Origin of the sequence: Halobacteriovorax sp. JY17, assembly GCF_002753895.1 — a bacterium.
In the GTDB taxonomy this organism is placed as follows: Bacteria; Bdellovibrionota; Bacteriovoracia; order Bacteriovoracales; family Bacteriovoracaceae; genus Halobacteriovorax.
In genome coordinates this window covers 634,385-692,055 of the sequence record NZ_NJER01000001.1, presented here as the reverse complement: position 1 = coordinate 692,055, position 57,671 = coordinate 634,385, and the positions used below count along the sequence as shown (strand labels likewise).

At 37.7% G+C, this 57,671-nt stretch carries 45 protein-coding genes and 1 riboswitch (2 of these 46 running past the window's edge); of the genes, 27 read left to right on the top strand and 18 right to left on the bottom strand.

Translation table 11 applies throughout. From position 1 onward, the window contains the following. Positions 1-783, bottom strand: partial view of a lysine-sensitive aspartokinase 3 gene (gene lysC / locus CES88_RS03120; protein ID WP_290730809.1) — the 5' portion only. Its footprint begins 567 nt before the window's first position; the window shows 783 of its 1,350 coding nt (coding positions 1-783); it begins with the start codon at positions 781-783; the stop codon falls past the left edge of the window. A gap of 61 nt (positions 784-844) precedes the next feature. After that, a riboswitch (Lysine riboswitch) is annotated at positions 845-1,014 on the bottom strand. A 110-nt stretch (positions 1,015-1,124) separates the two neighbouring features. Between lysC and asd the strand changes: the two genes are divergently transcribed. Both asd and CES88_RS03110 read left to right on the top strand, forming a co-directional pair. Further along, positions 1,125-2,240 carry an aspartate-semialdehyde dehydrogenase gene (gene asd / locus CES88_RS03115; RefSeq protein WP_365992773.1) on the top strand — a complete coding sequence of 372 codons (1,116 nt, stop codon included), beginning with the start codon at positions 1,125-1,127 and terminating at the stop codon, positions 2,238-2,240. Between the two features lies 1 nt (position 2,241). After that, positions 2,242-2,499, top strand: a complete 258-nt coding sequence (locus CES88_RS03110) for a hypothetical protein (protein ID WP_290730803.1) — start codon at positions 2,242-2,244, stop codon at positions 2,497-2,499. A gap of 42 nt (positions 2,500-2,541) precedes the next feature. On the opposite strand, the gene CES88_RS03105 is transcribed toward CES88_RS03110, so the two are convergent. From CES88_RS03105 to CES88_RS03090, 4 genes are read right to left on the bottom strand one after another with little or no spacing between them, the layout of a single operon-like run. Then, positions 2,542-5,385: a kelch repeat-containing protein gene (locus CES88_RS03105; RefSeq protein WP_290730800.1), complete on the bottom strand. Its 2,844-nt coding sequence runs from the start codon at positions 5,383-5,385 to the stop codon at positions 2,542-2,544. Between the two features lies 1 nt (position 5,386). Further along, positions 5,387-6,049: a hypothetical protein gene (locus CES88_RS03100; RefSeq protein WP_290730798.1), complete on the bottom strand. Its 663-nt coding sequence runs from the start codon at positions 6,047-6,049 to the stop codon at positions 5,387-5,389. A gap of 12 nt (positions 6,050-6,061) precedes the next feature. Continuing rightward, the gene (locus CES88_RS03095) at positions 6,062-7,918 is read right to left on the bottom strand and encodes a S8 family serine peptidase (RefSeq protein ID WP_290730795.1); all 1,857 of its coding nucleotides are present in this window, start codon (positions 7,916-7,918) and stop codon (positions 6,062-6,064) included. Positions 7,919-7,972: 54 nt separating this feature from the next. Beyond that, the gene (locus tag CES88_RS03090) at positions 7,973-8,854 is read right to left on the bottom strand and encodes a Hint domain-containing protein (RefSeq protein ID WP_290730792.1); all 882 of its coding nucleotides are present in this window, start codon (positions 8,852-8,854) and stop codon (positions 7,973-7,975) included. Between the two features lie 238 nt (positions 8,855-9,092). Between CES88_RS03090 and CES88_RS03085 the strand changes: the two genes are divergently transcribed. Further along, positions 9,093-10,463 carry a hypothetical protein gene (locus tag CES88_RS03085; protein WP_290730790.1) on the top strand — a complete coding sequence of 457 codons (1,371 nt, stop codon included), beginning with the start codon at positions 9,093-9,095 and terminating at the stop codon, positions 10,461-10,463. Between the two features lie 115 nt (positions 10,464-10,578). On the opposite strand, the gene CES88_RS03080 is transcribed toward CES88_RS03085, so the two are convergent. The 4 genes from CES88_RS03080 to ptsG form a co-directional block, all read right to left on the bottom strand. Next, on the bottom strand, positions 10,579-11,538 hold the full coding sequence (locus CES88_RS03080) for a hypothetical protein (protein ID WP_290730787.1): 960 nt from the start codon (positions 11,536-11,538) through the stop codon (positions 10,579-10,581). 101 nt (positions 11,539-11,639) lie between these two features. Continuing rightward, positions 11,640-13,337 (bottom strand): phosphoenolpyruvate--protein phosphotransferase, encoded by a 1,698-nt coding sequence (gene ptsP, locus CES88_RS03075; protein WP_290730785.1) that lies wholly within the window; start codon positions 13,335-13,337, stop codon positions 11,640-11,642. Positions 13,338-13,339: 2 nt separating this feature from the next. After that, a complete protein-coding gene (locus CES88_RS03070; RefSeq protein ID WP_290730783.1) occupies positions 13,340-13,594 on the bottom strand; it encodes an HPr family phosphocarrier protein in 255 nt (84 codons plus the stop codon). Positions 13,595-13,607: 13 nt separating this feature from the next. Continuing rightward, positions 13,608-15,494, bottom strand: coding sequence for a PTS glucose transporter subunit IIBC (ptsG, locus tag CES88_RS03065; protein ID WP_290730780.1), 1,887 nt, complete (start codon positions 15,492-15,494; stop codon positions 13,608-13,610). A gap of 129 nt (positions 15,495-15,623) precedes the next feature. Between ptsG and CES88_RS03060 the strand changes: the two genes are divergently transcribed. Beyond that, positions 15,624-16,967 carry a glycoside hydrolase family 15 protein gene (locus CES88_RS03060; RefSeq protein ID WP_290730778.1) on the top strand — a complete coding sequence of 448 codons (1,344 nt, stop codon included), beginning with the start codon at positions 15,624-15,626 and terminating at the stop codon, positions 16,965-16,967. 33 nt (positions 16,968-17,000) lie between these two features. Here CES88_RS03060 and CES88_RS03055 read toward each other — a convergent pair whose 3' ends face one another. Next, positions 17,001-18,095 (bottom strand): hypothetical protein, encoded by a 1,095-nt coding sequence (locus CES88_RS03055; protein WP_290730776.1) that lies wholly within the window; start codon positions 18,093-18,095, stop codon positions 17,001-17,003. A 119-nt stretch (positions 18,096-18,214) separates the two neighbouring features. Here CES88_RS03055 and CES88_RS03050 point away from each other — a divergent pair, with 119 nt between their 5' ends. Both CES88_RS03050 and CES88_RS03045 read left to right on the top strand, forming a co-directional pair. After that, a complete protein-coding gene (locus CES88_RS03050; RefSeq protein ID WP_290730773.1) occupies positions 18,215-18,517 on the top strand; it encodes a hypothetical protein in 303 nt (100 codons plus the stop codon). 42 nt (positions 18,518-18,559) lie between these two features. Next, positions 18,560-18,688 (top strand): hypothetical protein, encoded by a 129-nt coding sequence (locus CES88_RS03045; RefSeq protein WP_290730770.1) that lies wholly within the window; start codon positions 18,560-18,562, stop codon positions 18,686-18,688. Between the two features lie 31 nt (positions 18,689-18,719). Here the strand turns inward: CES88_RS03045 and CES88_RS03040 are convergent, their stop codons facing one another. Beyond that, positions 18,720-19,361 (bottom strand): tRNA-uridine aminocarboxypropyltransferase, encoded by a 642-nt coding sequence (locus CES88_RS03040; RefSeq protein ID WP_290730767.1) that lies wholly within the window; start codon positions 19,359-19,361, stop codon positions 18,720-18,722. An 82-nt stretch (positions 19,362-19,443) separates the two neighbouring features. Between CES88_RS03040 and CES88_RS03035 the strand changes: the two genes are divergently transcribed. Next, on the top strand, positions 19,444-19,821 hold the full coding sequence (locus tag CES88_RS03035; RefSeq protein ID WP_290730764.1) for a DoxX family protein: 378 nt from the start codon (positions 19,444-19,446) through the stop codon (positions 19,819-19,821). A 33-nt stretch (positions 19,822-19,854) separates the two neighbouring features. On the opposite strand, the gene CES88_RS03030 is transcribed toward CES88_RS03035, so the two are convergent. After that, positions 19,855-21,864 carry a hypothetical protein gene (locus tag CES88_RS03030; protein WP_290730761.1) on the bottom strand — a complete coding sequence of 670 codons (2,010 nt, stop codon included), beginning with the start codon at positions 21,862-21,864 and terminating at the stop codon, positions 19,855-19,857. A gap of 161 nt (positions 21,865-22,025) precedes the next feature. On the opposite strand from CES88_RS03030, the gene CES88_RS03025 reads away from it, so the two are divergent. From CES88_RS03025 to CES88_RS03015, 3 genes are all read left to right on the top strand, one after another. Next, entirely contained in the window at positions 22,026-23,258 is a 1,233-nt protein-coding gene (locus CES88_RS03025) for a hypothetical protein (RefSeq protein WP_290730758.1), read from the top strand. A 124-nt stretch (positions 23,259-23,382) separates the two neighbouring features. After that, positions 23,383-25,374 (top strand): hypothetical protein, encoded by a 1,992-nt coding sequence (locus CES88_RS03020; protein ID WP_290730755.1) that lies wholly within the window; start codon positions 23,383-23,385, stop codon positions 25,372-25,374. A 110-nt stretch (positions 25,375-25,484) separates the two neighbouring features. After that, positions 25,485-27,242, top strand: a complete 1,758-nt coding sequence (locus CES88_RS03015) for an acyl-CoA dehydrogenase family protein (RefSeq protein ID WP_290730753.1) — start codon at positions 25,485-25,487, stop codon at positions 27,240-27,242. A 37-nt stretch (positions 27,243-27,279) separates the two neighbouring features. Here the strand turns inward: CES88_RS03015 and CES88_RS03010 are convergent, their stop codons facing one another. Together CES88_RS03010 and CES88_RS03005 are read right to left on the bottom strand one after the other, a co-directional pair. Further along, positions 27,280-27,900 (bottom strand): hypothetical protein, encoded by a 621-nt coding sequence (locus CES88_RS03010; protein ID WP_290730750.1) that lies wholly within the window; start codon positions 27,898-27,900, stop codon positions 27,280-27,282. A gap of 67 nt (positions 27,901-27,967) precedes the next feature. Then, positions 27,968-28,675 (bottom strand): hypothetical protein, encoded by a 708-nt coding sequence (locus CES88_RS03005; protein ID WP_290730747.1) that lies wholly within the window; start codon positions 28,673-28,675, stop codon positions 27,968-27,970. A gap of 314 nt (positions 28,676-28,989) precedes the next feature. Here CES88_RS03005 and CES88_RS03000 point away from each other — a divergent pair, with 314 nt between their 5' ends. From CES88_RS03000 to CES88_RS02990, 3 genes are all read left to right on the top strand, one after another. After that, positions 28,990-29,541, top strand: a complete 552-nt coding sequence (locus tag CES88_RS03000; RefSeq protein ID WP_290730744.1) for an MnmC family methyltransferase — start codon at positions 28,990-28,992, stop codon at positions 29,539-29,541. A gap of 70 nt (positions 29,542-29,611) precedes the next feature. After that, a complete protein-coding gene (locus CES88_RS02995; RefSeq protein ID WP_290730742.1) occupies positions 29,612-30,970 on the top strand; it encodes a hypothetical protein in 1,359 nt (452 codons plus the stop codon). Further along, positions 30,967-31,917, top strand: a complete 951-nt coding sequence (locus CES88_RS02990; protein WP_290730739.1) for a nitronate monooxygenase — start codon at positions 30,967-30,969, stop codon at positions 31,915-31,917. The genes CES88_RS02995 and CES88_RS02990 overlap by 4 nt, the downstream gene beginning before the upstream one ends. Here the strand turns inward: CES88_RS02990 and CES88_RS02985 are convergent. Beyond that, positions 31,907-32,596 carry a transporter substrate-binding domain-containing protein gene (locus CES88_RS02985; protein WP_290730736.1) on the bottom strand — a complete coding sequence of 230 codons (690 nt, stop codon included), beginning with the start codon at positions 32,594-32,596 and terminating at the stop codon, positions 31,907-31,909. The two genes, CES88_RS02990 and CES88_RS02985, sit on opposite strands and share 11 nt — an antisense overlap. A gap of 148 nt (positions 32,597-32,744) precedes the next feature. Here CES88_RS02985 and CES88_RS02980 point away from each other — a divergent pair, with 148 nt between their 5' ends. Further along, on the top strand, positions 32,745-33,506 hold the full coding sequence (locus CES88_RS02980) for a site-specific DNA-methyltransferase (protein WP_290730734.1): 762 nt from the start codon (positions 32,745-32,747) through the stop codon (positions 33,504-33,506). 11 nt (positions 33,507-33,517) lie between these two features. On the opposite strand, the gene htpX is transcribed toward CES88_RS02980, so the two are convergent. Beyond that, positions 33,518-34,408 (bottom strand): protease HtpX, encoded by an 891-nt coding sequence (htpX, locus tag CES88_RS02975; protein WP_290730731.1) that lies wholly within the window; start codon positions 34,406-34,408, stop codon positions 33,518-33,520. Between the two features lie 179 nt (positions 34,409-34,587). Here htpX and CES88_RS02970 point away from each other — a divergent pair, with 179 nt between their 5' ends. From CES88_RS02970 to CES88_RS02945, 6 genes are all read left to right on the top strand, one after another. Beyond that, a complete protein-coding gene (locus CES88_RS02970) occupies positions 34,588-35,889 on the top strand; it encodes a cyclic nucleotide-gated ion channel (protein ID WP_290730730.1) in 1,302 nt (433 codons plus the stop codon). 77 nt (positions 35,890-35,966) lie between these two features. Next, positions 35,967-37,355: a TldD/PmbA family protein gene (locus CES88_RS02965; protein WP_290730727.1), complete on the top strand. Its 1,389-nt coding sequence runs from the start codon at positions 35,967-35,969 to the stop codon at positions 37,353-37,355. Next, positions 37,355-38,692 (top strand): TldD/PmbA family protein, encoded by a 1,338-nt coding sequence (locus CES88_RS02960; protein ID WP_290730724.1) that lies wholly within the window; start codon positions 37,355-37,357, stop codon positions 38,690-38,692. Before CES88_RS02965 ends, CES88_RS02960 begins: the two co-directional genes overlap by 1 nt. 49 nt (positions 38,693-38,741) lie before the next feature. Continuing rightward, on the top strand, positions 38,742-39,737 hold the full coding sequence (locus CES88_RS02955; RefSeq protein WP_290730721.1) for a hypothetical protein: 996 nt from the start codon (positions 38,742-38,744) through the stop codon (positions 39,735-39,737). Next, positions 39,725-40,471 (top strand): hypothetical protein, encoded by a 747-nt coding sequence (locus CES88_RS02950; RefSeq protein ID WP_290730718.1) that lies wholly within the window; start codon positions 39,725-39,727, stop codon positions 40,469-40,471. Before CES88_RS02955 ends, CES88_RS02950 begins: the two co-directional genes overlap by 13 nt. Beyond that, positions 40,468-41,493, top strand: coding sequence for a hypothetical protein (locus CES88_RS02945; protein WP_290730715.1), 1,026 nt, complete (start codon positions 40,468-40,470; stop codon positions 41,491-41,493). The genes CES88_RS02950 and CES88_RS02945 overlap by 4 nt, the downstream gene beginning before the upstream one ends. A 43-nt stretch (positions 41,494-41,536) precedes the next feature. On the opposite strand, the gene CES88_RS02940 is transcribed toward CES88_RS02945, so the two are convergent. Then, on the bottom strand, positions 41,537-42,874 hold the full coding sequence (locus CES88_RS02940; RefSeq protein WP_290730712.1) for a KamA family radical SAM protein: 1,338 nt from the start codon (positions 42,872-42,874) through the stop codon (positions 41,537-41,539). Positions 42,875-43,139: 265 nt separating this feature from the next. On the opposite strand from CES88_RS02940, the gene CES88_RS02935 reads away from it, so the two are divergent. The 5 genes from CES88_RS02935 (at position 43,140) to CES88_RS02915 (ending at position 49,442) form a co-directional block, all read left to right on the top strand. Next, positions 43,140-43,397 carry a hypothetical protein gene (locus CES88_RS02935; protein WP_290730709.1) on the top strand — a complete coding sequence of 86 codons (258 nt, stop codon included), beginning with the start codon at positions 43,140-43,142 and terminating at the stop codon, positions 43,395-43,397. Between the two features lie 133 nt (positions 43,398-43,530). Further along, complete coding sequence (locus CES88_RS02930; RefSeq protein WP_290730706.1) at positions 43,531-44,472, top strand: site-specific integrase; 942 nt, start codon at positions 43,531-43,533, stop codon at positions 44,470-44,472. Positions 44,473-44,590: 118 nt separating this feature from the next. Beyond that, positions 44,591-46,405, top strand: coding sequence for a hypothetical protein (locus CES88_RS02925; protein WP_290730703.1), 1,815 nt, complete (start codon positions 44,591-44,593; stop codon positions 46,403-46,405). A gap of 69 nt (positions 46,406-46,474) precedes the next feature. Further along, positions 46,475-47,191 carry a 1-acylglycerol-3-phosphate O-acyltransferase gene (locus tag CES88_RS02920; RefSeq protein WP_290730701.1) on the top strand — a complete coding sequence of 239 codons (717 nt, stop codon included), beginning with the start codon at positions 46,475-46,477 and terminating at the stop codon, positions 47,189-47,191. 34 nt (positions 47,192-47,225) lie between these two features. Then, positions 47,226-49,442 (top strand): penicillin acylase family protein, encoded by a 2,217-nt coding sequence (locus CES88_RS02915; RefSeq protein WP_290730699.1) that lies wholly within the window; start codon positions 47,226-47,228, stop codon positions 49,440-49,442. Here CES88_RS02915 and CES88_RS02910 read toward each other — a convergent pair. After that, on the bottom strand, positions 49,434-49,973 hold the full coding sequence (locus CES88_RS02910; RefSeq protein ID WP_290730696.1) for a hypothetical protein: 540 nt from the start codon (positions 49,971-49,973) through the stop codon (positions 49,434-49,436). The genes CES88_RS02915 and CES88_RS02910 overlap by 9 nt on opposite strands. A gap of 147 nt (positions 49,974-50,120) precedes the next feature. On the opposite strand from CES88_RS02910, the gene CES88_RS02905 reads away from it, so the two are divergent. Next, positions 50,121-51,074, top strand: coding sequence for a tyrosine-type recombinase/integrase (locus CES88_RS02905; protein WP_290730694.1), 954 nt, complete (start codon positions 50,121-50,123; stop codon positions 51,072-51,074). Positions 51,075-51,221: 147 nt separating this feature from the next. Next, positions 51,222-57,671: the 5' portion of a tandem-95 repeat protein gene (locus CES88_RS02900; protein ID WP_290730692.1), read on the top strand. Its footprint extends 1,629 nt past the window's final position; the window shows 6,450 of its 8,079 coding nt (coding positions 1-6,450); it begins with the start codon at positions 51,222-51,224; its stop codon lies off the right edge, out of view.

The following is a 57,671-nucleotide window of genomic DNA, read 5'->3' as shown; positions in this document are numbered from 1 at the left end:
TCCAAAAGTCGCAAGCTCAGCGGCTTCTGAGAACGTGATCTCACTCATAAGCTTTGCGCTTGGAACAATTCTTGGGTCAGTTGTGGCAATCCCTGCGACATCTGTCCAAATTTGCAGGATGTCGGCACCTAAGCCCTCCGCTAAAAGTGCGGCACTATAATCACTTCCACCACGTCCTAGAGTGGTAGTGTGACCTTCTTCATTTTGTCCAATAAACCCTTGAGTGACATAGACAACTTCTCCCGTTTTGCATTTGGCGAGATGTTCATCACAAAGAAGTCGAATTTCTCCAATTAAGGGTTGCGCCTTTCCAAATTGATCATCAGTTCTAAGAACTCTTCTCACATCGAAATTTTCAACAGGTTTCTTTCCATTCCAGACTATTTCCATTGCTCTGGTAAAGAGAAGCGATGACATCCTTTCACCTAGAGATTGGATAGCATCAAAGGCCTTGGCAGAACAATCTCTAAGAAGATTAATTCCCTTGGAGATTGTTCTTACTTCACTAAGAAGACTTTCTAATTCAGTAAGGTCCACAAGCTCTAAATCGCGGGCAATACTATGATGCTTTTCTACTATCTCATTTATAACGACTTCGCACTCCTCCCAAGTAGAGTTAAGGGCAAGTTCGCTGAGTTTTATTAAATTATTTGTTGTTCCATAAGTAGCAGAAACGGTTACTAAGTTTGCTGAATGCTCTAGGGCCACGCCAGCCGATCTCTTCATGGCAACAGCATCGGCCATTGAACTTCCACCAAATTTTGAAACAATAATTTTAGTCATGTACTTCTCCAAGTAGCGCTTTGTCTGTAAAAATGGGCAAGGGGATATCTGATAGAAATAAATTTCTAGAAGTCCTCCACATTGCCTGTGACAGTCCTAGGGATTCAGCCCTAGTAACCAGTAAGTCGCTATTTTGGATTAACTTACTTCGGCAAGTCTTCCCTCATCTACATTCACGAGATCCAAAAATCTTCCTGTAAACTACCTAAGCCATGCGCCTCTTCAATATGAAAATGCTAACTAAAAGTACTCAATTATTCAACTAAGATTTACAAAAAGATAAAAAACTATCAATATTGTGGCTTGTTTTAAGATAATTTTCTTTTTTAAGGATAGAAATGATGAAGAAAGTAGGTTTTGTAGGTTGGAGAGGAATGGTTGGCTCTGTCTTGATGGACAGAATGAATGAGTTAAATGATTTTGATCAATTTGAATCTTACTTCTTTTCAACTTCTCAAGTAGGACTTGCAGCACCGTCTTACTCAACTGATAAGATTTTAAAAGATGCAATGAATATAGATGAACTTAAGGCGATGGATATAATTCTCACCTGCCAAGGAGGAGATTATACAAAGGCGGTCCACTCAGCCTTAAGAAAGAGTGGGTGGAGTGGTTACTGGATTGACGCTGCTAGCGCGCTTCGAATGGAAGAGACGAGTATCATCGTTTTAGATCCAGTAAATAGAAACGTAATAGATGAAGGACTTGATAAAGGTATTAAGGACTTTGTGGGAGGAAATTGTACTGTTTCCCTAATGATGATGGCCCTAGGCGGACTCTTTAAAAATGATGCTATTGAATGGTTAACTTCTATGACTTACCAAGCTGCTTCTGGTGGCGGCGCGAGACATATGAAAGAGCTCCTCACTCAAATGCATACAATTGGCTCTAATTTTGTAAATATGGATCAAACACTTTCGAAAGATATTATAGAAGTGGATAGAATTGTAACTAATTCATTTAGAGATAATTCCCTCGATACAAGCTGTTTTGGAGCACCTCTGGCCGGAAACCTCATTCCTTGGATTGACTCAGCTGTAGATGCAGGACAAACAAGAGAGGAGTGGAAGGGAATTTCAGAGACAAATAAAATTCTTGGAAGAAGAGATAATATCATTCCAATTGATGGAACTTGTGTTCGTATTGGGACGATGAGATGTCACTCTCAGGCCTTTACGATCAAATTAAAAAGAGATATTCCACTAAATGAAATAACTGAAATGATCTCTTCTCATAACGACTGGGTGAGAATTATTGAAAACTCTCCTGAAAGTACGCGAGCACATCTTACACCTGCGGCAGTAAGTGGAACTTTAGATATTCCAATTGGAAGACTTAGAAAAATGAATCTTGGCGGTGAGTACTTAAATGCTTTTACCTGCGGCGATCAACTTCTTTGGGGAGCGGCTGAACCTGTAAGAAGGATGCTCAATATTTTAATAGAAAAGAGTATCTAAGTTGGTAAAGAAAATAGCTCTCTACTTAGTAGGTGCACTTGTGATTATTTCTATATTTCTTGCAAGCTACTTTGATAAGGACAATAACTTAAGAGACGAGGCGATTCGCATGGGAGATACTTTCTACTGTAAAAAGATAGAGGTTTCTTTTATTAAGAAGAAGTGCTTTGAAATTGTTGAGAGAAAATTATCTCTTTTGAAGAAGTGCCGAAGCGAGAATGGTTATAATGCAAAAGAATGTAATAATTTAGCTTACTAAGTAAATAGGGGAGAGAAGTCTCTCTCCCCCCTTTGTCTTTATCTAAAATTCTGAAAATTCAAACATTGAAGCGCTAAATCTTGCATCATTCCCCTTTCCTCCAATGATAATGATTCTATTATCATTAGTTAGAGTGGCACTAAATTGTGATCTTGGCACATTCATTTCAGCCGTAGTCTTTGTTGAGATCCCTGAGTACGGGTCATAGATCTCCGCTGTTTTTGAACAAGTCTTGCATTCATCACTCGTATTTCTTCTTGGAAAGTGCTCCACTTCACCACCCACTATGAAGATCTTCCCGTCCGGAAGAAGAACCGCTTGATGATAGGCTCGAGCTTCATTCATTTCTTCTTTTATCAGGCTAAAAGTTTCTGTTTCTGGGTTAAATATTTCAAATCTATTTACGGCCTTATTTTCTTTGTTAAAGCCTCCCGTAATGAGAACACGACCATCTCTTAACTTTGTTGCCGTATGATGTCCTCGACCAAAGTGAAGTCTAGAATTGATCTTGATGAATCTATTAAACTTTGGATCAAAAATCTCTGCACTTGAAATACCTTCTCCTAATCCTTGGTGATCAACTTTAAATCCTCCAATAATGAGAACACGACCATCATTTAACTTTGTCATCGTGTGACCGGCCCTTGGAACTCTCATTGATCCAACACTTAGAAAGACTTGCTTCTTAGTATCATATATTTCAGCTGTTGCCTGAGAGTCTCTTCCTGTCCAGAATTGATTTCTCCCTTTCCAGCCACCAGTGATGAGAACATTTCCTGAATCTAATTTCGTGGCAACGTGCTCTACCCTTGGGAAATTCATCTCCTGGATTTGGCGACTCATTCCTTGTGTCGAATCGTAAACTTCTGCGGATGTATTTGATCCCCATCCTCCAGTCAAGAGAATGGAATTGTCATCAAGAACTGTCGATGTGTGAAATGATCTCTGCTTAGAGACTTTTCCTGCAGCAAAGAACTCCGTTTGAAAATTAGAGAGAATTCCAATAGCATTCCCCGTACTTGAATCTGACAATCCTCCCGTAATAATTAAGTCACCATTTTCTAGTTTAGATACCCTATGGCCAAGTCTAGAAGGAAGGTTTAAATGATTCCTAGTTAAAGGAATGAACTCGTTATTATATCTATAATCAGCAATGAGACAGATACCATCTTCACTAAATGGACAAGTAATATTAATTCCGTTATTTCTTAAATCTAAAAATCTAATCTTACCTAGATTGGCAAGAGAGTTTGTCATTTCAATTTCGTTATCTGATAATTCAAGATTTACTAAATTAAATAGACGTGAAAGTGGTGAGAGATCTCGGATCTTATTCTCTTTAAGAATTAATCTTGTCAACTTCTCTAGTTTTGCAAGAGAAGAGAGGTCTTCAATATTATTTCCACTTAAATCTAGCTCCGTTAATTGCGGAAGTGTTTCGAGCACTCTTAAGTCACTTAGATTCTTATTGGTAAGTTTTAATATTCTCTGTTTTTCTAAAACTGTTCCAGCAATATAGCAAGCATCGACTGTGATACCTGCCCCTGGAGGAGCGAATGCATCGGGTTCAATCTCTTTAGCTTCTTCTAGGAGAGCATTTATTGATAATTGAGTGGCCTCTGTAGCAAAAGATGAGTTTCCAAAGTCACACCACTGAGCAAATATTTCTTTCTCTACATTAAAATCCTCTTCTATAAACAAGCTTATCCCTGTAGCGCTACTAGGCTCAAACTCTTCCCACACAGCATGACACTCAAGAGGTGATTGGTAGCAATCTTCAATCCCCTCAGCCAGTGAATACATTTGTGTGTAGATCTTTGTTTCCATTTCAACAAATTTGCTTCTCTGTCTTGGGCTGAGTCTCACTGTCCCATTGTTGATCAAAGTGTATGTTAAATTATGTTGCGAAAAAATATCTTCAAACAAGGCACTTAGATTTCTTCTTGTTGCTTTAATTGCTCTTGTTAATGCTGGAGAGAAATTAATATATTCTCCCATGAGTTCATAAGAGTATGCATAGGTGCTAAGAACAGCAGGTCCAATAGGTGAGTTCATATCAGTCTCTGGCTTTATCTGAGACGGAAAACCCACAGTTGTATCTGTGGCATACTTAATAGCATTAGAGAGAACATTCTCGCATTTTTCTAGGTCCCCAAAACTGCAGCTTACAAAGTCTTTTGAACCATTACCATCTTCAGAATAGAATATATCAGAAATCTTTGAGACATCTCCTCCGATTTGAAGAGCAGTAATTGTCACCTTAGTGTCTTTAGAGAAAGAGTTCTTGGCCTGCTTTAAGCTGGCACTTGCTGAGGCCATTGGACCACTCATACTGAAATTTGCTTCAAAGGTTTGCTTTGCCTTCTTACTTGTAAAATCTAGTCTGATACTAAAGAAAATTTTCGCGCCTAAACTTTGCTTATGAGAGAAGTTGTCTCCACAAGTTCTTTGAAATCTCTCTGGATGCCCGGCCCATTTCTTGCCAATCTCATTAAGTTTTGGATCTTTTAACTTTCTTTGTCTAAAGGAGTAATTACCCGTATAGATCGATGAAATTGAAAAAGAGTTACTCGTAGAGCTCTTTAAGAATTTCGCAGAAGCGGAATAGGTGACTGCTCCCATTCTGGCCCTTCCTCCGGCGGCAATACCAAGCTCCTTCGATAACTGTTTTTGACTAATAGACTGTGAAAAGTCTAAATTTGATTCCTGTTTTCCCACATAGACAGGTTGTCCTGTCACACAATTTCCGACAAATGTTTCTTCTTCAGAATTGTAGCCAGCTCCTAACTCAGCTGAGAGCTTGTTACTAGAAGTAATCACATACTCTTTTGAGAGAAGGGGAGAACTTAAAAGTCCTATTATTATAAATAAAATTAGCTTCTTCATCTTAACCTCTATTTCTTTGTTTATTTAGTTCAACGTATTGAATGACTTTCTCTAGTCTTTCGCTCATGTAATTTCTCTTAAATCTCTTAGCGCCTTCTGGCGCAAAGTTGATAAGGGCATTGTAGAGATCAACTTTATCTCCAACAATCGCTCTTCTGATATCTGTATCCTGCGTATCTTCTTCATTGCTACTTAGTAGGAACATTTCAGTCGATTTAATAAGCTCACTTCTGTCAATATGCTTTCGTTGAAGACCATCTATGAGAAAATTTGTGGCATCAATTCTCTTTTCAATAGATTCATCTAGATTTGAAAAATCTTTTGATAAGAGTGTCAGGTAAGCGATTCGAATATTTCTTGAGTTCATAAAGTAACGATCAAGTTCTTCTCTTTCTTCTCTTGATAGAATTGCCTTTGCTCTAAGTTGTTGATGCTTTATTAAGCTATTCTGCTTTTTCAATAAAGCTTCTTTCTTTTTTACTTTGCTCTGCTGAACTTCTTTAGACTTAAAAGGCAAAAGCTTTTGTAGTTTCTCACTAGAGTTGAGATTCTTAATTAAATCTTTATTACTATCACTTCTTAATTCTCTAAAACCTAGGGTTAGAAAAATAATGGCAAGTATGTAGTTCATTTTCTTTTTTGAAAGCGTAAATTTCTTCTTCATATGAATCTCCTGTTAGAATCTTTCGGTCCAAGATTCGTCCACAGAACAAAAGAGACTTCTTCCATTACAGTGAACTTCTTTTAGTAATTTATAATTATCAATTCTTGGTTTTTTCGATAACAGATCAGCTGCTTTAAAAGCACGATCAGAGTCAACCCTTCCTTTACTTCGAGAAGGAAGTCCTTCATCTTCAGCGGATGCCATAATGGCTCTTCTGATTCTAGAGACTTCAAGATCAGGATACTTCTTGGCAATATTGCCGGCGAGAGAGCTAATGATAGCTGTTGCAGTTGAAGTAGAGGGAGCATCTGCAAATATATCGACATACTTTTCACCGCGATTAGAGACCCCTCCAAAACCAAGATCACTTCCCACTATGAGGACGTTCTCTCTCTTCGCTAAAATGTTCTGCGGGCAAAGTGTTGCCGTTTCAGGTGTTAGGTAGGACTTCTCATTCCCCGCAGCAAAGACCCATAGCATTTCTTTTGAAAGTGGATTCTTATCAACCTCACTCCAGATATGATTCGTTAGACAAGCATTCTTATCTAAGTAATCGGAGTATGAGTAATTTACTACACGAAAGCCTTCTTTAAATGTATTTGGGGCCCAATTGTTAAAATCATGAAGACAACTATTTAGGCTAATAGAGGCTACATTCACCATATTCATATAGTTGAAAACTGCTCTGGCGTGAGAGCTTGCGCCTTTTACTCCAGAGCCTAGCTCATTTAAGTTTACAACTCCATTTAAGTAGTCACTTTGATCAGCAACATCTGTTAGCCAACCGTAAACAGAGTTTTGATTAGGACCTTTTTGAAGATTAACATTCTTGGAGTTCCCTTTATCATTTGGCAAGATTCCATTATCGCAGAGAACAACGTTACCCCAGTTATACTTCTTAGCAGTCTTAATTCTTAAGTCATTAGACTCGTCAACTATTGTAGATAAATTCTCTCCGCTTGCTTTCATAGAGAACGAGTAAAGCTGATAGTTAATTATTGGATTATTCGCTTGCCCTTTATCAATAACAAGAATAGTTCTTCCCAATAAGTCGTACCTAGCAGATAGGATATTTAATTCTTCTTCTCTTATAGTTATATAGTCAAAGGCCAAAATTCCTTTGAAGAATTCTCTTGTTCTCTTTATAACAAGATCACCATCTAGGATATGCATGACTTTCTTACAATGTTCTAAACAGCCTTTATCAGAGTAGTAATAAGATTCATCTACATTAAAGTTAGTACCTAGATAATCAATGACCTGTGAATAGTAAGGAGCTTCCTCAGACAATTCTATACTTGAGTGAAAACGTACTGATTCAATAGGGGAGATATCTCCAAAAGACTTTCTAATAAAGACATTTGGAAGAACTGTAGACTTAGAGACCATCTCCTTTGAAATAGTTCTTTGATCCTCTAAGTAATATAGCGTTAGGAAGTTTGGAGCAACGAAATTAGCGAAGTTTGTCTCTTCTATTATTGAAGATAAGTCAAAATTATAGACACTTGTCGAATAGAGATTTTCTTCCGTAAAGATAGAGTAATTTATTAACTCATGTTCATCTCTAACGTTTCTATCTATTGAAATAATTTTTTCCACTTCTAGACATTTAGGAATCTCTTCATAGACAAAACTTCTTCCCTCGCTACATTCACATCCATCATCTCTAAACTCTCCGCCAGCGTACTCACACGCTGAAATAGCACAAGAATCAATGTCAAAATTATTGTCAAACGATGGAGCAATACACTCAAAACTTCTCTGACTAGATATTGTCTTCTTTGGAGCAATAGTATCGCTGGCTGGAGACTTATCGCATCCAAGTCCTATTGCTGAAATTAAAAGTATTTGCGCTAATTTTGTTCTCATAAAATATCCTAGAAAATGCTGACTCAAAGGAGTCAGCATAGAAAAAACTACTTACTATTTAATTAATTCTCCACGAATCATCTTCTTTCTAAGGAGTACTTGATTGGCCTTGTTGGCCTTTCTTTGCTGAACTGTTAAGTCTCCATTGAGTAAGCCTTGAGCAACGATGACACGGTCAGTTTCTTCTGCACCTTCTGTTCTTAGGTTGTAAACTTTTCCTTCAACTTCCTCTTGAGCAATAGAAGTGACAACTTCAATTTCTCCAAACTCATTAAGTAATTTAGATCCAACTTCTAAGTCTTGGGCCACAATGAAAGTTCCGTCAGCTTTTACGAGAGGATGCTCTAGTGTTACGCTTAAGTTCTTCCCGCTATCAGTTGTAAGCTTAATTATTGGATGAACTCCGCTAACGATAGACTTCATATAAGAAAAGACTTTTCCAGGCTTAGTTGCGATTGAGTCTAGGGTTGAATCTTGATCTAGAGTCATTACGTTCTTAATTTCAGATTCAAGCATATCTTTAATAAATAATTCTCTTCCATCAACTAGGATGAGCTGATCTGCTGTGTAACAACCGCCTGCGCAGAAACCTACGATTTCATAATTCTCTGGAATATTACAATCAGCGCTTGCGCTCTTTGGTGGAAACCATCCTAAAGGATTTGAAGGTTCTTTCTTATAGTCTTGATCTAAGAGACCGTAGATCGGGTAGGCAGGTCTCTTAGAACCGTCAGGTGCCGTGTACTCTCTATATGTCCAAAGAATTCTACTATTGGCCACGTCACACTTCATGGCCCATTTCCATCTCTCAGCTGCCTGAGGTTGCGTAAGATTATCTCCCCACGCAGCACATCTGGCTTCCGCAAAACCACCTGCGGCCATTGAGTTTGCGCTCATTAGAATTAATGCGCTTGTAATCCATTTCTTTGCATTCATGCTTTTCCCCTTTCTTGATTAAAATTTCTTGTACATCCAGTAATGCTTATTTGGTGCCAGTTTTTAAGACTGTTAAGTGGCTGAAAATTAGTTTAAGAGCCGTTCCACTTTAGAAACACGTTTCACATCTGGAACAGGTAAACTGCGTCACATTTCCTTAAGACGTTAGAAATTGGTTCCTTTGGGTTGGCCTTTGAATTGCTTTTAGTAGGAGAGTTATAGTTATAAGGAGAGAAGAATGAGTACGCTAAAAAAGATAATACCTTTATTAATTTTACTTTCGTCTAACGTCTATTGTGATGAAATGAAAAATATTAATGAAGTCTTGCTTGAAAGAAAGTTTCCTGTACGAGTAATGGATAAGAATTTCAATGTCACGAAAGAAGATATTCTGGTTGAAGCAAAAGTTATAGGAACTCACTCCTTTATAGGCTCGAATCCTGCAAGAGAGTTCGCAGATAATAGAGTCTGCGATTTAAATGTGAAAGGCATGCTCAACACTAAATTTCAACAAAGTGAAAGTTATGGAAAGATTGATACAATTAGTTTGTATGGTGATTATTCCATAGATAGAGAAAATACCCTTAATCAATATAAGGCCTTTAATGATCAAAATTCATATAGAGGACTTGATTGCGAAAAGAGTATTCTAAGACTAAACTCTTATCTCTTTAAGTGGCAATATCGTAGAGCGATGAAATTAGATAAGGATTTCGTCCTTTTTACTGTTAAAGATATTATTACTCCAGAAGAAAATCTCTTCTTTGTTTATCCAAAATTTAATTTAAGTGAAGAACTCTTAACTTTTATCAATGAGAAAATTATCTCTAATGTATACAAGAGAGTCTTAGATCGTAGTGCTGATGAGTATGAACTAGAAGCTGCGCTAGAAAACAAAGAAGGTGAGGACTGGGGCTATGACTTGCAGGAAAATCTTGTGGAGAAATTTGAGAAAGAAGAATCTCAAAATCTAGATGAAGAAATTACCCTATTACTTGAACAAAATGATTCAATCGACTATCTGGTTGAAAATTTTTGGATAGATCATTGCTTAAGCTCAGATATTGATTATGAACTTTACCTTGCCAAGGATTGCCTCATAAACTTAAGTTCAAATTCAAAAATTGAAAATTTTGTTCAACTAGATAAGCAATGTAAATCTCGTAGAAAATTAGAAAATCTTTTAAGGGATTACTTTCCTTCAAATGGCGAAAAATGCCAAGAAATGGCCCGTGCTGGATACTATGGAAATGAAGCCAAATTAAAAATTTCAGCGATTAAAAATCAAGCCTCAGATTTATCAAATCATTTAGATAGGACATATTTAAAATATAGAAATATATATGAGCGCGTTCTTGATTTGGTAAAAACTGACGGTGATTTGTACGGACAAATTTTACAAAATAAGAACCAATTTGAAAGAACTTTAAAGTCGATAGATTGGGATCATCAATTATTCTATGAAGGCTATAAAGACTTTGGAAAAGAAGAAGAATTAATCAGAAAGCTTGAGAATAATCTTCATAGAATTCCCACAATAATTCGTCCAGGATGGATTGACCCAGTGAGGCCATATGATTTGTCAGGGATAGATTTTCCTAGAAGATGAAAACTAGGAGATAAGGTAAAATACTAGAAATAGGCTCAAATAACTCCCCCAATGGCCACCCCACATAATGGTAATTATATGGGGTACGGGTAGAGATTTTTAAAATCCCCTCAATTTATCTCACACAATAATATTTAAAATTTCTCGTATTAACTGCATGCATACTTCTAACTGGTGATGGATTTCTAAGTCCTGGATGGTAAACCATGGCACTTGAGCCTTGAGCGATTGCCCAAACTGATTGACCAATTCCAACTCCTCCATTCCAGTCACCGTAAGCAGAGATCATTTCAAGTTCTGTTGAATTAGGAAGGCGTCCACCCATGTAGCTACAAGTTCTCATAGCATCACGAGGATCAAATGTATCACCAATGCTTCCATTTGGAGTTCCAAGAAGCGTAATTGATCTTCCATTCATATTGATAGTCGAAGGAAATTGAGTTCTCTCAAATGTTTCAAAAATTCTTGAAGCAATTTGTGACATAACGACTGATGGTTTTCCTAGATCTTGAAAATTCTTTGTAAAACCATCACTTCCAACAAGTGTGATTGTAACTTGAATATTTCCATTACAATTTGGTGCCAGTGAGTATGAACCGTAGGCAATATAGTCAACAAGCGAGTATGAGTCAGCAGGCATATTCCCTACTCTCTGACCATTGTTAACAGCTCTAATAATTGAGCGAATATCATTCATATGCTTAAAGCGAACTTTTCTCTCTCTTACTGGGAAAGAAAGATAGTATGAATCGAGGTAACTTTTAAGAGTATTCTCTAAGGTTACATCCATATACTTATATTGCATTGCTAGTCTTAAATTCTTATCGTAGAGAGCATCGAAGGCCACAAGCATTTCTAGCGCTTCCTTTCCCTTTGCTCCTGCTCCCATTAGCTCGCTCGCCATAGAGGTCATATCGTGCATATACTCACTTCTTGTCTGAGAATAGGCTTGATTGTATTGGCAGAGATCAGCTCCTCTAATGAAAGGAATAGATGCCCAGATATTTGCTGATTTTGCACTACTAAGAGTAGGTGCAGCTACTAAGAAAAGTAGAAGTAATACTTTGATTTTCATAATAATCCCAAATTTAAAATTTACTAAGGCAGATTACAGCAATCTGAGAAATAGATGATGATTTTAGTAATATTTACATAGACTGTTAGAAATATTACAGCTTAGTGACTTGGTAACTCACTTAAAAGACGAAGAATTCCTTCTCTATCCGCTTGCTCTAAAATTGAAGGAATAAGACCTTCGCTTTCGGCTTTGCTTGATTCAATAATATTCTTTCGAACAGAAGTAACACTTCCTGAAGTCACACTAAAAGATGTGAGACCTAAACCTACAAGAAGCTCTGTTAGAGCAAGCTCAGAGGCCATGGAACCACACATTCCAACTTCAATTCCACTTGCTTTCGCTCCGTCGATAGTCATCTTTATAAGCCTAATCACTGAAGGGTCAAAGTAAGAATAGAGGTCAGCAATCTTATCGTTCATGCGATCTACAGCAACAGTATATTGAATAAGATCGTTGGTTCCGATACTGAAGAAGTCTACTTCCTCCGCAAGCTTATCCGCCATAATCGCAGCTGCCGGAATCTCAATCATTATTCCTACGGGAATTCTTTCATTAAAAGGGATACCTTTCTCACTTAGTTCAAGCTTACATTCTTCAATAATTTCCTTTGCCCTTCTTATTTCACCGCAAGTTGCAATCATTGGTAACATAATTTTTAAATGACCAAAAGCAGATGCTCTAAGAATTGCTCGCAGCTGATCTTTGAAGAGGTCTACTCTATCAAGGCAAATTCTAATCGCTCTATAGCCAAGAAAGGGATTATCTTCTTTTTCAAGATTGAGATAACTCACCTCTTTGTCACCGCCAATATCCAAAGTTCTAATTGTAACTGGTCGATCAACCATGACTTCTGCAATTTGCTTATAGAAGTTAAATTGCTTCTCTTCACTTGGTGCAGAGTTCGTCTCCATAAAGAGAAATTCTGTTCTAAGTAGACCAACCCCTTCAGCGCCAGCATCTCGAACAGCTTTAGCATCTTCAACGGATGAGATATTTCCAAAAACTTTAAGGGCGACACCATCAGAAGTAATTGTTGGCTTCTCTTTGTAGTTATTAAGAATAAGTTGTAACTCTTTCTCTCTTTCAATTTCACTATCCCACTTAGAAATAATTTCGGAAGAAGGATCAATATGAAAACTTCCAGAGAGACCATCCATAGCAATTGATTGGGCATTAGTAAGAGAGCTTAAAAGATCTCTTACTCCTACTATTGCTGGAACCTGAATCGTCCTTGCGATAATTGCCGTATGAGAAGTTACGCCACCAAGTTCTGTAATAAACCCTTTTACAAATTCTTTATTAATCTGCGAGGTCTGAGAAGGTGTTAAGTCCTTGGCGACAAGAATCACTTCTTCTGTTAAATCTTTTAGGTTTGCAAATGGGCGCCCTAAAATAACGGAGAGAAAACGGGCCGTAATATCTTTAATATCTAGGGCTCGCTCTTTAAAGTAATCATCTTCTAGTGCTTCGAATTGGGCCATGTATTTTAGACCTGCTGATTTAACAGCAAAGGCCAGAGAGTATTTTTCTTTTTGAATAAACTTAATGATCTCTTTCTTAAAGCTTGGATCGGCCGCAAGCATAGTATGAGCTTCAAAAATTTCTCTTTGCTCTTTTAGAGTTGAAACACTTGAAATCTCTTCTAATGCTTTAACAACTTCTGAAGTGACTTCCTCTAGTTTTGAAATATCTTTATCAACATCAGTTGACTTTGATTCACTAACAGAATCAAGGAGGTCTTCTAAAACTAGAATTTTTCCATAGGCAAAGCCTGGAGAGGCACTTCTTCCGATCATACTTAAACTTCTGTAAGAAAGTTTGTGATCGACGCTAGGGCAGCGTCTTGGTCTGTCCCTTCAATTGAAATATTTAGAGTTTCCCCAGTACTTACTCCAAGAGACATAATGCTCATAATTGATTTGGCATCGACTTCTTCGTCATTATATTTTAGAGTGATTTCACTTTCAAAAGTACTTGCTAATTTTACAAATTCAGCAGCAGGTCTTGCGTGTAATCCATGTTCTTTTTTTACTGTAATATCTTTGTTAATCATCTTAATTCCTCTTTTAGAAATCTATTATATTAGATTGTCCTTCGACAACTGAACCTAGAGTATTAATCTTAAGATCTTCAACTCTATTTGTAAAAATAATTGGAGTCATAATAGAAGGAGAGTTCTCCCTTACAAAGTTGAGGTCAACTTCTAATAAGAGATCGCCGCTTTTGAATCGATCACCTTTCTGTACTTTAGAAGTGAATCCCTCACCTTTTAATTTCACAGTATCAATTCCAAAGTGAATAAGAACTTCTCTACCTTCACCGTCTTTCAGACCTATAGCGTGATTGGTTTTAAAGAGAGTGACTACTTCTCCATCAAATGGAGCGATGATTCTTCCGCTCTTTGGATTAATCGCAAATCCCTTCCCCATTAAGCCTTCGCTAAAAACTTTGTCTGGAACATCACATAGCTCCTTTACTTCTCCTGCAATTGGAGAAATGAAGGAGCTTGTTGGTTGTGTGTTGGGTGTCTTGATAACTTGTTCCATTTCGGATTTTATTATATCTGATTGTGTTCCAAAAATTGCTTGTACATTCTCGCCTATGAAGATTACTCCAGTTGCACCAAGATCTACGAGTTTTTCTTTATTCACCTTACTTATATCACTTACTTTTACTCTAAGCCTCGTAATACAAGCGTCGAGAGTTTGAATATTTGCGACCCCACCAAAGCCTTCGATTATCTTCGCTGCCCTATCTGTAGCGTTAAGAACTTCACTTTCTTCTGTAGATTTATCTTCTCTTCCTGGAGTGAGAATATTAAGTTTTTGAATCACCACTCTAAAAACTGTGTAATAAATTAGAGCAGTAATTGGCCCTAGGATAAGAACAAGCCACGGCTTTGTATCCATGTGATAGTAGAGAACATAGTCAATAAGTCCATGAGAGAAAGTAAAGCCAAGCTTTGCTCCCATCATATTCATCACGAGAAAACATGTTCCCGCCATAAGAGCGTGAAGCCCATAAAGAAGAGGCGCCACAAAGAGAAAGGCAAATTCAATAGGCTCGGTAATCCCTGTTAGAAAAGAAGTGAAGGCCGCAGAAATCATAAGACTTCCAACGAGCTTCTTATTCTCAAGTTTTGCTGTATGCCACATGGCAATTGCAGCGGCAGGTAGGCCAAACATCTTAAAGAGGTAACCACCACCAAGGAAACCGGCAGTAGGGTCGCCTGCAAAGAATCTATTAACATCACCGTTAAAAACTTTTCCAACTGCATTGGTAAATTCTCCAGCTTCAAAGAAGAATGGAACGTTCCAGATATGGTGAAGCCCAAAAGGAATTAGCATTCTCTCTACCAAACCATAGAGAAAGACCATCGCGTTTGGATTTTCATTAACTGCGTAGTGTGATGTATATTTAATTACTCCTTGAATTGGAGGCCAGATGACACTTAGAATTAGCGCCACTGCAATCATAGCGAACGCCGTAACAATTGGAACAAATCTCTTTCCACTAAAGAAACCTAAATAGTCTGGAAGTTTAATTCTATAAAACCGCTTAAACATCACCGCCGCAACAAAACCACTTATGATCCCACCAAAGACTCCTGTCTCGATGGACTTTATCCCCATAATTTCTTTGGTTGGTACGCCGTTTATCTCAGCGATGACACCCATTGTTCCCAGCAGGACAACAAAACCAACGGTGGCCGCAATACAAGCAACACCATCATTGTCCGTAAGACCTATGACCACGCCAAGAGCGAAGATGAGTGGAAGATTTCCAAAAATTGCTCCACCGGCCTGGGCCATAACCATTGAGACTTCACTAGGTAGCCAAGAAAGTCCCGAACTTCCTATCCCCAGCAAGAGACCTGCTACAGGAAGAACTGACACTGGCAACATAAGTGCTTTACCAATCTTTTGCAGTGTCCCAAAAAAATGTGAAATCATATACTTCCTTTTTCCAAATCACAAATTGTGAAAAATAATGGAGTTTGATGGCCAAAACGTGAAAGAAATTGATACTCTGAATGCAAATAAAAATCAATTATTATTTTCTTCTATTAAAAGGAAACCTAAATGAGAATTCTTGTTTTATTGATCGCAGTCTTACAACTTAGTTTTACTTATGCTGGGAACGTTGACTCTTTGACTAAGAGACTCTTTGCCAACATTTCTCCAGACGGAACAACTAGAGGTGCTGTTGTAGCTTCTCCCTCTAAAGAAAATCCAAACTACTTCTATCACTGGATTAGAGATGCGGCGCTCGTGATGAATGTTGTAAATGATCTCTACTTAAGAGAACTCGACCCAATTCAAAAGAATAATCTAAAAGAGATGATGCTTGATTTTGCTATTTTCTCTAAAGACAATCAACAAACTCACACTCTATCGGGTCTCGGAGAGCCAAAGTACTACGTTGATGGAAGTGGATACTTTGAGCCGTGGGGAAGACCACAAAACGATGGGCCGGCGCTCAGGGCAATTACTCTCATAAACTTTGCTAATGATCTATTGGCAAATGGTGAAGAGTCCCTTGTTCGAGAACTTCTTTATAGTGCAGACTTTAGTGATCAATCTGTAATTAAAACAGACTTAGAATATGTTTCTCATCATTGGAGAGAAGCTTCATTTGATTACTGGGAAGAAGTTCAAGGGCAACACTTCTCAACTTCTCTAGCTCAGAGGAGATCACTTCTCATGGGCGCTGATCTTGCGATTAGACTTGGTGATCCTCTGGCAGCGAAGTGGTATAAAGAGCAGGCTAAATTAATAGAAGGTTCAATTAACGCTCACTGGGATAATTCAAAGAATTATATTGTTCACTCAAGAAATATCTATCACCACAGAAGTGGACTTGATATCGCCACAATCCTTGGTGTTCTTCACTCAGCAGGAAATGATGACTTCTACAGTGTGACAAGTGATAGAGTTCTTGCAACAAGTACTCACTTAAAGAATTCATTTAAAGAAATTTATAAAATTAATCACAACTCAAACCTTGGTGTGGCGATTGGAAGATACCCTGAAGATACTTACGACGGGCTAAGAACAGATTCTCTTGGAAACCCTTGGTTTCTAGCGACTCTTGCTTATGCTGAGTACTATCAGAAGGTAAAGAGATCTTTCACTCAGCAGAAGTCTTTAAATATTAACGAGACTAATAAAGCTTTCTTTGCAGAATTACTTGGTGAGAAAAGTATTTCTAAGTTAAAGAAAATTTCTCTAAAATCAACTGCAGGAAAAAACCTCATAAAGGCCCTGGATTCTCAGATTGACGGTTTCTATAAGAGAGTGAATTATCACTCAAGTAGAAGTGGAAGTATTGCTGAGCAGATGAATAGAGATAATGGTTATATGCAAGGAGCGAGAGATCTTACGTGGAGTTATGCTGCGTATTTAAGCGCTCTTCTTTCAAAGTAATTAAATTTCTAGCAGGCGATGGTCTATCGTCTGCTAGTCTATAACTTCCGCTAAAACAGAAATTCCCTTACTTTCAAAAACCGCGCGAGCCTCTGGAGTGACTCCTCGAAGAAATGCAACCGTAGGAAAGAACTCATTTTCAACGCCTAGAAAGTGAAGAATCTCGATAGTCTCCAATTGCTGGTCAAGAATAGTTTTCTTATGCCCATTTCCTTCTGAAGCGTCTCTCATTCCTATTGGATTCTTATAATTCTTTACTTCAACTAGAGAGTACTTATTATTCTTCTTTATAACGAGATCAAATTCCTTCGTCTCCAAGAAGACCTTCCCTCTCTTTAAAATTTCTTCGTTGCTCATATTCTCACTGACCTTGAAAATATGAGGATACTTTTCTTTATAGCTTTCAATGTTTTGAAGTGTGACCTCAGCAATTTTCTCTTCTAATTTACTAGAGAAGAGATCGTTAATGGCCTGGGCCTTAGGATCAAGAAGCTCACGCCTCGCGAGATAAACTCCTTGCGCCTGTAGATTTTCAAGTCTTAAAAGAACATCGAGCTCTCCAAGGTGCCCCTTATAATTTGTCCAACCAAGAGAGTTGAAAATCTGTGCAGAGTCTTCCGTTCTAGCATCGTAGGTTTGCTTCATGAGCGCCGTAAACTCTGCATTAGATTTATAGGCTGCAACTTTTTGAAGTTTACTTGGAGCGAGCTCAATTTCCGCGGCACTTAATTCAAGGTAGAAGTCTAATCTCTCGTCTATTCCTTTAGCACTTCTAATATGGCCTGCTAAATCTTCCGAGGCCCTCTCAAAGAAATTTAAGACTTCTAGATTAGTAGGCTTTCTATCAGGGTGTTCGACCGAGAACCTTTTCACAAAATTATCAATGGAAGGTCTCTTTAAAAGCATGTCACTTCTAAAATTTTCAAAATTTGGAATCTTATTACCAAGCGAGCTTGCCCCTGTAATTATAGGTCCGCTCTTAGTTGGATTGGCACTCATGAAATTATTAATTGTATCTCGACAATTTCTAGTATCGTGTACGGAAGCCAGCTCTCTCTGGCTAGAAGTTAGAGCTGTACACCCTGAGACGATTAGAAGCGAAAGAGTGAGATAAAAGACTTTTTTCATTAGACCTACTTAATTATTTTTTCATAAACTTATCGGCTAACTAATAGAAGATATGAAGACTTCTCTCTCTTTAACTAAAAATAAGCACCCTTTTTAGAAAACTGGACTATAATATTCAGATGAAGTGGTTATTTATCCTCCAATTCACCCTATTCTCCTTATTTTCAATTGCTGAAATTGGGCAAGATCACGGATCTAAAAATATTATTTATCTAGAACAAGTTGAGATTAGCTCTCCGCTTTCTACTAATAAACCAATCAAGCCTGCTAGTGATTATTCATTAAAGTATATTAATCTAAGTACGAAATTCAATATAAGGCTTAAGCAGAAGTCCTTCACTTTTTCTAATTTTAATTCTCATCTTTATAAAATTAACCCAAGTACGAAACTCGCTAGAAGCCCACCTACTCCACTTAGTTAAATTAAAAGCATTCAACATTTAATTAATTAAGTAGGAGTACTTATGGAAAACGAAGAAAAGAAAGTTGTTACTGAAACTGAAGGATCGAACTTTGGTCTTTACTGTATTTTATTTTTTAGCTTTGCAGTATTTGTAGCAATGCTAGTAACAGCTTATATTGATCATAATTAAGCGATAAAAGAAGTGGGCCAAAGAGCTTGGTCTACTTCTTTTTTAGAATATTTTCCAATTGAGCAAGAGTGACAATTCCCTTTCTAGAATGATACATCCGATCTGTGATGACTTGAAAAACCTCTAATAAATCTCTTTCCAATTCTCTTCCTTCGCAAATTCCAAGAGCAATGGCTATGGCCTCATAAGTGCATACTGCCCCGGGAGCCGGAGACGTCCTTAGACGATAATTAGAAGTTATATTAGTAGGAAGTTTCACTGATTGCATCTTGGAAAGGGCGCTCTCTCTTCGCTTAAATTTCTTAGCCTGCTGCCAAGACCCATCAGGAACAACTAAGAGTGGAGGTCTATCTAGAGAATTAATAAAATCACTTGTTAGCTCTACTGAATCCTCATCCGGAAAAAGATAGAGAGGTGTGTAATTAGAATCCTCTATATGAGTCTCTATATCTAGCGGTCTATCTATTAAGCCGCGAACAAGAATTTCACAATCACTTAACATCTTCTCAGCAAAGTACGCAGTATTAGTCGTAAGTGTCATCTCAGCTTTGTGCATGACAATTCTTACTGGAGTCTCATGGTCTCTCTTTATTAATATATTACAAAAGCAAAGAGGAGGAGAAATCCTGCAATTTGCACACCTCTTGTCTCTATTTGAAAATCTCGAGCTCATGATTTAGTTACTACTTGTAAATGTTTTATTTTCTATTACCATATTAAATATAATCATTTAAATCAAAAATAAAGGGCTTACTATGAAACTAAATTTAGGATTATTAATACTTAGACTATTTGCAGGACTTACTATGTTAATTAGTCACGGATGGCCAAAATTATCAAATTTTAGCGCAATGTCTACAAAATTTCCTGATGTCATCGGACTTGGCTCACAGGTAAGTTTATCGCTAGCAGTCTTTAGCGAAGTCTTTTGCTCAATTGCCTTAGTCATAGGTCTTCTTACTAGATGGGTCTCAATCCCTCTTTTAATCACTATGGCAGTCGCCTTCTTTATAGTCCATGGAAGTGATCCATTTAATAGTAAAGAGCTGGCCTTCATGTATATGGGAGTCTATGCCACTTTAATCTGTACAGGTTCAGGTGATTTTTCTATTGATAGATTTATTAAGAAGTAATTCTTCTATGGGGAGAGCAATCTCCCCTCATTTCTAGTCTACTTTCTCATACACTTCTAGACCTTTATTGAAATTTAAGATCTGTTTAAAATAAATATTTCGCATAGGTGTTGCTGTCGCCTTCGTGATCTCACTCGATTTCCCCATGTAAATATAGTGAATATAATTGAATCTATTCTCTTCATTTATTCCAGGGTGAAACTTTTCCTTTGCTTTCAATTCAGCTAAGGCCTCAGCAAGAAATCCCATTGTGGCAACTGCGGCCATCTTAGGTTGTTCTAGATTATCTTTTGTCGTTCCGTATTTCTTCGCGATTTTCTTAGGCACTGTTTTTATTTGTGTTGGACCTCGAGAATTGCTAGAAGTGTTTGTTCCATTACCTTTTGCAATAGCTACTAACCATGGAAGGGCCTCTTTAATATGATACTTCTTTGATTTCCCAAACTGAGATTCGTTACCTAGTATTCCAAAAGCAAGCTTGGATAATTCGTTGTACTCATGATCTGTTAGGCCATAGAGCTTTGTAATTTCGCCTTTTCTCTTATCAATCTCTCCCATAAATTCAATGGCGGTCTTAGTTTGATAATCTTTCTTCTTAATGACTGATTTAATACTAGTTACACTTGTATCTCTCTTAGAGAAATTAAACGGCAAGTAATCACTTTTCTTACCCTTTGTTGTAAAATGAATTTTTCCACCTTTAATTTTAAAGTGATGATCTTTAGACTCCGAAAGAATGTAGAAGTTTGTGCTGACCTTAAGTCCTGGAAGATCTACTCCCTCGTAAGGTCTAATATTTCCGCGGTCATCTTGTAAATAGAGAACCCCATTCTTATAACTATGAACAAAGTAATTTCCGGCACCACCTAATTGACCTTCATCTCCAAGCTTTCCTTCGAGATTTAGTCTAACTTTCTTAATGAGCCGTCCACTCTTATCAAAGTATTCAAGAGTCATAGTTTCTTTATTCATAATAAGATAATTTTCACTATCAGCATGTTCATGAAAAGCTTTGATCTTTTCTTTATCAGATAAGATGTTGAGACGATCTTCTAATTTTTCAATATCTTCTCTATTAATCCAATAGCTATCATGGATACGAATATCCGCAACTGACTTATAATCTAATTTAGGGGGGATTAAGCTAAGTGGAATTTCTTTTCTATATTCACTAGCTGAAGGTAGTTTTAATAAACTAAATTGAAATTTTCCCTTCTCAGAATAAATAGAATCTTCCAGAGAGTTTATTTTACTTTTCTTTAACTCTCCAGTTAAATCCATCACTGCTTGAGAAAATAAAACTTGGCTTAAATCATTTGTATAAGCGCAGGCTCCACCAAAGAGTCCGCCTTCAAAACATTCTGACCCCAATTCAATCACTAACTCTCTATGAAGATCAAGCATTGTTCTATCAATGTCTTTTTTTAGCTCATCAATTTTCTTTTTTATCTCACTATCAGTAAGAGACCTCTTACCTGCATAGGCTCCAGTGAAGTTTGCCAGCCTAGAGGAGATATTTGTTAAATTTGCACTTGCGCTAGTTTCTCCAAATTGATCCGAGGCCTTATCACTTACATAACTCATGAACCAAGTAATGGCCGCATCTCTTTCATTTAAACCTAGCTCTGGCTCAATGTCTTTTGCTAGTAAAATAAATGCACTTACATCTTCATTATAAAACCGAGTTGATCTCTTCCAGTAATTTGCTGAGCGCATAGAATCAATAACCGACTCTAAATCTTTCTCATAACCGTAATCCTTGTACATTTGATCAATATATTTTAATTTTGGATCATTTGGATCAAATGACTTACTGAGCTTCTTAATTTCGTCTTCAAGTGAAGGCCTAGCATCAGCGATGCTCGCTCTCGCAAGTTTTAGCATTGTGAGCTGATACTGCTTACCAAGAATATTGGATTGATCCTTAGCGATAGCATCTTGAAAGAACTCAATGGCCTGGTCTTCGCAAATAGAATAGTCAGATTCTGCAGCACTTAAGTTTAAGCTTAGTGCTAGAAGAATTATGAATTTTATTATTCTCACATCTCTCTCCACTCTTCTTTACGGCAATCCCGATCAAAATAATTAACTATTTCTCATTTTTTCTATGTAAAGACAGATAGTTAGTTTAGTTTCTACGGCTTCGCGCAATGACGTAACAAGAAACTTTATCTAGATTTCCCTCTCATCACGCGGGAGTTTAAATGCACACACATAAAATACTTTTGGCCTTACTACTTTCTTTTTCTACTCTAGGTGCTGTCTGGCATGCAGATAATGCTTGGGATAATAACTACGAAGAAATGTATTCAAAATGGATGACATCAAAAGAAGTTCACGCAAAACTCTTCGTGGATCCCGCTTCAAAATACTATGGACTTCGCGCTGATTGTGCAGATGCAGCTTACGCGCTTAGAGCAATCTTTAGTTTTGAAAACTCTCTTCCCTTTGCTATCAGCAATCCATCAGGAGGAAGATCAAATAATTATCTATCTAACTCAGTAACGGCCTTTGATAGAATTAGTAATCCACACAAGAGGGTCGTCGCCTTTCTTAACAACTTAGGGGAAAGTGTTGGAACAGAAAACCTTTCTAGACTAGACACATATCCTGTTAAACTAGCTAGTATTCGTCCTTCAACTCTTTTTACTTATAAAATCAAAGGTCGATTTGGAAAAGTTATTCGTCATGCTTACACAATTAAAAATATTCAAACGACGGGAAGTTTTGATTTAATCTACTCGACACAAGCAATAAAGAAAGAAAATCTCCCTATGAACTATAGAGAGGGTAAGGAATTAGTAAATCTTCCACAAACGGTTTGGGGATTTAGGAGATTTAAGTCACCAGAGTATCTTGGAACTCAAAACTCTGCACTCCCTGAATTTCTTAGTTATAGTGAAGAGCAATTTTCATTAGCAAAGAAGCTTGGACAGAATGAATTCTTTACTTATGTAAAGAGCCTCTTAAAGACGGAGAACGAAACTCCAAATAAATTGATCGCTAGAGTCTTAAAGAATATTTGCCAAGAAGCATCTCAAAGAATTGGTAATGTAAACCAAGGCGTTGCTTATAATAATTCTAGAAATGGTCGCTGCATGGATTACACGGATTACGATATCTACTCTACTCCTGCTAGAGATAAGGCGCTTAAAGGCGCTTACGAGTCCCTCGCTTATAATTGGCAGAAAATAGGCAGCCAAGTTTCTGATAATCAATTGGCCTTAATTGTTGAGAGTATTGTTAAATCAACTTACTTAGACGAAGAGCTAGTCCTAGAGTATTGCCCTATAAGAGTCGAAGGCCTTGCCACTTATAATTTAGCAGAGCTGTGGAGAAGAATTAGAAATGGTAACCTTTCTTCTCATCCAAATGATTCACTTGGTGCTCGCTGGGGAGAGGCAGGAGTTCGCACATCTTGTAAGGTTTGGTACTAATTATTGGCACTTTATCTCGTCAATAAATAACACTTAAGGGGTCTAATCTATTGATAATATGACCCCTTTTCTTTTTCCATCTAAAAGACTCAAGTTTAAGACCTAAATAGGCGATAATATTAATATGAATAAGTTATTTCTAACCTTCATATTAACTCTGACTCCCCTAGTTCATTCTGCCGCTAATGAAGCGCAGCCTATTGAACAGAAAGCTCCTGAGTATCAAAATTACGAAAAATCAAATGATCAAAGCGATCAACTTGCAAAGCTCTTAGAAATACCTGAAGTGAAGGCCATATACGATCAATGTAGCCAATTAAAATCTGAAGGACAAACCTTTGAACTTTCAGAGTGTCTTTGGAATGGTCGTCCAAGCGATGGCATCGAGGGAGTTTCCACTAAAGACTCAATTAGAGATAAAATTTCTTCTAAACTCAATGAAGTGGATCAAGGTAAAGCTAAGAAGTATGAATCGGTAAATGTTCTTCCTTTAGCAAAGAAAGTTTCTGAGTCTCAAAAGAAACTTGAAGAATATTATTACAAGAATATGAAAGAGAAAATTTTTGGCGATGCCCCAGATGGAAAGAATGCCGATGGGACTTATCAGATTGTTGACCATTCAAAATTTAATACTATCTATCAAAATCAATTAACAAATAATGTTCTTACGGCCATTAGTTCTTTCTGTATTGAAGCAGAGATGAAAAAAGGAGACGGAGGGAGCTTCCCTCTTCTTTCCAGTAAGCTTTCAAAGAGAAATGATACAAGGAAGGAAAATGTCAAAATGCTCTCGCAACAACAAGTCGAAATCAAATACCAGGAACAAGGTCAAGAAAAGTCCAAAAATGTTGTTGGAGTGATTGAACAATCTAATAATTGGCAGCTCTGCTTTGTGAACGCTCAATATGTTTGCCATGGTGGAAAGAAAACATGGACGGATGATAACGGCAATAAACAATCTACAACAGCGAAGGACTCTCTAGGGGTTCAAGAGAGCTGTACTCAAACTGATACAAAGAAAAAGGAAGCTTGCAAAGCTCTTCAGGATGACTTCAAGTACACTAAGACCCGAGCCTGTGAACTTACAAATTATTTAAAGGTAGCAAAACAAAACCTAAAAGCAGTTGAAATAATCTCCAAAGGATATAATGAGTTATCCAAGACCGGAGGAATGCAAGTTGTCGCTACGGGCGAAAAACTTAATCCAAATGAAAACTTAATTAAGAGTGTAAGTATTGGAGACAAAGTTGATGAGATTACAGCAGTCACATCAAATGAATTTATCAATGAAGCCAAGTTCTCTGAAGGTGTAAATAGCGATATTGCAGAACTAGAGTCCTGTATAATGAAAGATCCTGAAACAGGCGACTATTCACTGGCCCCTGATGCAGCAGAGAGTTGTAAGAAGTATTTAAATACTAATACTGAAGAAGTTGAAACGATTAAAACGGAGTACGCCCTAAGACTTAGAGGTCTTGCAGAAAAGGTAAAGGAAATTGATGCGACGTCTGAAGACACTAAAGGACTTGAAGGATTCTTAAAAGATCAAGGTTATAAAGACGAAGAGATTGGTCAAACCATTGAAGCCAATACAGATATAAAAGCATTGAAAGCACAGATTATTGCAAGATACGAGAATGAAAAACTAGAACTCATCAAAGCAATGAATGCAAGAATGGAGAGTAAATCTTCTTCTAAAGAGGGAGTTATCGATACTACAGTAGGCAGTAAAGATATGGACAAGCTCATCATCATTCACCAGGAGCTCTCTTCAAAAACAGAGCAATATGCACAGTTAATCCACTTTAATAACGTCGTCTCTGGTTTTCTGGAAGTAAAGCCTGATGGAAATAATGATGCAGAAGGTGTTATGAATACGGCCTCTATTCAAAGAGAAATTGCCAATAGTGCCTTTAGTGAAAAGAATATCGAAAGTAGTGAGTCCGACTTTGCTCAAGGCTATATTAACCAAGAAAAAGGTCTTACTGCAGCACTCGAAGAGAATAATATAGATCTTAACCAGAAGAAAGATAAGTCACAATCTGAGGGTGCAACTCTTGGGGTTGATAAGATTAATACCGAAATACTTAATTACGATGTTGATTCCAACGAGTAAGTTAATCCACTAAATTAAAATCATTCAACAAATGTTTAACTACCCTACTTGGAAACTCCAATAATTTGGAGTAATATTTTCTTTTAGCCCCCGTAATAAAAGGATTTAGAATGAATTACTATAGTGATGAAAAAGACTGGCAATGGCTCTTTCGTAACGGGATTGATTGGGACAAAATTATTCCTCTGTACTACAAAAGTTTTCCTACAGAAGAAGGTTTCAATTCAAAAAAAGAAGTCGTTGATTTTTTCGAAGAAATTTTACAGAACACAGGAGAATGGACAGGTAACGCTGTCACAGAACGTGCCGCTCTTCTCGATAAAGAAGGCGCAGGGAAAGTTGTTGACGGTAGAACGATTCCTAGTGAATCCCTACAAGCACTCTACAACGAGGCCATTGAACTCGATTCAATCGGACTTCCATTTCCTACGGAACTAGGAGGACTAGGCGCTCCTTCGGCCATCACGTTAATGTTACTCGCTCAACTCTCTAGGGCCTGTCTTGCAAGTTCAACTCAAATGGCCTTCTTCACTTCCATTGGCGAGATGATTCATAGATTCTGTGACGAAGAAACCGCCCACAGACTCGTTCCTATGATTGCAAGAGGTGAGATTTCAGGTTCAATGTGCCTAACTGAGCCTGGTTGTGGCTCCGACTTAGGAATGATCAAGACTTCTGCAACTCCAACAGACGATGGAAAATACCTCTTAAATGGAGCAAAGATATTTATTACTAATGGTGGCGGTGGTCTTGGATTTGTCCTAGCAAGAATTAAAGACGACAAGGAAGGACTTGAGGGAATTTCCATGTTCCTCTGTGAACAAGTTTTAGAGGGGCAAGAGAAGTTAAATTATATTGTGGCCAAGAATGAAGACAAGATGGGAATGCATGGATCATTTACAACAGAAGTGGTCTATGAAAACTCGGTAGCTACTCTTGTTGGAGAAGCAGGCAAAGGCTTTAAGTATATGCTTCATCTTATGAATGAAGCGAGAATTGCCGTAGGAATGCAGGCCCTTGGAACGATTGAAGGCTCTCTTGGCTACGCCATAAATTACGCAAAAGAGAGAGAGCAATTTGGAAAGCCTCTTACAGAACTTCCTCTTATGAAGAGAAATCTAGAAGACTTTACTACAGAGAGAGATGCCATACGAGCTCTCCTTGTTGATACAATCTCTCACTATGATATTTTCCAGAGATTAGATCTAAAAAAAACAAAGACCGGAGATCTAACAAAAGAAGAGGAAGTTCTCTTTAAAGAAGCTTCCCTATGGACCAGAAAGAGAACTCCACTAGTTAAGTACTACGCCTGTGAACAAGCAACTCTTCTTACTCAGAGATCTATTCAAATTCTTGGCGGATATGGATTTATGGAAGAGTATCCAGTGGAAAGATTTCATAGAGATAGTTTTGGACCTCTTCTCTACGAAGGAACTTCTCAAATTCAGGCCCTCATGGCCCTAAAAGATATTATGAAGTACGCCATGAAAGATCCAAAGAGATTCTTTAGTAACGTCCTCTTTAAACATCCTAGTAAAGAACTTTTAAATGGTTCCAACTCTTGGGAAAAGTCATTTAGCTCATCACACTATAAATTTAAGAAGAATATGGTGAAGCTACTTATGAAATGCCTAAGACCTGAAATAGGTGAACTCTTTAATCCAAAGGCTTGGGCCAGTGACGAAAATGTTTCAGAGCTTATGGAGCATGCTGAAACTCTCTGCCAAGCTCTAAGTTACATGGAAACCGCAAGAGTTCTCTGTGAGCACGCAAATATTGATGAGGAAAGAAAGGATTTATTCTTTAGATACCAGAAACTTATTCTGCCAAGGCTTGAAGGAATTTACACTGATTGGTCAATTAGATAGAAGAAAATTAGGGGAGAAACTCTCTCCCCTTTTCTTATTACCGAATAGGATTTGAACAAGAGTCTATCGCCTTATCCATTGCATGCTTTGATGTATACGATCTAGAAAGACTTCTATAAGAAATCTCTAAACAATCCATTGAGTTCCTTGGTAGGAGTACAATCTTTTCAAGAGACTTATCAATAGCAAATCTTGAAGTATAATTTTCTTTATAAACCGTAAAAATAAACTCCAGCTCTTCGCTCTTACCTCTATAGTTATTTCCCTCAGTTGAATCAATCGCTTTATCTAAAGCAAATCTCTCAGTATATGATTCTAAGTAAATCTCAAAGACAAATTTAACAAGGCTTGTATCAGTAATTCTCTTACAAGCTTCTTGGGCCTTTTTAAGAGCAGTGGAACCTGCATATGTTCTCTCATAAATATCTAAAGTGAACTCAAGACAACTAGTAGTGCCTCCTCTATTTCTGAGTCTATCCACGATGTTCTTTAGATCTTCTTGCACAAGCCTTAACTCTTCGTTTGAAACTTCAGAATCACCTACAATAACTCCTACTCTCTCAGAAAGCCTTGCGATATTAGTAATCAACTGTCCTCTAGAATTTGCTTGAATTGTTACTGAAAATAAAAATAAGAAAATCAATACTACGTTTTTCATAAACTCTCTCCCGTTATAGTAGAACTATTACAAGAAAATTTGTTAACGTAAAGGTAATGTAAGGATATTAAAGAATTGAGATGAGCTTTTGAGTAAAAATATATTCTGATTTGTTTTCACAACCCTCTTTCTGATTAATTTCTTTCGCAGTCCCTAATAAGGTACTATCTTTTGTAGATGTCACAATATCATAACTCACGGCTCTATAAACTTTGTAGCCGCTAACTTGCTGTTGGTCATTTGAGTTGATTTCTGCAAATTTCAGCGTCAGTCTATCAACGTTGGTATCTACTTTTGAAAAATGAGTATAAATCCTATCAGAGCCTTTGCTGTAAAATTCCAAAGGGGTATCTCCCGTAAAAATAGAGGGACAAACAGAAGAGAGAGGTCCATGAGCTTCCGTTATTACATCTTTGAAATAAAAAGCTGTCTCTAGTGAATCAAAAACTATTGGATTAGACATAAGGGTCGAGGAGATTTTCGTTTCGATATCCAAATCCATAGAATCTCCATTACATCCCAAGTTATTGACCTGAAATGTAGCCTTCCTTCCAATTACTGGAGCTGTATGCCAATAGCTACGCTTTGAACGAAGAGCGTTACAGATCCTAAGAGCGATAGCTTGAGAGTTTATATCAAGGGATTTAATATCTGAGCTAAATTCTTCCCCGATACTGGCCAAACTTCTAGATTTTCCACTATGATTCTGCCCACAGCTCGCTGTTAGCAAAAGAAGAAGAAAAGTAAAGATAGTAGATCTCTTAAAATAAATCATCACTATCTTATCGGATAAAAACTCTCAGAGTTTACAGAATTTATAAAAAATAGAGTTTAGCAGAGGTTAGAAATATAAGTACTGGAAAAAACGACACATTCACTGGTTCACTAGGCAAGTATTCAAGTGTACTCACTCAAGATAATACCATTACCCTCCACAGTGAGTTCTTCAATGAAAATTGCCATTCCACCTCTGGAGCTGTTGCTGAGACAGACTTTAATTATATAGAAGGTTGTGAAATCGTCCAGAAAGTAAGCTCCAATGATTTAACAACTATCTTTGAAGTAGGTTATGGCCTAGGAATTGGGGCAATGAGAACTTTTGATCAGGTCACTCACCTTACAGGTAAAACTCACTTTATAAGCTGTGAGCTAGATGAAGGACTAGTTGTCTGGACAATTGAAAAGAGCACACACCTATTGCTTCAGAGCTTAAAGAAAACTACCTCTGAAAATTTAACTCTCTATCGAGCGGAAGTAGGAAATTTTAAGCTTACAATTATAATTGGAGATATTAGAAAGACCTTGCCCTCTTTCAGAGAGAGTAACCTCTTTGGAAAATTCAACGCTATCTACCAAGACGCTTTCTCCCCTAAGAAGAACCCTACTCTTTGGACTACACAGTGGTTTGAAGACTTAAAACTTCATTCAGAGGACGATTGTATACTGAGCACTTATTCAGCAGCGATGCCAGTCAGAAAAGGACTCTTAAGTGCAGGTTGGAGAGTTTTTAAACGTGATGGTTATGGAGAGAAACGATCAACTACTCTGGCAAGATTAAACTGTGAAATGAATTCTGAATTCCTCACAAATATAAGAAACTCCCCTGAAAAGTCCCTCGATGATAAGTTATTGGAAAAGTAGTGCTTTTCTGTAGCAATAATTTTTAATCACTTGTAAAATATTAGATATATATACCTAACTAGGAGATAATGTGTCTCAAGTAATTCTCATTGAAGAAAATGAAAATTTAAGAGATCTTCTTGCAATCAATCTTAAAACTTATGTAGGAAGTGAAGTTATCCCAAGATCAACTGCTGCTGAGGCGATTGATCTGCTAAACATACTCCCTAATGTAGATTTAATTATTACGCAAGACAGAGTTGGCGACGAGAACACGGCGAGCATTCTACTCAACTACTTAAAAGAGAGTGATTCAGAAGTTTCAATGATCGTGAATGGTCCCTTTGATCACGTAGATGAGGAGAAACTCATCGTTATAAAAGAAGAGAAAGATTGGGAGACAATTATTAGTACTTCCGCGCAAGTTCTTGGCGTGAGCATAGAGTCTTTAGAAAAGAGAGTTCTTCCAGAGTTTATTCCTGTTGAAGTTCGCTATTTTCTTCCTCTGGACTCTTCTTGCTGTGATGTATTCATTAGAATAAAGAAGACTGCTACTGAATATCAATTTATCAAGAGAATTCACGCCGGCGATCATTATTCAAAGTCTCTCGTTGAAAAATATATTGAGCAAGGTCTAAGCTTCTTCTATATTCCCAAGGAGTTTCAAAATAATTTTACAAACTTTGTCTCCGATCATCTCTCTCAAAAACTAGATGAAAATAACTTCAAAAGTTTGGACAAGAAGATCGAAGTCATCGCCCAGAGTTATGAAATTGCTCTACAAGAAATTAAGAAACTTGGCTTTAATAGTGCCACTATTCAGCTTACAGATAGTATTGTTAAGAGCATGGTCTCCGCTTCAAAAGATTCCCCAGAAGTAAATCAAGTGCTTCATAAAGTTATCAACTCAAAGAGTGGCTACCTATATCAACACGGTCATATGACTTCGATTGTGGCCAATGAAATAGCAAAGAATTTAGGTATAGACCAAGAGCTTATTACTCAAAGACTTGCCTACGCTAGTTTCTTTAAAGACATTTCCTTTGTAGACAATGAGGACTTAGCAAAGATTTCAACCTTTGAAGAACTAGAGTCTAGCTCCCTAAATGAAGAGGATTGGGACCTAGTTTTTAATCACGCTCTTGACGGTGCCTTACTGATTAGAAAGCATCCTGAAGCTCCAATTGATGTTGATACAATTATCAAAAACCACCACGGTACAACTAATGGAAAAGGCTTTTCTACTAATAGTATGAACAAACTTCCTCAGGAATCTAAGATTTTCATTATTGCCTGTGAATTTGTTCGAGAGCTACTGGACTTTAAAGAGCGAGGAGGAAAGCCTCACCCTATTGTTGATGAACTCTACAAGACATACTCCAGTCCTGAAATGGTCAAGATTATTAAGGCCCTTGAAAAAACACTGAGAAGTAAAGTCGAGAAGAAATGAGCAACTCTCCCTTTAAAAATAAAATTGTAACGGATCTCTTCAATATCCAATTTCCAATTATTCAAGCTGGAATGGTCTGGGTCTCAGGAGCAAAGCTTGCGGCCGCTGCCGCGAACGCTGGTTGTCTTGGAATTATTGGAGCTGGGAGCATGCGCCCTGACTTATTAAGAGAACATTTAAAAAAAGCTAAATCACTTACTGATAAGCCTCTTGCTGTAAATATTCCTCTTCTTTATAAATACGCAGAAGAGCATATTAATACCTCTCTAGAAAATGGAATAAGAATATTTTTCACAAGTGCCGGAAGCCCAAAGAAATATACTCAACTCTTAAAAGAAAAAGGATGCACCGTTGTTCACGTTACAAGCTCTCCAGAACTCGCCATAAAGTGCGAGCAGGCCGGAGTGGATGCTATTGTAGCGGAAGGTTTTGAGGCCGGAGGACACAATGGCAGAGACGAAATAACAACGATGAGCCTTATTCCTCAAGTTGTTCAAGCTGTCACTATTCCTGTCATAGCAGCAGGAGGCATAGCAAGCGGACAGTCTATCTTAGCGGCAATGGCCCTAGGGGCTGACGGCGTTCAGATCGGCTCGAGATTTGCTTGTACACAAGAATCTTCTGCACATTTAAATTTTAAAAATGCAATCATCGCGGCCAAGTCTGGTGACACTTCCCTATCTATGAAAGAAGTTGTTCCTGTAAGACTTTTAAAAAATTCTTTCTATCAAAGTGTTTTAGAGCTTGAAAGAAAGTGCGCCGGAAAAGAAGCTCTAGTTAAATTGCTTGGTAAGGGAAGAGCAAAGCTTGGCATGTTAGATGGTGATATGAATGAAGGAGAATTAGAAATAGGACAAGTAAGCGCTCTAATTAAAGATATTCCTAGCGTTAGTGACCTCGTCGACACGCTCATTAGAGAGTATAGAGAAACCCTTTCTACTTTCTGAGCTTATATTTTTCAAGCGCCTTAAAGAGTTTGTCTTTATTGAATTTAATTTTCTTTGAAATTATACAATCGTATTTAAGCCTGTCTCTAAAATCAGTGACAGGATAGATTTTTCGAGTTTTTCCTATGTACTGACTTTCTATGATCTTCTTTGAACCATAGATTATTTCGCCTCGATCAAGCTCTAAGAAACGAAGAAGCTTCTCATGACTCTTAAGTTCATTTCTCCCGACCCTTTTTAGTAATTTTTCAATTCTAGGATGATAAGAGAAACCATTAATCGTCCCTACTTTTACTTTGATATCTTGAAGGTCTTTGATTTTCCTCAAATCTTCAGAAAAAGTATAGAGAAGGTTTTCATCAACAAAAATTCCACTATACCAATAAAAGTCTTCTGCGCCATCTATCCAATTCCTATTTGAATTACAATAAATATCAATAGTGCCACTTCTTACCAGATCTTCTAATCTCGTTCGCGGGGTATTAATCATTTTAAAACCTACTCCCATCTCCTTACCGACAAATTCTGCAAGCTCGTAGAGTAGGCCTCCAGTCGCATTACTTTCTTTATCAGTTAAAATATAGGGAGAAGAATTGTGAACACCGTAGCCAAAGTTGATCACGGTAGCACTTGCAGAGAAGTTTATTAACAATATCGAAAGAATAATTAAATAATTCATAGAATATAATTCTAGCATTAAATGCAATATCGCTAAACATAAACAAATATTACCTACTTACAAATAGTTAAGTAAACACACCTTTTCAGATAAGTATTAATTCCAAACTCTGTGACAGCATATTTAAAACTTTGCTATAAGAATCTCTATGACAAATTTTTTAGAAATAGAACAACATAGGCATATCAATGGTGACTCCACTATCGGGAGTAATTACGATAAAGTAATGAAAGGCGAGAAAGCAAAAATGCTCTACGCTGACCCACCATACTGCTTACTAGTTAGAAGAAATAAGAAAACTGGGGCCTTAAGAGATCCAAAGACTGCTAAAATTAATCATGAAGCCGTTACCAGATACGAGAATGTTAAATCCTATAAATTCTTTACAGAGAAATGGATGGGAGAAGCGGTTAAGCATATTAGTGATGATGGGATTCTTGTCATCTGGACAAATTACCTCGGAATAAAGCCAATCAAAGATACAGCTCTAAAGCTTGGTTTTGATCATTTCTATGGGGAGTTTTTATGGGGAAAATTAGCGAAGGAAACTAATAGTGGAAATGAGACTAATGTTCGCCTCTATGAGGTGGCCCTCGTATTTTCAAAAGTTCCTCCAAAGAAATTAGAACAAAGCGACCTACCAATTCAGTGGTCGATTATAACGAAGTACGACGAAGAAGGTGAGGCCTCAAAGTGGGAAAATCACCCCAACCATAAACCCTACTCTTGCCTTGAACCCTTGATTAGAAACTTTACACTACCAGGGGATAGAATACTGGACCCATTCACTGGAAGTGGATCAACTCCTGCTGCGACAATTCAACTTGGACGATTTATTTCTGGTATTGAACTTAGGGAAAATTGGGCCAGTATTTCTCAAAAGAGAATTGCGGAGCTAGTAAAGAACTAGCTCCGAATAAATTAGAAATTACCTTGCTGGAGAGCTTTAATTCTCACTTCTAATGGAGGGTGAGATCTAAAGAGGAAAGCAAGATTAGTCTTACTAGAAATTTTCATACTAGCAAAGGCCTTATCACTCTCTTCTGTATCCGCCATTTCAATAGTTCTCTGTAGGGCCTGAAGAGCTGCAATCATTTTCTGCTTTCCAGCTAGCTGAGCGCCACCGGCGTCTGCTCTAAACTCTCTCCATCTAGAGAACCATGCAACAATTGGAGCCGCTGCAATACCAAAAACAATATCTAAGACAATTGTCACCGCAATTCTGGCAATGAAACCAAGCCCTCCGCGACCTTCTTCGTCTCTCATGGCATTATCAATTGCAAAGGCCACAATACGAGAAAAGAACATAACAAAGGCGTTCACAACACCCTGAACAAGGGACATTGTAATCATATCACCATTGGCCACGTGAGCGATCTCATGACCTAATACACCTTCAAGCTCATCTTGGTTTAATTGACGTAGAAGTCCTGTAGAAACAGCGACAAGGGCATTATTGCGACTAGGCCCCGTCGCAAAGGCATTTACTTCAGGACTATCGTAGATACCCACTTCAGGCATTTTTGATATATTCGCTTTCTTTGCAAGTCTATGAACAGTTCTTACGAGTTCTGCGTGTGGACCATTTTCCTCAACTATTTTTACGCCCATAGACATCTTTGCCATGAACTTTGAGATCATTAATGAGATAAATGAGCCTACAGAACCCCAAATCAGACAGAAAATAAGTAGAGACTGATAGTTGAGTCCCGAGCCCTGTAAGTATGGTTGAACGTTGAAAACACTAAGAATTATATTAACCATGAAAATGACTAATAAGTTAGTGATAATAAATAGACCGACTCTTAACATGAATTCCTCTCTTAAAGTTTTGTACCTACATTTTGAGGTTTATTTGACAGTTGTCAAGATACCCGTGTACGAGTTTGCGATAACTTGACAATTGAGCTGAGTAAAGAAGAAAACGCTAAAGAAAACGAAGATTTTGCCGATGAAGCTTAAGTAGAATAACCTCTAATTATAAGAAGAGAATGATCCACTTGCATAAATCTAAATTGACTTCAAATGAATTAATCTGGAATGGATTAATCTTTGTCGCTGTTTTCTTAACGGCCCTTGAAGCCCCTTTTAGTTTTACCTACAGGACAAATATTCAAACTTGGCAATTGTGGTCAGATTCGATTATATCCCTCATTTTTATTACCGATGTAATTTATCAAATTAGAGAAAGATATTTTAAGACTCAAAGAGCAAGTAAAGCTGTTAAGAGTAGTGGCACTGTATGGTGGTCAATGATTGCGATTGATATTATGGCCTCTATTCCATACGACGTTCTAACCTATAGTTTCGATTTACACGGCTATCAATTCTTTGGACTATTAAGACTGCTAAGACTTGTAAGAGTTGCTAGACTCTATGCTCTCATGAGCAACCTTGCTTTAGTTCCAAAGTTTTTAAGAGTCTCAATACTTTCTTGTGTATCGATAATGGTTATTCACTGGATCGCTTGCGGTTGGTCAATGATTCATCCAGAACAACTAAAAGACGTTACTACTCACTATATTAAATCACTCTACTGGGCCGTTACAACTCTAACGACAATTGGTTACGGGGACATTACTCCAACGACAACTCTCGGTAGACTTTATACAATGCCGATAATGATTCTTGGTGTTGGTGTTTACGGTTTTGTAATTGCAAATGTCACTCGCCTCTTTACTACTGCCGATAGATATAAAGAGAAGTCCAAAGAAAGACTTGGAGATGTGGCCACCTTTATGAAGTACTACAACATCCCAGAGAGACTTCAGGGACAAGTTTTTGGTTATTATAATCACCTTCTAAATAAACGCCTTACAGAAAATGATACGACTATTATCGCCGATCTTCCGCTAGCTCTACAACATGAGCTTCAAACATACATGAATATGAGACTGATTAGAACTGTTCCTGTTTTTAAAAATTGTTCTCATGCTTGTCTAAAAGATGTTGCCAGTGCTTTAGAGCAAAAGTCTTACTCTCCAGGACAAAATATAATTAGAATTGGAGAATTAGGAAAAGAAATGTTCATGATTGGTCACGGTACAGTTGATGTCATTTTCAATGATGGAACAGTTGTGGCGACTCTTCACGAGGGACAAATTTTTGGAGAAGCCGCTCTTCTTAGAGAAACAACTAGAAATGCTGACGTTCGAGCACAGAATTACTGTGATCTCTACATTCTAAATAAAGAAGATTTTACAGAAATTATCAAAAAACATCCTGATCTACTCGAAAATATGGAACGAGTCACCACAAGAAGATCTTCCGACAGACGCAGTAAAGCCGCGTAACTAAAAATCTAACACATTATGACTAACAAATTATCACTTTAAACGGTACAATAACACTGCGTTTTAAAGGAGATGAAATGTTAAATCCACAAATTGCTAATGATGTCATTGCTTACGGAATATCTCTCGGTGCTGATTTTGCCGAGGTATTTGTTGAAAAGCATAACTCTACTAATATCAGTGTTCTAAGTTCTAAAGTGCATGAAATAAAATCTGGAATCGATTTCGGAATAGGAATCAGATTAATCTACGGAACAAAGGTTCTCTACGGTTACACAAATAGAACTGACAAAGACGAACTTCTAAGAATTACAAGGGCCCTTGCCGCTCAAGATAAGAGAGATCCCGTAGCAACGAGTGCGGCCCTAAGCTTCATGAAGAATGTTGACCACCATAAAGTCTTACACGGTCTCGCTCAGGACGATATCTCTATGGATCAAAAGATTCAATATCTCCTAAGAATTGATGCCGCCGCAAGGAAAGATTCCGACAAAATATCTCAGGTAACTTGTGGAGTTTTACAAAGACTTCAGGACATTGAGATTTTTAACTCTGAAGGGCTTCATATAACTGATACAAGAAATTATACGCGCCTCATGGCCAACGCTGTCGCCACAGATGGTAATGAGCAGAGCACTGGCTACGAAGCGCCTGGAGCTCTTTCAGGTTGGGAGATGGTAGATACTATTAATCCTACTGAACTTGGAGAAGTTGTTTCTAAACAAGCTCTTATAAAGCTTACGGCAGGAGATTGCCCCGCAGGAAAAATGCCTGTCGTCATCGACAATGGTTTTGGAGGAGTTATCTTTCACGAAGCTTGCGGTCACTTATTAGAGACAACATCTGTACAAAAGAAAGCTTCTGTATTTTGGGATAAAATGCAAGAAGATATCGCCCACTCTGCTGTTAGTGCTGTCGATGATGGAACAATGGAAAACCTTTGGGGTTCTATTAATATTGATGACGAAGGGATGCCGACTCAGAAAACTCAACTTATAAAAGATGGAAAACTCACAAGCTTTCTAGTTGATAAAGTAGGTTCAATGAAAACTGGTTTTGAAAGAACTGGTTCCGGAAGAAGACAGAGTTATAAATATGCACCAGCTTCTAGAATGAGAAATACCTACATTGAGGCAGGAGAGCACTCTCTAGATGATATTCTTGCAACAATTGATAACGGAATCTACTGTAAGAAAATGGGAGGAGGTTCTGTCAAACCAGGTACGGGAGAATTTAACTTCTCTGCACAAGAAAGCTACCTAATTAAAAATGGTAAAATTGATCGTCCACTAAAAGGTGCTACTCTGATAGGGACAGGGCCAGAGGTTCTAAGAAAGATAAGTATGGTTGGAAATAATCTAGAGTTGGCCGCAGGAATGTGTGGTTCAGTGTCGGGAGCGATTCCAACTTCTGTTGGGCAAGCTGCTCTTAAAGTTGATGAAATACTTGTAGGAGGAAAAGCCTAATGGAAATGCAAACTTTAGAAAAAATAATTGATGTTGCCTTAAAAAATGGAGCTGACCAAGCAGATATCGTTGTAGACTCGGGAGAGAGTATTACAGTGAAATCTGAGCAAGGAGAAATATCATCTTATGAAGTTTCTGGAACTCAGGTCTTAGGACTAAGAGTAATTAAAGACAACAAGATTGGTAGTTCTTACTGTGAAGCCACTGATGACGACACGATCGCTACCCTAGTGAAGCAGGCCCTTGAAAACGCAAAATACTCCAAAGAAGAAGAGTTAGAGAAAATTGATGTACAAAGATCTGAACTTATAGATGGTACTAAGAGTTTTAAATATGACACTGAGAGAACTCAACCTGAGAAGCTAATTGAAATGGCACTAATGATTGAAAAAGATCTAATGGCCAAGGATACTTGTTTAAAAACTCCTCCTTATAATGGTGTTGGAGAGTATATTGATCAGAGCCTCTACTTAAATCACCTTGGAACAAAGTGCATTGAAAAGAGCAAGGCCTATGCATGTTACACAGCGGCCCTACTTGAGAAAGATGGTAAGCAAAGCATGCACGTTCACCAATCACTCACTAGAAAGTTTCAAGAGCTCAACCCAAGTGATTGTATCGATGTCTCTTACGAACATGCTCTTGGGCTTATCAATGGAGCTCCTGTTAAAACTGGACACTATGATATCGTCTTCTCTACTGATAAACTCGCTCAATTCTTCAACGTCTTTGCAAGCCTCTTTTCAGCAAAAGCTGCTATTAATGATATGAACCCATGGAAGAATAAGCTTAGCTCTATTGTCGCAAGCCCAAGTCTAACAATGACAGATGCTCCTCTCTTGGAGAAAGGTTTTGCATATTCAATGTTTGACGGAGAAGGAAATATGATGAGTGAGACACCTCTAATAAAAGATGGTGTCCTTACAGGATTCTATCAGAACTCATACACCTCTAAGAAGCTAGGACAAGAAAATACTTTCAATGCGACAAGATCACCAAAATCTTCACTTGGAGTTGGTGGAACAAATAAAGTGATTTCTCCCGTAGAAGCAGATGATAGCAGCTTTAACAAAGGAACGTACTTTGAAATCATTGCCGAGCAAGGAATGTACTCTGGATCTGATGCTATCAGTGGAGATTTCTCATTTGCTGCCAGTGGTTACCTCGTAGAAAATGGAGAGAGAGTAAGACCTATAAAAGGTGTAACAGTTTCCGGTAACTTCTATACCGTAATAAAAGAAATCTCCAATATTGGAAGACTTGTTCACAGTAATACTAGCGCAACCTTCTTCTCACCTAAGATTAGATTTGCTTCTTTAAGTGTTGCTGGCGACTAAGTCTTAATAATTTATTGATTCTCTTATAAAAGACCTCTATCATTATTCTATGTTACATAATGATAGAGGGTTTTCTCTAGTTCAAGTATTGATATCATCTGGTCTACTTGGTGCTGCTGCACTAGTAGGAATTAAAATTATGGCCACCCAAGAAAGAATGGCCAAGAATACTAATCAAAAGTACGAGATAGGCTATATACACGAAGAAATTTGGCGCAATCTTCAAGACCCCTCGAGTTGTGAAGCAACTTTCTCCAATCTAACCCTTACAGAAATTAGTGATGGGGCCATCAAGTATATTTCAAAGAAATACTCTCTTAATAATGAAAACAGAAATACTTCCCTATACAGAACTTATAGTAATAGTCGCCAACTCTATGGAGCTAAGAATTTAAAAATTCAAAGCTATACGGCCGTCTCAAGAGAGGGTTCCCTCGAGCCTATTTTTGATTTCTTCATCACCTTTGACAAGGGAGCTGATAGCCTTGGAAGCAAGACTATTGCAAAAGGAATTCCTATTGTTTTTAGTACGAGCAATAGTAAGATTGTAAATTGCAATGCTCTTCCAATTTCTTCAGAAAATGAGGAAGGTGCGCAAGAAAAAGATACAACAAAGCTAAAAATTATAAAACATCTTGGAATTAACACTCCTCCCCTGGAAGGGGCCACTCTAGCTATAGAGTCTACCATTAGCTTTGATACGCAATCAGAACTTTCAGAGTGCTCCCCTGAGAATCAAGGAATGATTCGCTATGACGATACAAATGAGAATCTACTTCTTTGCACAGGAAGTTCTTCATGGAAGAGCTGGGGAGTAAATAACCTAGATTGGTCACGTCCAACAAGAGTTGTCTCTAAGACTTCTAAAACAGATACTCAGATAATAGGTGAATATAAACTCTGCGTACTAGGAGCGGTAGAGGGCTCTAATCATAATCAATGCCACTTATCCGCCCCAGAGACAGACCTTATTCGCCTAGTCTCCTGGGAGTTAAGACCTTCAATTAACGATCTTGGGAGTTGTACATTCTTATGCTTCAAATAAAGAATAATAGAGGCTTTTCACAAATCAACCTCATGGTAGGAGTCTTCTTCCTTGCTATAGCAGTCTTCATTGTTGTTCACACTATTGAAAAGCAGACAGATTCCCTTCGAAATATTACTGCCGAAGCAGAGGTTGAAACCTACTTAAACTCTGTAAAGAAGTACCTATCTTCCCCTATCAATTGCAATGAAACGCTAAGAGGAGTTTCTCCTAATAATCAACCAATACAGGCCATCAAAACGCTTCAGAAAAATCAACTAATTAAGAAATTTGAAGTAGGATCTGTCTTTGGTGCAAGTGAAACAAAAGTCATTGGATATCAAACAAGTTCATACAATAACTTCAATGAAGATATTGAAGAGCTTGGAATGATGAATCTAGTTATTACCTTGAGAAAGAATTTAAAAAATCAAAGTGCAACCGACTTCAAGAGAAGCATTAAACTCTATATGAAAAAAGAGAAAGAACTGATTAGTGAATGTGCCTTTGGAGGGCTGCCAGCTGGAGAGGAAATAGCAGAAGAAACTCCCAATGGTATTCGACTCAACTCATTCTTTATTGGAGTAAACACGCAGAGGGTTATTGCAAATATTAATATTTTAGACTCTCTCACATTAGAAGGAAGTAAGGCTTCATGTACTTTAGATATTCTTGGGAGTATTCAATTTAATACAACGAAGGGTCAGTTTGAACAATGTAAGAAGTCTCTTCTTTGGGAAAAGGTGCATCGATGAAACCTAAGTACTTTTTAAATAACCAAAGAGGATCTATTTTCTTACAGGCCCTTATTTCAATTGCAATTTTTAGTGCAGTGACCGCTTCTATTGTACGTCTTCTTCAGGCCCAAAATAATTTATCAAATAAGACCACAGAGCAGTTTGAACTCACTTACTTTGTAGATGAAGTGAGAACTATCCTATCTAACCCTAAGGCCTGTCGCGAGTCGTTTAGCGGAAAGAATGCGAGAAGAGATAAGTCTGCAACTCTTATTACCCAAATAGTTGAAGACGAAACTGGAAATGTTTACTCTTTTGATATATTTGAAAAAGGGAGAGTCATAAAAGAAACCGATCACTGGGCGTTTACCTTAAGTGATCTATACCTGCAAAGTGACAATAGAGAAACTTCTATTGAGTCTGGCACTACAATGCTCCACTTAGTAGTGAATTTTACAGATAAGAGAAGTAAGAGAGTAAGTAGATTAGAGCGAGAGATTAAAGTATTTGCGTCCATTGATAACTCGGAAGCAATACTTAGCTGTTATACTGTCCGAGGAATTGGTCTAGGAAAAATGACTTCAGCGAATGATTCTGATTGGACAAGAACCTCTGATGCTAAAGGGCATTTTCTTAGCAAGAAAAAACTTCAGATAAATACTGATTTAAGTACCTCTTCACTTAACCTGAAAGGTCCTCTAAAGATTGGTGAGTCAGAGGCCGCTTGCCTAAGTGAAATAGCAGGCTCTATTAAATATAATCCACAAATTGACTCATTTGAAGTCTGTAGTGGGTCGTCTCTCAGTTGGAGAGACTTAAACCTCCCAGCTCCTCTGAAAAATCAGAAGTATTCTTTAAGGGCAACTTTTCCTATAAAAAAAGGAACTACTCCAAAGCCTTTTAAGTACTGTGCAATCACTTATAAGAATTATGATACTGGCGAATGCCATTTAGTAAGGCTTGATAATGGAAGATGGGAATTAAATCATAGTAGTGAAAAGTCGAATTTTGGAACTTGTGAAGCCACTTGCTTTAATTAAATAGAAAAAGAGAGGACTCGCCTCTCTTTTTCTTTATTACTTTTTATTTTTTTACTTTTGCTATCGCCGCATCAATCATCTCTTGCCTCTTCGCAGGCTCGGCCCATCTTGCTTGAGCTTCTGGAGAGAGTTTGTGAATTGGATCAAAGTAAGTGAACGTTTGACCAGGTTTCACATGAGGCGCTTTCCAAACTGAAATACCATTTTCTTCATCATAGTATTCGTAAGAGGCAACGTGTCTCTTACCACCACCACCAGGAAGATCGCAAACGAATGTTGGAGTATTAAATCCAGCAGTTGTTCCTCTCACTGATTTCTCTAGCTCTACTGCTTCTCTAAGAGTTGTTCTAAAGTGCTCGCACCCTGGAACCATATCGTGCATGTAGACATAGTATGGTTGAATATTTAGGTAACCAACTTGTCTTGTAAGAAGAACCATTTCATCTACGTGATTATTTACTCCTTCTTGAAGAACCGCTTGATTTCTCACCACGATTCCTGCTTGGAATAATCTGTCCATCGCCATTTGGGACCACTTTGTAATCTCTCTTGCGCAAGAAAAATGCGTGTGAATAACTACTTGCTTTCCAAACGATCTTCCAAGAGCGTGAATCTCTTGAACAGCTTCAAACCACTCATCATCAGTCAGAACTTTCTGCGGGAAAATAGCAATCCCTTTAGTCGCAAGACGAATTCTTCTAATATGAGGGATTCTTAAAAGGTTTTCACCAATATATCTAATCTGTTTTGGAGTTAACATGAAAGCGTCTCCACCAGAAATCACAACATCTTCAATTCTTGGGTGATTACTTAAGTATTCAAAGACATCGTCCCACTTCTTTTGATTTGCACCATAAGTTTCTTTTTCAATTGATTCAGTTGATCCACCAATAATTCTTGAACGCGTACAATAAGAGCAATACACAGGACAAATTGTCGTTGGCAAAAAGAGAACCTTATCTGGGTATCTATGAGTAAGCATCGGAACTGGAGAATCATCATCTTCACTTAGTGAGTCAGATTTATAGTAAGGATGATCTTCTAAGAATTGACTTCCCATTGGGAGAAATTGTTTTCTAAGAGGACAATTAAGAGGATCTTTCCAATCAATTAACGCAAAAATATATGGAGTAATCCTAATATTCATCGGTGTGATATGTTGACCTTCTCTGATGTCGTCCATATGTTCTTTAGAGATTTTTGATCCTAGAAATCTCTCTACTTGATCTACCTTTCGAACAGAGTTCTTAAGTTGCCACTTATGGTCAGCAAACTCTCCTCTAGTGACGTTGGCCCATTCAGGAATCTCTTTCCAAAAGTCGTCATTTCTAAAGTTTCTGTGCTCTAGTTCTCTAATTTTTGAATGATCAATATTAGACATACAGTATTCCTCTCTTTAATTTCTTTCTTATAAATGTCTGATTATCCTAATGATATCACGAGTGTAAACACCTAATAAAGAGAGGGAATCTTTCTTACATCTTCCTTTGAGGCCTAAAAAGTGGCCCAATATGTTTTAAATTGAATTGAATAAAATACTTACATTTGCCATGTAAGTATTGTTTGAGTAACCATACATTTTTTACTCTATTTCTCCCTCTAAACTTATTAAACCAAATGACGATAAGTCACAGAATGGGAGACCAATGTCCGACGAAAATAGTGCAAAAAATATTCAATATCTAGAAATTGATGAACAGAGGTCACTCTCTGGCCATGATGATTATAAGGGTGAATCTTCCGACCTCTATGGTGGTTATTTATCAAAGAATATTTCTATTTTTGGAAAGCTCTTTATTGGATTTATGTGTCTGACTTTCATTTCATCAATTCTCTTTCTAGTGTTCAGCTACACGCCATTTGGGACAGAATTTCTAAGCAATTTAAAAATCAATTTCTTCTAGGGTTACACCTATCCCAAAGGCTTAGAATCCATTTTTCCTATTATCAGCTATTTACAATTAAAATAATTCATATAACATAGTTTATACGAAGTTTTTTAATTGAATTTTATTACAACACATAGCGAATATGAAAATGAATAAGAAAAACCAAGGATGGTTGAATCAGTACTTAGAGAATTGCTCTAAGCAAAATAAATCCATCCATACCATTAAAAATTATAAGAGTGATTTAGATAAGTACCTACTCTGGTATGAGTTCACTTTTAACTCTCCCATCAGCGCAAAGAAGAAGGATATTATTGGCCTCTATAAATCATTTCTTCTAAATGGAGGTCTTCTTTATAAGAAAGAAAGTTTTCTAAGAAGACTTCTCCGCTTTAGGCCTAAGAAAGTTATACTCTTTGAACAAAGTCCTCTTTCAAATAATTCTACGAAGAGACACCTAAGTTCTATAAAGAATTTCTATGAATTTTTGAAACAGACACATGAAGATCACTCCAACCTCTTTCTTATAAATCCTGTAAAAGAAAAGATTCATGGAATAAAAGTTAAAGATACTGATATTACCCATACTCCTATACTCCCCTACGAGCAGTGGCGAATCTTGATTGAATCAACTTATAGAACAAGAGAGAGGCTTATTCTTCAACTTCTCTATTGGGGGGGGCTTAGACTTAGCGAGCTTACTCAACTTAAATTTTCAAATTTTGACTCTCAAAGAAAGACGATGAAGGTTATACGAAAGGGTGGTTATATTCACGAATTTCATCCTCAGCGCTTTGATGAAATAATGAAAGATATAACTTTCTTAATGAGGGATGCAAAATCAGATTTTATTTTTACTAACTACTTAGGTAATTGCCTTAGTACTAGAAGTATGTACAATTTAATAAAGAAGCTTTTAAAAGTTAATTGTTGCGATGAAGATCTTGGGCCCCATAGTTTTAGAAAAGCCTGCGCAACCAATCTTTATAAGAAAACGAAGGATCTCCTCCTAGTGAGAGATTACTTGAATCACCATGATGCTAAAGTCACTCAGACCTATATAGATATTGAGCCCACTAAGGTGCAATGAAGTTGTGGCGGTCTAATTTGCCAATAGCTATGTGATTTCAATAGAATACTACATAATAAATAAGTTATTAAGAACTTAGAGAAATATTCGATATAATTTAGGTAATAAGGATTTATCTATGAAATTAGCACTTCACACTCTATTTGCAATTCTCTGCCTCGTTATGGCCGATATTTCCTTTGCCGATGAATTTGCCGCTCAAAGAGAGGCCTGTAATAAAGATAGCTCTAGAAAGTGGGATCTTAAACTAAACCGTTGTATGACTTCTAAAGATACGAAGAGAGACCTCGAAGCTTATAGAAATTGTACTTTATTTGAAAAAAAGGCAGATAGAGATAAGTGTATGCGCGATCTTGTTATTGAGGTGAGTGGAGACGCAAAACTAGAAGATACAAATTGGGATGCTCTTTTAATGGATAGTATCTCATTTGGTATTACAGTTTCAAATCTTGGGTTTCGTGGAAAGAAGTCTTCACCTTGTTTATCAGCAAAAGTTGGTGCAGCCTGTAGTGGTATCGCCATGTTGAAGACTCTCTATATTATGCAAAAAGCGAAGAAAGAAACAAAGGAAAACCTAGCTTCTTTTCAAGAGAAAGTTAAAGATGAAGAAAATTACGATACTCAAGTTATCGCCTATCAATCACAAATTGATCAACTAAAGTCCCTTGCTAAATACTATGACATGAAACAAAAGCTCAATAAACTAGTTGCGGCTTGCTACCTTGGGACTGCTGCTGCTGCACTTAAGGACAATGCTACTTTTAACCAGAGCTGTGAGGCCGTGGAGGAGACGGATGCTGCAGGTGAGGAAATAAAGAAAGTCCAAATAGATAACAAGGTTGCCACAAACCCGGCCCTAGGTCCACAAGTTGCAGCTGCGGAAAAAGCCACTAAAATGTATCTACGATCTCCTGCCGGTATTGCTCTTCTCGCACTCGCAAATACAGGATGGAATCTTATCAAAGCAAAGAAGCTCCAAGAACAAGGTGAGAAAGCTGATTTACTTGCTAAAAGAGCAAAGATCGCAAAAGATCAATTCATTACTGCAATGGGCAAGTACTGTCCAGGCGGTCATGACGATAAGAATAATCTCATGTGCTATTGTTACGAAAAGGGTGAAAAGAAAACTGACCGAACAAACTCACAATCCTGCCAAGCTCTATGGGCCAAGAATGAGAGAAACCTCTTTGCGGAAAGTTCTGACAAGACAAGAGCTTCCGATGATGCCGGGACAAAAATGGGTTGCCTAACTCAGGCAGGAGCCTTTGATCCTTCTTGTCAGTGCCGAAAATTTAAAGATGCTCAAGGAAATAATGCTTGTAGAAAAACAAGTTTCTCTACTATTCAATTAGGAGGTCTTGGTCAGGCGATGGATGTTAAACAACTTGAAGCTGACCTCAATAATGTAACCTCAGGTATAACTGCTGCTCAAGGCTTTGATCTAACTCCTGCTCAAAGTAGTGCTCTCAGTGGAAATATTAGGGATCAAATACTTAAGCAAGTTCAAGTCCAAGATAAAAGTGGCCTAAGACCTGCGAGCTCAAAAGACCTAGCAACAATTGAAAAAGCACTTCTTTCAGGAATAACGAGAGAGCTAGCAGCATCTCCTCTAGCTGCAGATCCATTTGATAAAGACCTACAAGAAATTCAAAAAGAAGTTGAAGCAACAATCAACAGTAAGAAGGTTGCTGAGGAAACTAGTAAATTAAAAATGACTGGTGGTAAAGGTGCTGGAATTAATAATAAGAAGAAACAAAACTTCGCACTTAACTTAGGGAACTCTTCAAGCAATGTTGAATCTTACCCAGAATATATGAATAAGACATATAAAACTGAAAACGCTGATGTTGTAACAAATAAAGATGTTTCAATATTTAAAGTTCTATCCAATAGATACTATAAATCAGGGTTTAAGCGTCTCTTTGACCAGTAAAATCCTCTAAATCAGACTAGACTTCATGAAAGCTCTCAAGTAACCTATTTTCTTAATTATTGAGAGCTTATGATTTTAAAAACTGTACGATTCATTCTTGCACTTATCCTCCTTGCCCTTGTTGGTATTGTTGGAACAATAGTAAGTGCCCTCAGACCCTTCAATCCAAATAATGTATACATCATGGCCCGCATGGTAAGGCTTGGAACAACGATTCTTGGAATTGAAGTTGTTAAAAGAAATGTTGATAAGCTTCAGGATAATAGACCTGGTTTATTTATCTCAAACCATCAGCACAATATTGATGTCTTTATTGCCTGTCATATCCTTCCAGATAGAACAGTTTCACTTGGGAAGAAAAGCCTGCGCTGGATTCCACTCTTTGGTCAATTCTACTGGCTAAGTGGTAATGTACTTATTGACAGAAAAAATAAGCGCAGCGCTCACGGAACGATGGATCAAGTCGGTGCTGCAATTCGAGAAAAGAATACTTCTATCTGGATGATGCCCGAAGGGACTAGGAGTCACGGCCGCGGTGTTCTTCCTTTTAAAAAAGGGGCTTTCTTTACCGCTATAAATGCGCAAGTTCCTATTTCCCCTATCTGCATAAGCTCCTATGATGTAGGCCTTGATTTTTCTAAATGGAAATCAGGAAAAGTTATTGTTGAAGTCCTTGATGCTATCCCCACTGAAGGTCTAACAAAAAAAGATGTCGGAACTCTATGCGAAAACACCTATCAGCTCATGAAGAAGAAAGTCCAAGAACTTGACAACGAGTTAAGCTAAGATAAGCTAGATACTCTACCCTAGGAGTATTTTCTTGAAAAAGATCACTAAGAAATCCCAAGTATTATCCTTTAATAAAGACGAAAATTTTTCTTTAAAAAGAAGAGAAAGCGGTATTACAGAAGTTTTCTCCAAGAGCAAGAATGCCATGGCCTACGCTCAAGCACTTTGCCACTGTGAAGACCGCTTTATGCAAATTTTCCTCCTAAGAATAATTGGCAAGGGAAGAATCTGTGAACTCCTTAAAGACAACGAGGAGAGCTTAAAGATAGATATCTTTATGAGGCAGATGGATTTCTATAACTCAACTCTAGAAGACTTAGAAAAACTTCCTATTGATGTAAAAAACTATTTTCAGTCTTATGCCGATGGAGTTAATCACTTTCTAAAAAAAAGAGGAAAGACTTGGGAGTTCAAGCTCCTAGGAGTTCACTTAGAACCATGGACAATTCAAGACTCTCTCATGGTCATAAAAATCATGTCCTATATTGGCCTTGCCCAGACCCAACAGGACGCTGAAAAGTTTATTATTCAAAGTATTAGAGAAGAAATCAATATAGAGAAGTTAAAATCACTTTTCTCTCCTCATCTTGATGGTATCGAAGACGATACTTTAAAAAATCTAAAAATTTTAGAATACTTTGAAGGCCTAATTCCCGATGAAGTGAAGTTTAATTCGCTCCTACCAAAGATGATGGCCTCTAATAATTGGATCGTTTCTCCAAAGAAGTCTAAAACAGGAAGTGTTATTCAATGTAATGACCCTCACCTAGAGATAAATCGTCTACCAGGAATCTGGTACGAGCAAGTGCTTCATATGGGAGATAGGAATTTTCAAGGTGTCTCCATGCCAGGCTTACCTGGAATAATAATGGGAAGAAGTGATAAAGTGAGCTTTGGTTTCACTTATGGCTTTATGGATATGGTTGATTACTTTATTGAAGATGTGAGTAATGAGAACTATCTGCGAGACGGTAAGTATGAAAGTTTTCTAATGCGTGAAGAAGTGATTCTTAGAAAGAAGAATCCTGAATTTCAATTTAATATCTATGAAAATGAATGTGGAACTCTTGAAACAAATCCAATGGACGGTGCTCCTTTAAAAAATGGTCTCTACCTAAATAGGGCCTGGACAGCTAAGAAGAGCGGCGCTATTGGTTCCGCCCTCGCTCTCTACGAAATGCTTGAATCCGATGATATTTACTCGATGAAGAAAGCTCTCTCTAAGATTTCTATTTCATGTAATTGGCTTCTTGGTGATAGCGAAGGGAATATTGCTTATCAACAGTCAGGACTCTCTCCAAAGAGAGCTTCTAGTGGCCTCTACCCACTTCGTGCCAGTGATAAATTAAATCACTGGGACGGTATGATTGAAGCTGAAAACCTCAGTGGTCTGGTTAATCCAGCAGAAGGATTTCTTGCCACTGCAAATAATGATTTAAAAAATTATTTAAATCCTGAGACTCCTTTAACTATTAATCTTCCAATGGGACCTTATAGAGTTGATCGTATCAATCAACTCTTGCAGGAAAGAGAAAAGTTCTCAGTACAAGACTTTAAAGAAATGCAAAGTGATCTTTATAGTCTTCAGGCCCATCACTATATGAATGAGCTATCAGCTCTTCTTGCCAATGATGAAGTGAGCGAAACGCTAAAGTCTTGGGACTACTGTTATGACAAGAATTCAAAAGGAGCCACCATCTTTGAAGAATTCTATCACAATCTACTTGAAGAAGTTTTTACTGATGACTTCTTTCCAACTTCTCCGTGGAAGTATATTGAAAAGAAATCGTCTATACTTGTTGATTTCTATTACTTCTTCGACAAGGTAATTATCGAAAATAACCCTCTTTGGTTCGCTAAGAAATCCAAAATGGATTGTTTTAAAAATGCTCTAGCTAGAACTCAGAAACTATTTCTAGAGACACGAATTCAAACTTGGGGAGAAAAGAGAAAAGTTAAAATGACAAATATTCTCTTTGATGGGAAGTTGCCAAACTTTCTTGGATTTGATTACGGGCCAATTTCAATTGAAGGCTCAAGAGCAACAATTGTTCAGGGCGCTCTCTACGAATCCCACGGAAGGATTTCAACTTTTTGTCCATCAATGAGGTTTATAACTGATCTCGCAGAAAGAAAGAGCTACACAGTACTCGCGGGCGGTGTCAGTGATAGACGTTTCTCAAAATTCTACACAAGTGAAATTCAAGATTGGCTAAATTTTAAATATAAAGAAGAATCTCTAGATTGAGCAGTAAGTAATTCCGCCAGGACAAATTGCCTTTAATTTAAAAATTGCTGAATGTTTTCTCTCTAAAAACTCTGCAACTTCATAGTCCGACTTACTTAAACCGCCAAGAGAGATGACTTCGTGTTCGCCATCTCTTTCTATATAGCATCCTGTAGGGTGTGTATGAATGATTTCATAGTAATCAAGATCAAAAGACTTTTGCCTGATTTTAAAATCAAGGCGACCGATTTCTCTTTCAATTTCTTGAAGGTTTTTAAAAGAGCTAAATTCACCCTTTAAAACTTTAGAATCAATCACAAGGCCTTGCTTCGTTTTCGCTCTAATAACGACACTTTCACGAAACGAAAATAGAGTCTTACTTTTCTTGAATAAATTGACTTCAAATAAATCAGACGCCTTAAGAATTTGCTGGCTCCAAAAATTTCTCTGAATTAAGTAAGGCCCATCAAGGCTTATAAGAGAGCTTTGAATACTAATTTTCTTTAGTTCGAAGTAATTGAGAATAGATTTACCATTTCCTAGAAGATTCATAATGACCTATCGTATTTTTAAATATTACTCTGATGAAATTTTCAGTCTTCTTGATTAGAGGAAAATACTATCCATGAGTAATCTGCGAAACTTATGACAAAAGAGTAATTACCTATAATTTAAAAGCTAATTAACCGATAATAAGTCATGGGAGAAAAGAAATTAGAGCAAATTGCTCACCCATTCACTATCTACCAAGAGTTCTTTGATAATTTCAATTCAAGGCACACTCGCTCTAGCTATGAAATAGATATAAGACACTTTCTCACTTGGGCCTTTGAGGAGCTCTCTATGAAGTCCTACGCTGACTTAGAGAGAGCTCACATCATCAAGTATAGAAATTGGTTACAAGAAGTTGGTGGCCGCTATGGTCAGCCCTGCGCTCCTAAAACAATTGCGAGAAAACTCGCTGCCCTTTCAAGCTATAGTGACTTTCTAGTAGAGAAAAGTATTCTGGAATTTAATCCTGTCTCTTCTGTAAAAAGACCTAGAAGAGATGTTGTCTCCCCTACCAATGCACTCTCTGCAACACAGATGAGAGAGTTATTAGACTCTATTCCTAGAGAGACGGACTCAGGAATCCTTCACCGGGCCCTTCTTATGATGTTCTTTACAACAGGGCTTAGAAAGAGCGAAATTCTAAATCTTAAATTTAAAGACTACCGAGAAATTAATGAATATAGAGTCTTAGAATTTATTGGTAAGGGTGGAAAGATTGGACAGAAAGTTCTCCATCCAGAATGTATTGAGAGCTTAGATCTCTACATTCTCAATATGGAAAAAATAGCGAGAAAACTAGAGCGCGAAGACTGGCTCTTTCAACCCTCTCATAACCCAACAAATCCTGATCGCTTAAATAAACCTCTCAACCCAAAAACAATCAATGAGATTGTAGATTACTACGCAAGAAAAATTGGCCTTAATTTTAAAGTGACACCCCATTCGGCCAGAGCAACTTTCATTGGAGAACTCCTAGAGCAAGGAGTTGATATCTACTCTGTCGCCAGAGAGGTTAACCACTCTTCAGTTAAGACAACTCAGGAATACGATAAGAGAAAGAAGAAATTAAGTGATAGCCCGGTTTTTAAACTTAAATTCTAACTTCTCAAGTAAAACTCTTCATAAGTGCCTTAAATACTAGTCAAAATTAATTATTCTACTCGAGAAGATCTATCTCAACCCTTTGTTTTCACGAAGAAGTTATTTTCTTCTCACCTAAGATAGTAGACTATCCGATAAGAAGGTGAAATGCGACTACTAATAAAGAAGTACATTCTAAATGCTCTAACGATCTCTTCATTTGTGGGAAGTTCAGCCGTTCTATACAAGGTAGTAAGTACAAAAAGTACAAAGAATGAAGTCTCTCAATCAAGAACAAATTATAGTTTTAATAAGGGCGGAGAAAATAAGTATCGTCCAATTGAGAAGAGTCTTAAAACAAAGAAAGAAGTAAAGAGTAATGATTCCATTCCTAAGAAAATAGCGACAAAGAAAAGAGAATCAAGAAAAGATCGACGTGCCTTCTCGGAGACCTCAGAACAGGCCTTAGGTTACTACAATACGCAAGGAAGGATTAACTCTATTTTAAATTCATCAAGTAGTGATATCTACCTTCCTGATGATTCTTTCAGCCTTGTTGAGAACTCAGAAAATACAAGAACACCTTCCTCAGAAAAGTCTGCTCAGGACGGAGTCTATACTTATAATTCAAGTGGTTTTCAATCAGACGATGAAACCAGTAAAGTAGAAAATAAGAACTCTGATTCAACAAACTCCACATCAGTAAGCAATTCATCAGGAAGTAATACTCCTTCTAAGAGAGAGCTTATCACAGGAAAAATCCCCGCTCTCCTAGGATCGATTTCTTATAAGAGCTTCTCGCTCTTCTTTAATGAAGCCTATGCCTCTACTTGTATCAATCCTACTATTGAGATTTTTGATATTAAGACCATGACAGTGGTTGCTGACAACCCACTAAACAGAGAAAATTTGCCATCTAGTACAGAATTTAATTTTGATCCTAATGAGCTAAATTTAAATTTAGAAACACCTACTAGGTACTTACTTAGAACAACTGGTTGTACCATGAACTATCAGAGGATTGTGACAAGCTTCTTTGAAGATCAAGAATTAGGGCCGGCCACAACACTACTCTCACAAGTTCTAAGAACCTCTTTAAGTGTAGATATTGATAAATTAGATGCAGACTCTCTTCATGAGGTCTCCTTAAAAATAGCTGAAAAAGAGAGCATTACTGATTCCCCAGAAGAAGTTTATAATAAAATAAGTGGCGATAGTTCTATCGTGCTGGCTACAAAGAAGGCCTTTGAAGGAGAAGACCTCTTTCTTCTTATTAACTCTGCTCCTGAGATTTCAAGTATAAATGTTGACCTAGAAGTCTTAGAAGGAAGTAACTACACTTACACTGTTAATTCTACGCACTGGAATAGCTCTTATAATATTGCTTATCAGTGGAAGCTAAATGGAAGTACTGTTTCAAATAGTGCTTCTTGGGTCTATTCTCCTCCTGCAAATTCACTTAGAGAAGTTGAGGTCGAATTAATTATTGGAAAGAAAGAGAGCTCCACTCCAAATGTTGATACTAACTTTCCAAATCATTCCATTAAGTATCAAGTTAATGTTCAAGATAATGTACTAGCAACACCTGTAGACTTCGCCTTAAATGTGGCGAGTACCACACCTACAACAACTAGAAATATTCAGCTTGATTTAAGTACAGGAACTGATCTAGGTAGCGGAGCTTTTCAAAATTGTCTCTCTTTCACCAATATGGCAATTACAGAAGATAACCAAATTCCATCTAGTGGAGATTTTAATATTTCTTGTAATAGCGCTAATTTTCAAATTTATCCATACACAATACAAAAATCAACTGATGGAAATGTAGATTTAAAACTCTGGGCAATAGATATTAATGGAACAATTAGTGATCCAAAAATTCTCACCGTAAATATTGATACTACTGCTCCAATATTAGCATTTGATAATCTTCCTCCTACGTTTATCGCCGAGTCTACAGTAAATATAAGCTGGAAGGCCTCAGAAGAACATAATGATGGAACAAAGAACTTCATTGTAGAGTTTTTTAATGGAAGCGCATGGAGTAATATTGCAAGCATTGCATCTCCAAGTGGTCTTATCAGCGAGCAAACTTTCACGACTTCTTTCACTCTACCAAATATCTCAGTAACTAATGCAAAGTTTAGAGTTAGCTTTGAAGATGAATTGGGAAGTAATAGAATACTAGAAAGTGGAGATCTTGTTATTGATGCTCCTATTTTAAATTTTTCAAATACTACTTACGCCCTAGCTAACACTCTTAATACATCAAATGGTTCTGCATCGACGACAACTATAACAAATTCAGGTGGCGCCGCCTCGACGACTTGTAGTGGCGCAAGCTTAAGCGGAACAAATGCTTCCGAATTTGAAATCATAGCAGATGGATGTGGAAGCACAAATCTAGCACCGAGTTCAAGCTGTACTATTGATGTAAGGCCAAGACCGACAACAAAGGGAGTTAAGACTGCTAACTTAACCTGGAGCTGTGGAAGTAATTCTACAAGCACGGCGCTAAGCTTTACTTCTTTAAACAATACTCCAAGCAAGGCCTCTGATTCAGCAAGCTCTTTAAGCGAAGATAGTACGCATAATTTTACTATTCCTGCTGCAATTGATGCTGATTCGGATTCTCTTACCTACACTATCGTTTCGGGACCGACTTCAGGAGCTCTTACAAATTGTCTAAATTCAGACACTGACCTTGATTGTACTTATACACCAAATACAAACTTCAATGGTTCAGATTCATTTAGTTACAAAGCGAATGATGCAAGTGCGGACTCTCTTGTAACTACAGTCACTTTAACTATTAATCCTGTAAACGATGCTCCTACTCTCACTGCAACACAGACTGTTTCAACTAACGAAGATACTAGTTTAGACTTTGACTTAAATTCAGGAAGTGACGTTGACGGGGATACATTAAACTTCATCATTGTCTCTGCGCCAAGTGCGGGAACATTAAGTTGTGATGGAGGAATATCTCCCGCTTGTACATATTTACCAGCAAATGACGATGTAAGCTCATATACCTTCACTTATAGAGTGAGTGATTCTATTCTCAACTCAAGTATTTCAACAGTGACTATAAATATCTCTGCTCAAAACGATGCCCCTGTTGTAGCTGCCGACCAGGTATTCACACCAGTTGAAGATACACCGCTCAACTTTACCATTACAAGCGCGGCGGATATAGATCTTCCCGTACAAACTCTTAGCTATAAAGTCATCAACTCCGTCACAAATGGAACTTTAACAAATTGTATAACGAGCGCCGGTTTCACTACAGACCTAAGTTGTACTTATACTCCTGACTCTGACTTCAATGGAAGTGATTCATTTACTTACAGGGTCTATGACTCTATTGCAGAATCAGCAAACGTAGCAACGATAACTTTTAACACTAGTGCCGTAAACGATGCGCCAACACTAGCGGCCACTCAAGCAATTTCGACAGATGAAGACACTCCAGTAACTTTTGACTTGAACCTAGGAAGTGATATCGATAGTGCAACACTAAGCTATATCAAAGTCAGCGATCCTGCTCAGGGAACGTTAAGCTGTGTTGGTGGAACATCAAGATCTTGTACTTACACTCCGGCAGCAAATGACTATGGAGTTAGAACTTTTACTTACAAAGTTAATGACGGCACACTTGATTCAAATACTTCAACCGTTTCTATAACTATAAATTCAATCAATGATGCCCCCGAGATGATCGCCAATCAAAGTGAGACAACAAACGAAGATACTCCTCTATCAATTACTCTTCTTGGTGCCTCTGATGATTTAACGGCGACTCCATCTATTCAGTACCAGATAGTATCTGCTCCACAAAACGGAGTGCTCTCAAACTGTATTGATAATTCTTCGTGGAGTACTGACAAATCATGTACTTACACTCCTGCAGGAAATTATAACGGGACAGACTCCTTTACTTACAAGGCCTACGATTCCCTCTTAGAGTCCTCAACGACTTCGACAGTTAATATTACAATCTCTCCAGTTAATGACGCCCCTACCATTGCCACAACAGGAGCGGTAACGACGGCTGAAGATACTCCTCTAACTTTTGATCTTCCACTTGGTAGTGATATTGATAGTGCAACTCTAACTTATGTTAAACTCACTGATCCTGCCACGGGAACACTGACTTGTGACGGTGGAACTTCAAGGTCTTGTCTTTTTACGCCATCATTAAACTTCAATGGATCAACGTCATTTACTTTTAAAGTAAATGACGGTGCACTTGACTCAAATACATCGACAGTGACAGTAACGATTTCAGCTGAAAATGATGCTCCAGTCATGGCCGCAGATCAAAATGTATCTACCGATGACAATACGAATTTAGTCATCAACCTTTCTGCTGCTACTGATATTGACGGAGACACTCTTTCATATAAATTAGTAAGTGCTCCAACAAATGGTTCTCTAACAAATTGTATTACGACAGGAAGTTATAGTACCGATATAGTCTGTGACTATATTTCTAACTCTAACTATAACGGTACAGACTCTTTTACTTTTATTGCAAGTGATGGAACTACTGATGCGGCTTCCTTTGCAACAGTGAATATAGCGGTTAGTGACAAAACTGCTCCTGCAGCGCCGACAATTTCACTCGCGCACTCAACTTATAGAAACACACTCAATCAAAACCTAACGGCTTCAAGCTGTGCTGATATGCCTTATCTCTTTATCACAGAAGGCGCTAAGCCGTCTTCAGGCGATACTGGTTGGCAAGCTTGCTCAACTGTGGTGGGAGCGATAACTCATACTCTAGTCTCTACAACTGAAGGTGATCGTTCTTTAAAAGTATGGTCAAAAGACGTTAATGAGAACGTCTCTTCAAGTGAAGATACAGTGATCGTTCACTACGACGAAACTCTCCCTATTATTAACTTTGCAGCAATACCAACTAAGAAAGGAAATACTAGTATTGATATTGATTTTGACTTGACCGAGTTGAACTCTACATCTACCAATGATTTTACAATAGAATTCTTCAACGGTTCTAGCTGGCAAACAGTTGGAACACTTGCCTCTGCAAGTGGTAATTTATCGGCGACAGCTTTTTCTAAAAACTGGACTCTCCCTACAATAGATACAACTAGCGCAAAATTTAAAGTTTCTTATACGGACCTCGCTGGAAATACTGCTGAGACTGAAAGCTCAACTTTCCATGTAGATTCTACTGCTCCAATTCTCTCTATAAATTTTAAAGAGGCCTATAAGTCAGGAATAGCAGAGGACTTCTCTTGGAAACTAACTGAAGTTAACCCAGGGGCTGCAGGAGGAAATTTCACTCTTAGATTCTATGACGGGTCGTCTTGGAATAATTTAACGAGTGTTCTAAGTAGTTCAGTCTCTCAAGTAAACTCTGAGTACACTGGCTCGTTCACCACGGGAGTTGATACTCCTAACGCTAAACTAGAGGTGAGCTTTACCGATGAAGTAGGCTTCACAACCACTGTAGAAAAAGACATTATTATAGACGGAACGGCACCTACAATCTCCTCTTTTGATTTAGCAGAGGGATTAGCGACGACAGATAATAATAATGTCTTAGTAGAATTCTCTGCGACCGATACGACTTCAAATATTACTTACGCTTGCCTAAGATACGATGACGACACTCCTCCTACAAGCTTGGACGATGAGTGTTGGACAACGCTACCGGCAGGCCTACGATCAACTTCCGTTACTGCGACTCCGTCCGATAACCTCTATTTTAGAATTGGTTTTTTAAACAGTTCTTACGATGTCTACTTGTGGCTTGCGGACGCGGCAGAAAATATAACAACGAACGCAGCGACTCTCTCTGTAGATAAAGACACAATCACTTATATGCCAGGGACTCCTCCACAAATTTCAGACTTAACAGTATCCAATAGCGATTCACCATCTAGTCCTGCGGTAGTCTCAGACCTCATCTTTGGAGCGGGCTCAGATATTTATATAAAGTGGAAGGCTTCAGATGCTGAAGGACTTATCGCAAATCCTATAAGTATAAGTTATGCCACTAATGCCAATCCAGATGAGTTTCTTCCCCTCGCCTCAAATATCGCAAATATTGCAAATACTGGCTGTACTATTAGTGGGAATGAAACAGGTTGTGTTGTTCTTGAAGGACAAGTTCCAACCACAGGATCTTTTAAAATAAGAATCATTGTTAAAGATACCGCCAGTGCTGAAACTTTTTTAACTTCCTCTCCTTTAAATGAAACAAATTTTAGAATGATTGCAGGTAACACAGAAAAAGGTGTTGGCGGAAGCTCTCAATCAGTTATTTATAAGACAAGGTCTAGTCAACATCTCGCAGACTCAAACTCCCTTGCGGTTACAAGTAAGGGCGATATTTTCATGCTAGATACACAGGCCGGCCTACTTTGGGTCAATCCAACCACTGGAGTTGTAAGCGAGTTGATCGCTAAAACAGGAACAGCTTCTGGAGACGGAGGTTCTATAGCTAGTGCCACCCTCAAAGACCCTCAGGCCATTGCTCTTGATCACTCAAATGGGCTCTTAGTTCTCGACAACAATAGCTTTAGAAGAATAGATATGAATACAAATCCTTGGACCATCAGCACCCTTATTGGTGGCGGATCTTCC

Excerpts from the sequence above, each read along its gene's own strand:
- CES88_RS03085 (WP_290730790.1), top strand. The coding sequence starts at position 9,093 with ATGAGTACGCTAAAAAAGATAATACCTTTATTAATTTTACTTTCGTCT.
- CES88_RS02945 (WP_290730715.1), top strand. The coding sequence starts at position 40,468 with ATGAAACCTAAGTACTTTTTAAATAACCAAAGAGGATCTATTTTCTTA.
- CES88_RS03015 (WP_290730753.1), top strand. The coding sequence starts at position 25,485 with ATGAATTACTATAGTGATGAAAAAGACTGGCAATGGCTCTTTCGTAAC.
- CES88_RS02935 (WP_290730709.1), top strand. The coding sequence starts at position 43,140 with ATGTCCGACGAAAATAGTGCAAAAAATATTCAATATCTAGAAATTGAT.
- CES88_RS02905 (WP_290730694.1), top strand. The coding sequence starts at position 50,121 with ATGGGAGAAAAGAAATTAGAGCAAATTGCTCACCCATTCACTATCTAC.
- CES88_RS02920 (WP_290730701.1), top strand. The coding sequence starts at position 46,475 with ATGATTTTAAAAACTGTACGATTCATTCTTGCACTTATCCTCCTTGCC.
- CES88_RS03105 (WP_290730800.1), bottom strand. The coding sequence starts at position 5,385 with ATGAAGAAGCTAATTTTATTTATAATAATAGGACTTTTAAGTTCTCCC.
- CES88_RS03100 (WP_290730798.1), bottom strand. The coding sequence starts at position 6,049 with ATGAAGAAGAAATTTACGCTTTCAAAAAAGAAAATGAACTACATACTT.
- CES88_RS02950 (WP_290730718.1), top strand. The coding sequence starts at position 39,725 with ATGCTTCAAATAAAGAATAATAGAGGCTTTTCACAAATCAACCTCATG.
- CES88_RS03095 (WP_290730795.1), bottom strand. The coding sequence starts at position 7,918 with ATGAGAACAAAATTAGCGCAAATACTTTTAATTTCAGCAATAGGACTT.
- CES88_RS03010 (WP_290730750.1), bottom strand. The coding sequence starts at position 27,900 with ATGAAAAACGTAGTATTGATTTTCTTATTTTTATTTTCAGTAACAATT.
- CES88_RS03035 (WP_290730764.1), top strand. The coding sequence starts at position 19,444 with ATGAAACTAAATTTAGGATTATTAATACTTAGACTATTTGCAGGACTT.
- CES88_RS03025 (WP_290730758.1), top strand. The coding sequence starts at position 22,026 with ATGCACACACATAAAATACTTTTGGCCTTACTACTTTCTTTTTCTACT.
- CES88_RS02940 (WP_290730712.1), bottom strand. The coding sequence starts at position 42,874 with ATGTCTAATATTGATCATTCAAAAATTAGAGAACTAGAGCACAGAAAC.
- CES88_RS03080 (WP_290730787.1), bottom strand. The coding sequence starts at position 11,538 with ATGAAAATCAAAGTATTACTTCTACTTTTCTTAGTAGCTGCACCTACT.
- CES88_RS02925 (WP_290730703.1), top strand. The coding sequence starts at position 44,591 with ATGAAATTAGCACTTCACACTCTATTTGCAATTCTCTGCCTCGTTATG.
- CES88_RS02965 (WP_290730727.1), top strand. The coding sequence starts at position 35,967 with ATGTTAAATCCACAAATTGCTAATGATGTCATTGCTTACGGAATATCT.
- CES88_RS03020 (WP_290730755.1), top strand. The coding sequence starts at position 23,383 with ATGAATAAGTTATTTCTAACCTTCATATTAACTCTGACTCCCCTAGTT.
- CES88_RS03070 (WP_290730783.1), bottom strand. The coding sequence starts at position 13,594 with ATGATTAACAAAGATATTACAGTAAAAAAAGAACATGGATTACACGCA.
- CES88_RS03000 (WP_290730744.1), top strand. The coding sequence starts at position 28,990 with ATGAGAACTTTTGATCAGGTCACTCACCTTACAGGTAAAACTCACTTT.
- CES88_RS03040 (WP_290730767.1), bottom strand. The coding sequence starts at position 19,361 with ATGAGCTCGAGATTTTCAAATAGAGACAAGAGGTGTGCAAATTGCAGG.
- CES88_RS03090 (WP_290730792.1), bottom strand. The coding sequence starts at position 8,854 with ATGAATGCAAAGAAATGGATTACAAGCGCATTAATTCTAATGAGCGCA.
- CES88_RS03005 (WP_290730747.1), bottom strand. The coding sequence starts at position 28,675 with ATGATTTATTTTAAGAGATCTACTATCTTTACTTTTCTTCTTCTTTTG.
- ptsP (WP_290730785.1), bottom strand. The coding sequence starts at position 13,337 with ATGATCGGAAGAAGTGCCTCTCCAGGCTTTGCCTATGGAAAAATTCTA.
- CES88_RS02955 (WP_290730721.1), top strand. The coding sequence starts at position 38,742 with ATGTTACATAATGATAGAGGGTTTTCTCTAGTTCAAGTATTGATATCA.
- CES88_RS02990 (WP_290730739.1), top strand. The coding sequence starts at position 30,967 with ATGAGCAACTCTCCCTTTAAAAATAAAATTGTAACGGATCTCTTCAAT.
- CES88_RS02985 (WP_290730736.1), bottom strand. The coding sequence starts at position 32,596 with ATGAATTATTTAATTATTCTTTCGATATTGTTAATAAACTTCTCTGCA.
- CES88_RS02980 (WP_290730734.1), top strand. The coding sequence starts at position 32,745 with ATGACAAATTTTTTAGAAATAGAACAACATAGGCATATCAATGGTGAC.
- asd (WP_365992773.1), top strand. The coding sequence starts at position 1,125 with ATGAAGAAAGTAGGTTTTGTAGGTTGGAGAGGAATGGTTGGCTCTGTC.
- CES88_RS03045 (WP_290730770.1), top strand. The coding sequence starts at position 18,560 with ATGGAAAACGAAGAAAAGAAAGTTGTTACTGAAACTGAAGGATCGAAC.
- CES88_RS02930 (WP_290730706.1), top strand. The coding sequence starts at position 43,531 with ATGAATAAGAAAAACCAAGGATGGTTGAATCAGTACTTAGAGAATTGC.
- CES88_RS02960 (WP_290730724.1), top strand. The coding sequence starts at position 37,355 with ATGGAAATGCAAACTTTAGAAAAAATAATTGATGTTGCCTTAAAAAAT.
- htpX (WP_290730731.1), bottom strand. The coding sequence starts at position 34,408 with ATGTTAAGAGTCGGTCTATTTATTATCACTAACTTATTAGTCATTTTC.
- CES88_RS02910 (WP_290730696.1), bottom strand. The coding sequence starts at position 49,973 with ATGAATCTTCTAGGAAATGGTAAATCTATTCTCAATTACTTCGAACTA.
- CES88_RS03055 (WP_290730776.1), bottom strand. The coding sequence starts at position 18,095 with ATGAAAAAAGTCTTTTATCTCACTCTTTCGCTTCTAATCGTCTCAGGG.
- ptsG (WP_290730780.1), bottom strand. The coding sequence starts at position 15,494 with ATGATTTCACATTTTTTTGGGACACTGCAAAAGATTGGTAAAGCACTT.
- CES88_RS03050 (WP_290730773.1), top strand. The coding sequence starts at position 18,215 with ATGAAGTGGTTATTTATCCTCCAATTCACCCTATTCTCCTTATTTTCA.
- CES88_RS02970 (WP_290730730.1), top strand. The coding sequence starts at position 34,588 with ATGATCCACTTGCATAAATCTAAATTGACTTCAAATGAATTAATCTGG.
- CES88_RS03060 (WP_290730778.1), top strand. The coding sequence starts at position 15,624 with ATGAGAATTCTTGTTTTATTGATCGCAGTCTTACAACTTAGTTTTACT.